This is a genomic window from Mycobacterium bourgelatii (assembly GCF_010723575.1).
GTDB lineage: Bacteria > Actinomycetota > Actinomycetes > Mycobacteriales > Mycobacteriaceae > Mycobacterium > Mycobacterium bourgelatii.
In genome coordinates this window covers 3,969,166-4,025,547 of sequence record NZ_BLKZ01000001.1, presented here as the reverse complement: position 1 = coordinate 4,025,547, position 56,382 = coordinate 3,969,166, and the positions used below count along the sequence as shown (strand labels likewise).

General features: G+C 65.3%; 52 protein-coding genes and 3 pseudogenes (2 of these 55 cut by a window edge). 24 read left to right on the top strand and 31 right to left on the bottom strand.

What is annotated here, in order from left to right:
* The 6 genes from otsB to G6N68_RS17415 form a co-directional block, all read right to left on the bottom strand.
* On the bottom strand, positions 1-3,213 hold the 5' portion of the coding sequence (gene otsB / locus G6N68_RS17440) for a trehalose-phosphatase (protein ID WP_163714786.1). It extends 441 nt beyond the left edge of the window; 3,213 of the gene's 3,654 nt are visible here — the first part of the coding sequence; the start codon lies at positions 3,211-3,213; its stop codon lies beyond the left edge, outside the window.
* Positions 3,210-4,115, bottom strand: a complete 906-nt coding sequence (locus G6N68_RS17435; protein WP_163714783.1) for a universal stress protein — start codon at positions 4,113-4,115, stop codon at positions 3,210-3,212. Before G6N68_RS17435 ends, otsB begins: the two co-directional genes overlap by 4 nt.
* A gap of 39 nt (positions 4,116-4,154) precedes the next feature.
* Positions 4,155-5,039, bottom strand: a complete 885-nt coding sequence (locus G6N68_RS17430; RefSeq protein WP_163714779.1) for a 3-oxoacyl-[acyl-carrier-protein] synthase III C-terminal domain-containing protein — start codon at positions 5,037-5,039, stop codon at positions 4,155-4,157.
* On the bottom strand, positions 5,023-6,120 hold the full coding sequence (locus G6N68_RS17425; protein ID WP_163714776.1) for a 3-oxoacyl-ACP synthase III family protein: 1,098 nt from the start codon (positions 6,118-6,120) through the stop codon (positions 5,023-5,025). The genes G6N68_RS17430 and G6N68_RS17425 overlap by 17 nt, the downstream gene beginning before the upstream one ends.
* A 128-nt stretch (positions 6,121-6,248) precedes the next feature.
* A complete protein-coding gene (locus tag G6N68_RS17420) occupies positions 6,249-7,238 on the bottom strand; it encodes an Acg family FMN-binding oxidoreductase (protein WP_163714773.1) in 990 nt (329 codons plus the stop codon).
* Positions 7,239-7,321: 83 nt separating this feature from the next.
* Positions 7,322-7,918 carry a PaaI family thioesterase gene (locus tag G6N68_RS17415; RefSeq protein WP_163714770.1) on the bottom strand — a complete coding sequence of 199 codons (597 nt, stop codon included), beginning with the start codon at positions 7,916-7,918 and terminating at the stop codon, positions 7,322-7,324.
* Between the two features lie 130 nt (positions 7,919-8,048).
* Here G6N68_RS17415 and G6N68_RS17410 point away from each other — a divergent pair, with 130 nt between their 5' ends.
* The gene (locus tag G6N68_RS17410) at positions 8,049-8,726 is read left to right on the top strand and encodes a PadR family transcriptional regulator (RefSeq protein ID WP_163714765.1); all 678 of its coding nucleotides are present in this window, start codon (positions 8,049-8,051) and stop codon (positions 8,724-8,726) included.
* Here the strand turns inward: G6N68_RS17410 and G6N68_RS17405 are convergent.
* Positions 8,723-10,459: a 3-ketosteroid-delta-1-dehydrogenase gene (locus tag G6N68_RS17405; protein ID WP_163714761.1), complete on the bottom strand. Its 1,737-nt coding sequence runs from the start codon at positions 10,457-10,459 to the stop codon at positions 8,723-8,725. The two genes, G6N68_RS17410 and G6N68_RS17405, sit on opposite strands and share 4 nt — an antisense overlap.
* A gap of 102 nt (positions 10,460-10,561) precedes the next feature.
* Between G6N68_RS17405 and G6N68_RS17400 the strand changes: the two genes are divergently transcribed.
* From G6N68_RS17400 to G6N68_RS17390, 3 genes are read left to right on the top strand one after another with little or no spacing between them, the layout of a single operon-like run.
* On the top strand, positions 10,562-11,695 hold the full coding sequence (locus G6N68_RS17400) for a 3-ketosteroid-9-alpha-monooxygenase, oxygenase component (protein ID WP_163714757.1): 1,134 nt from the start codon (positions 10,562-10,564) through the stop codon (positions 11,693-11,695).
* Complete coding sequence (locus tag G6N68_RS17395) at positions 11,692-11,970, top strand: ferredoxin (RefSeq protein ID WP_163714754.1); 279 nt, start codon at positions 11,692-11,694, stop codon at positions 11,968-11,970. Before G6N68_RS17400 ends, G6N68_RS17395 begins: the two co-directional genes overlap by 4 nt.
* Positions 11,957-12,763: an SDR family NAD(P)-dependent oxidoreductase gene (locus tag G6N68_RS17390; protein ID WP_205351366.1), complete on the top strand. Its 807-nt coding sequence runs from the start codon at positions 11,957-11,959 to the stop codon at positions 12,761-12,763. Before G6N68_RS17395 ends, G6N68_RS17390 begins: the two co-directional genes overlap by 14 nt.
* Positions 12,764-12,837: 74 nt before the next feature.
* Here the strand turns inward: G6N68_RS17390 and G6N68_RS17385 are convergent, their stop codons facing one another.
* From G6N68_RS17385 to G6N68_RS17350, 8 genes are all read right to left on the bottom strand, one after another.
* Positions 12,838-13,911 carry a hypothetical protein gene (locus G6N68_RS17385; protein ID WP_163714749.1) on the bottom strand — a complete coding sequence of 358 codons (1,074 nt, stop codon included), beginning with the start codon at positions 13,909-13,911 and terminating at the stop codon, positions 12,838-12,840.
* Between the two features lie 87 nt (positions 13,912-13,998).
* Positions 13,999-14,928, bottom strand: coding sequence for an alpha/beta hydrolase (locus G6N68_RS17380; RefSeq protein ID WP_163714746.1), 930 nt, complete (start codon positions 14,926-14,928; stop codon positions 13,999-14,001).
* On the bottom strand, positions 14,925-15,761 hold the full coding sequence (locus tag G6N68_RS17375; RefSeq protein ID WP_163714742.1) for an SDR family NAD(P)-dependent oxidoreductase: 837 nt from the start codon (positions 15,759-15,761) through the stop codon (positions 14,925-14,927). Before G6N68_RS17375 ends, G6N68_RS17380 begins: the two co-directional genes overlap by 4 nt.
* Positions 15,758-16,237 (bottom strand): nuclear transport factor 2 family protein, encoded by a 480-nt coding sequence (locus G6N68_RS17370; protein WP_163714738.1) that lies wholly within the window; start codon positions 16,235-16,237, stop codon positions 15,758-15,760. The genes G6N68_RS17375 and G6N68_RS17370 overlap by 4 nt, the downstream gene beginning before the upstream one ends.
* A gap of 65 nt (positions 16,238-16,302) precedes the next feature.
* Positions 16,303-17,328 (bottom strand): acyl-CoA dehydrogenase family protein, encoded by a 1,026-nt coding sequence (locus tag G6N68_RS17365; protein WP_163714735.1) that lies wholly within the window; start codon positions 17,326-17,328, stop codon positions 16,303-16,305.
* Positions 17,325-18,464 (bottom strand): acyl-CoA dehydrogenase family protein, encoded by a 1,140-nt coding sequence (locus G6N68_RS17360; protein WP_163718743.1) that lies wholly within the window; start codon positions 18,462-18,464, stop codon positions 17,325-17,327. The genes G6N68_RS17365 and G6N68_RS17360 overlap by 4 nt, the downstream gene beginning before the upstream one ends.
* Positions 18,464-19,240, bottom strand: coding sequence for a crotonase/enoyl-CoA hydratase family protein (locus tag G6N68_RS17355; RefSeq protein ID WP_163714732.1), 777 nt, complete (start codon positions 19,238-19,240; stop codon positions 18,464-18,466). Before G6N68_RS17355 ends, G6N68_RS17360 begins: the two co-directional genes overlap by 1 nt.
* Positions 19,241-19,264: 24 nt before the next feature.
* Entirely contained in the window at positions 19,265-20,815 is a 1,551-nt protein-coding gene (locus tag G6N68_RS17350; RefSeq protein WP_163714729.1) for an acyl-CoA synthetase, read from the bottom strand.
* Between the two features lie 78 nt (positions 20,816-20,893).
* On the opposite strand from G6N68_RS17350, the gene G6N68_RS17345 reads away from it, so the two are divergent.
* Together G6N68_RS17345 and G6N68_RS17340 are read left to right on the top strand one after the other, a co-directional pair.
* Complete coding sequence (locus G6N68_RS17345; protein WP_163714726.1) at positions 20,894-22,798, top strand: flavin-containing monooxygenase; 1,905 nt, start codon at positions 20,894-20,896, stop codon at positions 22,796-22,798.
* Entirely contained in the window at positions 22,795-23,682 is an 888-nt protein-coding gene (locus G6N68_RS17340) for an SDR family NAD(P)-dependent oxidoreductase (protein ID WP_163714722.1), read from the top strand. Before G6N68_RS17345 ends, G6N68_RS17340 begins: the two co-directional genes overlap by 4 nt.
* 141 nt (positions 23,683-23,823) lie before the next feature.
* Here G6N68_RS17340 and G6N68_RS17335 read toward each other — a convergent pair whose 3' ends face one another.
* Entirely contained in the window at positions 23,824-24,255 is a 432-nt protein-coding gene (locus G6N68_RS17335) for an Ltp family lipoprotein (RefSeq protein ID WP_163714719.1), read from the bottom strand.
* A 131-nt stretch (positions 24,256-24,386) separates the two neighbouring features.
* On the opposite strand from G6N68_RS17335, the pseudogene G6N68_RS17330 reads away from it, so the two are divergent.
* Positions 24,387-24,553, top strand: a pseudogene (locus tag G6N68_RS17330) (IS3-like element ISMyma8 family transposase); the annotation flags it as partial.
* 229 nt (positions 24,554-24,782) lie between these two features.
* Here the strand turns inward: G6N68_RS17330 and G6N68_RS17325 are convergent.
* The 8 genes and pseudogenes from G6N68_RS17325 to G6N68_RS17290 form a co-directional block, all read right to left on the bottom strand.
* A pseudogene (locus G6N68_RS17325) lies at positions 24,783-24,943 on the bottom strand (IS3-like element ISMyma8 family transposase); the annotation flags it as partial.
* Positions 24,944-26,316: 1,373 nt separating this feature from the next.
* A complete protein-coding gene (locus tag G6N68_RS17320; protein ID WP_163714716.1) occupies positions 26,317-26,958 on the bottom strand; it encodes a Dabb family protein in 642 nt (213 codons plus the stop codon).
* A gap of 2 nt (positions 26,959-26,960) precedes the next feature.
* Positions 26,961-27,308 carry a hypothetical protein gene (locus G6N68_RS17315; RefSeq protein WP_163714714.1) on the bottom strand — a complete coding sequence of 116 codons (348 nt, stop codon included), beginning with the start codon at positions 27,306-27,308 and terminating at the stop codon, positions 26,961-26,963.
* Entirely contained in the window at positions 27,301-28,224 is a 924-nt protein-coding gene (gene lipP1 / locus G6N68_RS17310) for a LipP1 family hormone-sensitive lipase (RefSeq protein ID WP_163714711.1), read from the bottom strand. Before lipP1 ends, G6N68_RS17315 begins: the two co-directional genes overlap by 8 nt.
* On the bottom strand, positions 28,221-29,006 hold the full coding sequence (locus tag G6N68_RS17305) for an IclR family transcriptional regulator (protein ID WP_163714708.1): 786 nt from the start codon (positions 29,004-29,006) through the stop codon (positions 28,221-28,223). Before G6N68_RS17305 ends, lipP1 begins: the two co-directional genes overlap by 4 nt.
* 142 nt (positions 29,007-29,148) lie before the next feature.
* Complete coding sequence (locus G6N68_RS17300; protein ID WP_163714705.1) at positions 29,149-30,612, bottom strand: FAD-dependent oxidoreductase; 1,464 nt, start codon at positions 30,610-30,612, stop codon at positions 29,149-29,151.
* Positions 30,613-30,833: 221 nt separating this feature from the next.
* Complete coding sequence (gene bphC, locus G6N68_RS17295) at positions 30,834-31,742, bottom strand: biphenyl-2,3-diol 1,2-dioxygenase (RefSeq protein ID WP_163714702.1); 909 nt, start codon at positions 31,740-31,742, stop codon at positions 30,834-30,836.
* Positions 31,743-31,751: 9 nt separating this feature from the next.
* Positions 31,752-32,936 (bottom strand): acyl-CoA dehydrogenase family protein, encoded by a 1,185-nt coding sequence (locus G6N68_RS17290; protein ID WP_163714700.1) that lies wholly within the window; start codon positions 32,934-32,936, stop codon positions 31,752-31,754.
* Positions 32,937-33,022: 86 nt separating this feature from the next.
* Between G6N68_RS17290 and G6N68_RS17285 the strand changes: the two genes are divergently transcribed.
* Genes G6N68_RS17285 through G6N68_RS17275 form a run of 3 tightly spaced genes read left to right on the top strand, consistent with a single transcriptional unit; the run spans position 33,023 to position 36,314 of the window.
* Positions 33,023-34,672: a flavin-containing monooxygenase gene (locus G6N68_RS17285; protein ID WP_205351365.1), complete on the top strand. Its 1,650-nt coding sequence runs from the start codon at positions 33,023-33,025 to the stop codon at positions 34,670-34,672.
* Positions 34,669-35,472 (top strand): mycofactocin-coupled SDR family oxidoreductase, encoded by an 804-nt coding sequence (locus tag G6N68_RS17280; RefSeq protein ID WP_163718738.1) that lies wholly within the window; start codon positions 34,669-34,671, stop codon positions 35,470-35,472. Before G6N68_RS17285 ends, G6N68_RS17280 begins: the two co-directional genes overlap by 4 nt.
* Positions 35,469-36,314: a mycofactocin-coupled SDR family oxidoreductase gene (locus tag G6N68_RS17275; RefSeq protein ID WP_163714696.1), complete on the top strand. Its 846-nt coding sequence runs from the start codon at positions 35,469-35,471 to the stop codon at positions 36,312-36,314. Before G6N68_RS17280 ends, G6N68_RS17275 begins: the two co-directional genes overlap by 4 nt.
* Positions 36,315-36,317: 3 nt before the next feature.
* Here G6N68_RS17275 and G6N68_RS17270 read toward each other — a convergent pair whose 3' ends face one another.
* Positions 36,318-37,190, bottom strand: coding sequence for an alpha/beta fold hydrolase (locus tag G6N68_RS17270; RefSeq protein ID WP_240355514.1), 873 nt, complete (start codon positions 37,188-37,190; stop codon positions 36,318-36,320).
* Between the two features lie 151 nt (positions 37,191-37,341).
* On the opposite strand from G6N68_RS17270, the gene G6N68_RS17265 reads away from it, so the two are divergent.
* The 5 genes from G6N68_RS17265 to G6N68_RS17245 are packed head-to-tail and all read left to right on the top strand — an operon-like array spanning position 37,342 to position 41,852.
* On the top strand, positions 37,342-38,487 hold the full coding sequence (locus G6N68_RS17265; protein WP_163714690.1) for a 4Fe-4S dicluster domain-containing protein: 1,146 nt from the start codon (positions 37,342-37,344) through the stop codon (positions 38,485-38,487).
* Positions 38,480-39,334, top strand: a complete 855-nt coding sequence (locus G6N68_RS17260) for an FAD/NAD(P)-binding protein (RefSeq protein WP_163714687.1) — start codon at positions 38,480-38,482, stop codon at positions 39,332-39,334. Before G6N68_RS17265 ends, G6N68_RS17260 begins: the two co-directional genes overlap by 8 nt.
* On the top strand, positions 39,335-40,093 hold the full coding sequence (locus G6N68_RS17255) for an NADH-quinone oxidoreductase subunit B family protein (RefSeq protein WP_163714685.1): 759 nt from the start codon (positions 39,335-39,337) through the stop codon (positions 40,091-40,093). It begins immediately after the preceding gene.
* Positions 40,090-41,382 carry a Ni/Fe hydrogenase subunit alpha gene (locus G6N68_RS17250; RefSeq protein WP_163714683.1) on the top strand — a complete coding sequence of 431 codons (1,293 nt, stop codon included), beginning with the start codon at positions 40,090-40,092 and terminating at the stop codon, positions 41,380-41,382. Before G6N68_RS17255 ends, G6N68_RS17250 begins: the two co-directional genes overlap by 4 nt.
* On the top strand, positions 41,379-41,852 hold the full coding sequence (locus tag G6N68_RS17245) for a hydrogenase maturation protease (protein ID WP_163714680.1): 474 nt from the start codon (positions 41,379-41,381) through the stop codon (positions 41,850-41,852). The genes G6N68_RS17250 and G6N68_RS17245 overlap by 4 nt, the downstream gene beginning before the upstream one ends.
* Here the strand turns inward: G6N68_RS17245 and G6N68_RS17240 are convergent.
* Entirely contained in the window at positions 41,849-42,283 is a 435-nt protein-coding gene (locus G6N68_RS17240) for a pyridoxamine 5'-phosphate oxidase family protein (RefSeq protein WP_163714678.1), read from the bottom strand. The genes G6N68_RS17245 and G6N68_RS17240 overlap by 4 nt on opposite strands.
* Positions 42,284-42,524: 241 nt before the next feature.
* Between G6N68_RS17240 and G6N68_RS17235 the strand changes: the two genes are divergently transcribed.
* Together G6N68_RS17235 and G6N68_RS17230 are read left to right on the top strand one after the other, a co-directional pair.
* Positions 42,525-43,541 (top strand): 1-phosphofructokinase family hexose kinase, encoded by a 1,017-nt coding sequence (locus G6N68_RS17235; RefSeq protein WP_205351364.1) that lies wholly within the window; start codon positions 42,525-42,527, stop codon positions 43,539-43,541.
* 67 nt (positions 43,542-43,608) lie between these two features.
* Positions 43,609-45,102: a bifunctional aminoglycoside phosphotransferase/ATP-binding protein gene (locus G6N68_RS17230; RefSeq protein WP_240355513.1), complete on the top strand. Its 1,494-nt coding sequence runs from the start codon at positions 43,609-43,611 to the stop codon at positions 45,100-45,102.
* 5 nt (positions 45,103-45,107) lie between these two features.
* Here G6N68_RS17230 and G6N68_RS17225 read toward each other — a convergent pair whose 3' ends face one another.
* Positions 45,108-45,914: a glutamate racemase gene (locus G6N68_RS17225; protein WP_205351362.1), complete on the bottom strand. Its 807-nt coding sequence runs from the start codon at positions 45,912-45,914 to the stop codon at positions 45,108-45,110.
* A gap of 5 nt (positions 45,915-45,919) precedes the next feature.
* Complete coding sequence (locus G6N68_RS17220; protein ID WP_163714672.1) at positions 45,920-47,866, bottom strand: methyltransferase domain-containing protein; 1,947 nt, start codon at positions 47,864-47,866, stop codon at positions 45,920-45,922.
* A 354-nt stretch (positions 47,867-48,220) separates the two neighbouring features.
* Here G6N68_RS17220 and G6N68_RS17215 point away from each other — a divergent pair, with 354 nt between their 5' ends.
* Both G6N68_RS17215 and G6N68_RS32125 read left to right on the top strand, forming a co-directional pair.
* The gene (locus G6N68_RS17215; RefSeq protein ID WP_163714669.1) at positions 48,221-48,787 is read left to right on the top strand and encodes an NPCBM/NEW2 domain-containing protein; all 567 of its coding nucleotides are present in this window, start codon (positions 48,221-48,223) and stop codon (positions 48,785-48,787) included.
* The gene (locus G6N68_RS32125; protein WP_371871607.1) at positions 48,721-49,047 is read left to right on the top strand and encodes a zinc-ribbon domain-containing protein; all 327 of its coding nucleotides are present in this window, start codon (positions 48,721-48,723) and stop codon (positions 49,045-49,047) included. Before G6N68_RS17215 ends, G6N68_RS32125 begins: the two co-directional genes overlap by 67 nt.
* A gap of 22 nt (positions 49,048-49,069) precedes the next feature.
* Here G6N68_RS32125 and G6N68_RS32345 read toward each other — a convergent pair.
* Positions 49,070-51,701: pseudogene (locus tag G6N68_RS32345) on the bottom strand (ATP-binding protein).
* Between the two features lie 90 nt (positions 51,702-51,791).
* On the opposite strand from G6N68_RS32345, the gene G6N68_RS17200 reads away from it, so the two are divergent.
* The gene (locus tag G6N68_RS17200) at positions 51,792-52,157 is read left to right on the top strand and encodes a bleomycin resistance protein (RefSeq protein WP_163718732.1); all 366 of its coding nucleotides are present in this window, start codon (positions 51,792-51,794) and stop codon (positions 52,155-52,157) included.
* Here the strand turns inward: G6N68_RS17200 and G6N68_RS17195 are convergent.
* Positions 52,154-52,534: a DoxX family protein gene (locus tag G6N68_RS17195; RefSeq protein WP_163714662.1), complete on the bottom strand. Its 381-nt coding sequence runs from the start codon at positions 52,532-52,534 to the stop codon at positions 52,154-52,156. The genes G6N68_RS17200 and G6N68_RS17195 overlap by 4 nt on opposite strands.
* 121 nt (positions 52,535-52,655) lie before the next feature.
* Between G6N68_RS17195 and G6N68_RS17190 the strand changes: the two genes are divergently transcribed.
* Together G6N68_RS17190 and G6N68_RS17185 are read left to right on the top strand one after the other, a co-directional pair.
* Positions 52,656-53,501: a hypothetical protein gene (locus G6N68_RS17190; RefSeq protein WP_163714660.1), complete on the top strand. Its 846-nt coding sequence runs from the start codon at positions 52,656-52,658 to the stop codon at positions 53,499-53,501.
* Positions 53,498-54,289: an MBL fold metallo-hydrolase gene (locus tag G6N68_RS17185; protein WP_163714656.1), complete on the top strand. Its 792-nt coding sequence runs from the start codon at positions 53,498-53,500 to the stop codon at positions 54,287-54,289. Before G6N68_RS17190 ends, G6N68_RS17185 begins: the two co-directional genes overlap by 4 nt.
* 6 nt (positions 54,290-54,295) lie before the next feature.
* On the opposite strand, the gene G6N68_RS17180 is transcribed toward G6N68_RS17185, so the two are convergent.
* Positions 54,296-55,192, bottom strand: coding sequence for a haloalkane dehalogenase (locus G6N68_RS17180; RefSeq protein ID WP_163714654.1), 897 nt, complete (start codon positions 55,190-55,192; stop codon positions 54,296-54,298).
* Between the two features lie 44 nt (positions 55,193-55,236).
* On the opposite strand from G6N68_RS17180, the gene G6N68_RS17175 reads away from it, so the two are divergent.
* Entirely contained in the window at positions 55,237-55,683 is a 447-nt protein-coding gene (locus G6N68_RS17175; protein WP_163714651.1) for an SRPBCC family protein, read from the top strand.
* Positions 55,680-56,382 carry the 5' portion of an SDR family NAD(P)-dependent oxidoreductase gene (locus G6N68_RS17170; protein WP_163714648.1) on the top strand. Its footprint extends 83 nt past the window's final position, so only the first 703 of its 786 coding nucleotides appear in the window; its start codon is at positions 55,680-55,682; the stop codon falls past the right edge of the window. The genes G6N68_RS17175 and G6N68_RS17170 overlap by 4 nt, the downstream gene beginning before the upstream one ends.

The window sequence follows — 56,382 nt, the reverse complement described above, 5'->3', positions numbered from 1 at the left end:
GTACTCGACGGTCCTCGGGATCTGGTCGGGTGTGAACCGGTAGCCGAGCCGGTCGAGCAACTCACGCAACTCATCCGACGACAACAGGTAAAGCAGCATCAGCACATCTGCTTGCTTTGACGCCTTGTAGCGGTTGACGTCGTCGCCCTCGGCCTCCAGGATGCGATCGAGGCGTTGAATGTTGCCGTACTTGTGCCGGTAGCCGTCCCAATCCAATTCGTCCAGCTGGTCGTATCCCTCGAATTGGCTGATGACACCGTCATGGAACGGGACGAACATCCGCCGGCTCACGTCGTCCCAGTGCGCAAGTTCCTCGCTGTGCAGTCCGAGTTTCTCTAAGAGGTCGATTCGATTAGGCAGCGGCAGTCGGCCCAGTGCGTCCAGGGCCCGGATGATCACCCAGACCGCCATCACGTTGGTGTAGGCGTTGTTGTCGACGCCGTCGTACGGTGCGGAAGGGTAGCCCGAGTGGAACTCGTCGGGCCCGATGACGCCGCGGATGCTGTAGCGACCGCGATCTTCGTCGTAGGTGGCTCGACTCACCCAGAAGCGTGCGATTTCGGCCAGCATCTCCGCGCCGTAGTCGATCAGATAGGCCAGATCCCCGGTGACTTGATAGAACTTCCACGCGTTGTAGGCGACGGCGATACCGATGTGATGCGCACGGGCGCTCGCGTCGGGGTTCCATCGGCCGCTGCGTGGATTGAGGTGCAGGCGTTGGCTTTCCTCGCGCCCATCGCTGCCCGATTGCCACGGGAACATCGCCCCGGAATACCCCGCCGCTTTGGCGAGGTGACGCGCCTCGGTTAGCCGCCGGTAACGGTAGCCGAGCAGGGCGCGCGTGACCATGGGCAAGCGCAGGTTGAGGACGGGGAAGATGAACAGCTCGTCCCAGAAGATGTGACCCCGGTATGCCTCACCGTGAAGTCCGCGAGCCGGCACCCCGACGTCGAGGTCGGCGCAGTGGGGCGACACCGTCACCAACAGATGCAGCAGATGCAGGCGCAGGATGCGTAATTCGTCTGCGAAGTCTTCCAACTCGATCGACAGGCGCTCCCACAGATGCGACCACTCGATCAGGTGCCCCGCGCGGAGTTCGTCATATCTGCCCAGTCGGCCCAGCCAGCGCTCGGCATCGACCGCGGGTTCGGACGTCGCAACATCGCGGCCGGTAAACAGGGTCACGACCTTCTCCACCGTCAACGTCGCACCGGCTGCGACCTGCACGGTGATGTCGTGGCCGACTTCTGCCTCCTGCGCGACCAGACGGTAGGTAGCCGGGACGGGTTTTCCGTCCTGCCACACGGTATTTCGCGCCGCCATGGCAATGGGAACTCGTGATTGGTTCGTCGAAACTGCCAGCAGCACAGAGTTGTCCGAAATTTCCCGGGTGCGCACCAACTCCAAGTGATTGCTGGATAGGTCCCGGTACCGCTCGACTAGCGAGTTGGTGACGTTGCCGTCCAGCGTCGAGCGGATCTCGATCGTCCCTGACCAATCCTCGGGGCTAATCGTGGTCGTGAGGGCGGCGACGTGAGGCATGTGCATGGCAACGAACCGTTGCTGGGTAAGCGAACTGGTGCGTCCGGCGTCATCGCGGAAGCGCACCTCCCGGGTCAGGACCGCGCCCCGGAGGTCGAGAACCTGCCGATAGGACAGCAGCTCGACGGAGTCGATGTCGAACCAGCTGCCGCCGTCCACCCGGAAGGTGAGGGCAAGCCAGTTGGGCAGGTTCACCAAACTCTCGTTGTCGATGGTGATGCCGTCGACGTCGTCGAAAAGGCGGTTGAAGATGCCGGCGGCATAGGTGCCGGGGTAGTGAAACGCTCCGGCTTTGGACTCGGGTGCGGCGCCGCGGGTGGCGAAGTATCCATTTCCCAGCGTGCACAGCGCCTCACGAAGCTTCTCGGCCTCGGGATCGTATCCCTCATAAGTGAATTCCCAAGACTTGGCCAACGTCTGGTGCTTGTATGCCAACCAATTCGATCCGCGCCGGATGAAATCGACTACTGCCTCTGGACTCTCGAGGTAAAACTGTGCCGCCGACGGGCGATCGCCATCCTCGGAATGCCGCACGACAATTCCGATGCCGTCGAATCGAACTGCGTCAAAAGCATCTTCGTCGGTGAGGTCGTCGCCGATGTAGACCGGCAGCATCGAATGGTTCGGGTCGATGCGGGCACGGATCCAGGCCAGTGTTGCGCCTTTGTCCCAGTCAATGTCTGGTCGCAGCTCTATGACTTTGCGGCCGTTGGTGACTCTGAGGCCGTTTTCTTGTCCGAATCGGATTGTGGCAGAGATAATTTCGCTGACGTACTCCGGTGGGACCTCCCGGTAGTGTAGTGCGACCGCGAAGCGTTTGTGCTCCACCCGCAGGCCGGGAATCGCCGCCAGGCTCTCGGCCAGCTCGGCCGCCGCACGTTTGAGGACATCGACCGCGGCGGCGGCCGCCTCGTTCTGGTGATAGGTGCCGTCGGGTCCGGTCAGCTCAAAACCGTGGCTACCCGCAAACCAGATGTTGTCCACCGGTACTCGGGAGCGAATGTCGGCGAGGTCGCGGCCGCTCAGGATGGCCACGGGGCCCTGGGCCGCCGCGCTTTTCAGCGCCTCCACGGCTCCCTCGACGAGCGTGGCGGCACCTGGATCGGGAACGATGTTGGACAGGGTCCCGTCGTAGTCAAGAAACAGGATCGCTTCTCGGGCACCGAGAACGCCGACGATCTGACCGTAGGACTGCACCGCGTGGGGCAGATCCGACATCCGTCGATCTCCGGCACGCACGGCCACGTTGTCCAGGTCCGCAACCACGACGTCGGCGCGCAACTCTGGTCGGCGCTCAGCCTCAGCGGCGGCGCCGACGCCGATGACGAGTGCAAAGCCGCTATCGTTGGCCACCGCTACCTCGGTGCCGAGGCCGTCGATGACAACCGACCGCTCCGGACGAACACCGAGTTGGCTGGTCGCTTCGATGAGCACGGTGGAAGGCTCCCCTTCGATGCATCTACCGAAGAGGTGATCAATTCCGGCGGACTCCAAGAGCTGTTGGCCACCCGAGCGCAATACGTAAGCGGCCGTTGCGATCCCAACGTCGAGCAACTTGCGCGCCAGCTTGATCGTCGAGTCCAAAGTTTCAGTTGCGTCGGTCAACACAACGTCCAGGTTGAAGATCACGGCGTCGTGGTAGCGGGGGTCGAGCGTGACGGGTCGTGTCATGACGCTGCCAGTGCTTCGCGGGCGACGATGACCGGCACCTGGGCCAACAACACCACTGCCGAACTGACCGAACCCAGCAACATCCCGGCAAAACCGCCCTGGCCGTGACTGCCGACGACGACGAGTTGAGCCCACTGGGACGCGTCCACGAGTTGGTGAGCCGGGTCATCGCGTACGACTTGGCGGTGCACGGACACGTCGGGATATCGTTCGGCCCAGCCGGCGAGGCGCTCGGCGAGGATTTCGTCCTCGGAAGCCCGCAATTCCGACCATTTGGGCCCGGAGAGACTGATGATGTCGTCGAAGCAACCTAGCGGGTGCCACGCGTGCAAGGCCACCAGCTCCACCTCGCGGCGTGACGCCTCTTCGAACGCGATCGCGGTGGCCAGTTCCGACTCCGGCGATCCGTCAACCCCCAACAGCACCGGCGCCTCGCTGTCGTCTTTGATCTGGATGCCGTCATGGATCACCGCGACCGGGCACCGCGCGTGATGCACGAGTCCGGCGCTGATCGAACCTAGGTGACGGCCCCGCAACGTCCCGGTGCCAAGGCAACCCACCACCACCAAGTCGGCATCTCTAGACAGGTCGACGAGAGCGGGAACGGTTATCGCAGCGGGCATTTCGCAATTGATCTGGGCGGAGCCCCGCTGGCAGCTGTCGCCGGCGAGCTGCAGCGCTTCATCGATCACTTGCTGGCCGTGCTCGCGCTGTCGACGCATCCACTCCGGGATCGATGACGCGTCCAGCCATGACCCTGCCGTCGCCGGCACGACGTGGACCAAGGTCAGCGGAACGTCGCGCAATTCGGCGTCGCGCGCTGCCCACTGGACCGCAAGCTTGGCGCTCGACGAGCCGTCGACGCCGACGACGACGCCGGGGTGGGAATTGCGTTTGGACACGGGCATCTCCTCATATCTTCGACGTCAGACTGGCCAGGCTCAACGGTCGCCGGGCGCCTCACGGTAGAGGGCGGCACCGGCGGTGACACCCGCTGCAGCGGCGATCAGCAGAACTCGGGCGCCCGGCCGCAGCTTCTCGCCGGCACGACGGAGCGCCGCCACCAACGCGGCGGTATGCGCGCGCTCGTCGTCCGCGACGGTGATCCGGTCCGCCGGTACACCGAGTTCGGTGGCCAGCGCCGTCTGGAACGTCCGCCGGCCGGGCGCGGCGACGATGGTGTCGACGTCGGAAAGGTCAAGTGCGGCCTCCCGGAGGCACTTGCGGGCCGCCTGGGCACCCGCGGCGGCGAATTGCTCGTCCATCGCAGCTGAGCCACCGAAGCGGAGAACATTGCGTCCATCTTCGAGGCCGACTGTGGCGCGGAAGTTTTCACCGTCGTCGGGGATGTTCACCCAGTGCACGCGACCCAGCCCGAATTCATCGTCGGTCCAGGCACACGCCATCGCGGCCCCGGTGGGGGAGAACGGAAAATGCTCACTCATCCCGCGCCCCGGGTTCGCGTCACTGGCGACGATCAGGGCGCATTCGACGGTGCGCGACCGCAGGAATCCGTCGACGATCTGCAGCGCCGTGAGGACTCCGCAGCTTCCGTTCGACACGTCGAAGGAGAACGTGCCGTGCGCGTCGCTGTGCGGATCCTCGGCGTTGGCCCCGACGTCGTCCTGAATGAGTGCGGCGAGGGCGGGCTCCGCCAGGTTCTTGTCGCGGTAGATGCCGGTATTGATCAAGAGGTCGACGTCGTCGGGCGCGCGGCCGGCATTGTTCAGACAGGCTTTGGCTGCTGCGACGGCCAAGCGCAGCGCGCTGCGGCGGGTGTGCCAGCCCGCCTGGACCACGTCGAAGCGATCAATCACAGTGCCCATAGCGGCCCACCAAATCCTCGTCCACGGTGAGGAGAACGACACCGATCTCCAGGCCTGATGCCAAAGCAATAAGGGCGATGGTCTCGCCCGGCCGGATCCGTCCGGCTTCGAGTTCTTCCACGAGTGCCACGGTGTGGGTCGTCGACGCCGTATTCCCGTAGCGGTCGACGGTGATCACCGCGTCATGCTGCGGGCGGTCGCCGAATGTGGCGGACAACGCGGCCATTCCCTTGCGTATCGCGCGGGCTGAGGTTTGGTGCGTGATCACATGATCGATGTCATGCATGGCGATGCCGGCCGTTTCGAGCACTTCGTGTAACAGGAGGGGGGTGTTGGCGATCGCCGCCCGCTGGATCCCCCGCGCATCGGTGAACATCCGGGCACCGGGATCGTGCCCCTTCGGGTAGGCAAGGCACAGCCGGCTGTAGTCGGCGACCGTGGTGAACCCGGTGAGGCTGATGGCGCCGGACCCCGGTGTAGCGCGTTCCAACAGAAGTGCTGCCCCCGCATCGCCGAGCGTCAGGCAGGCGAGTTCCTTGCTCACGATGCTGCGGATGTGTTGGGCGGCGTTCTGGCCGAGCTGAGAGATGTACTCGCCGCTGACTACCAGCCCGCGCTCGACGGTTCCCTGCCGGATCCAGTTGTTGAGCACGGTGACTCCGGTCAGCATTCCGGCACAGGCGTTGGACACGTCGAATGTCACCGCGTTGTCGGCCCCGATCGCGCGAGCAACGGCACCGCTCATCGTCGGCTCCACCCACTGCGTCAACCCGTCGCGAAACTTCGTGATGCTGCAGTTGATCACCACATCGAGCGACGCGGCCGGTCGTTGCGCCTTCTCCAGGCAGTCGAGCGCCGCCGCGGTGGCAAGGCTGTAGGAGTCCTCGTCTCCGACCGAGACGCGTCGTTCGTGGATGCCGGTCAGGCGTTCCAGATCGATATGGGTGCGGTGCCGCGTGGACGACATCAGTTCGTCCGTCGTCAGCACGGTGCTGGGCAGATGTCGCCCGGCTCCGGCCAGTCGGGCACGAAACGGCGTCGGGGGTCCGTCACCCTCAATTACCAACCAATGCTTGGGCATCCGTCCCTCTCCTTCGCTCTCTTAGGATGAGTCGCCAACGAGGGGACCCACCAGAGCATTTGGGCCCTAACGCCAGATGTCGAAGGATGACCTGCGCCTCACGTCGAAGTGACTTAGGGCCCTTCGAATCAATCCGAGCGGTGGAACGTCAAGACTTCCGCCAGCGGCCGCCGCGGCGTCATGGGGGGCGGCTCGCCCAGCGCGGGTGCTTCGCCGACCCGAATCAAGAGTTGCGGCATGGCCGCCCGGCCGGTCAGGGTGGCGATGAGGTTGCGGCTGGACCATAGCTCGGTCAGTTGGGTCAGTGTGCATGTCGCCATGCCGGCCACGGTGCACTCCAACAGCACTGCGGACAACGCCTCACCGCATCGCAGAGCTTGTTCTCGGGCGTCCTTGTCGGTAGACAGCACTAGCAGTTTGGACTGGTCCGGCCCAGTGCCGGCATGTCCCGGGTGCTGCGGGCCGGCGGGGAATATGCGTCCGACGTCGACGCGATCACTTTCGTCCATCGACACCAGCGCGGTGCGCGGAATACCATCGGAGGTTTCGAAATGGCCGCTCCACCAATCTAATTCGTGATGGTACGAAGAGTCGTAACGGCGCAGCGACTCGGTGAGTTGGGATGCCCTGGCCACTTCCGGGCGCAGTTCGTCGGCCAACACATCAAGGTAAACCGGCCCGGTACCGACCACGTTGCTCAGCAGCGTCTCTAGCGGCTCCCAGTTCCTCGGTTCGGCGAACGGAAGTCGATTCGTGCGGCGCTGCCGCATTGCCTCGGCGCGACGACGCTGATCTTCGGTGATGGCGTCCGCCGGACGGAATTCGAATGACGCGAGATGGTCGGGATCGGCAGGATCGGGGAACCGTCGCACGTCGCTGGTCCAACCGGCCGCTGCCATCGCGACTCGCAGGTGGTCGAGCACTGCGCCGCAGCTGATGAGGGCCTCTCGCCCCAACTTGTCGGTGGAGTAGAGGATCCGATTGTGGTCAAGGTATAGGTGCAGGCTTGCGTCGTCAGCCACCCATCGCCAGGGCTGGCTGTTATGCAACGACGGGGCTCGGCATGCCAATTGCACCGCGGCCTTGAGCACCTCGGCATCGACCAACGTGTCCGGCATGATCATCCTCCAGTGGCTGGTGTTTCCATCGTGGAACACACCGGGGCGACACACCAGAGGAATTAGTCCTTAGCCCGGAGTCCTTAGCTGGTGCTTGAGTCGCGTCGGTGGATGAACACACCTTCGGCCGTCACCGTCGGGCCGTCGGCATCGCTGATGTTGCCCATCACGAAATTCTTTCGCCCGTCCACACTTTCGATGCGAGCCTCGGAGCGCAGCGGGCGCCGCAGCCGCGTTGCCCGGTGATATCGCAACGTCAATGTCCCGGTGTAGGCGGGTCGCCCAGCTTTGTGGGTGGGTGCCCCGAGCACGTGATCGAGGATCAGGGCGATGACGCCGCCGTGCACATGTCCGGGCGGGCCTTCATATGCCGCGCCGAGGGTGAATTCGGTCCAGACCGACCCGTCGTCGTTGTGGTGGATCACCAGCGGCGGCGCCGACGGGTTGCGGACCCCGATGACCGCATTGCCCGCGGCTACCGGTTGCCCATCGTCGACCGTGCGCTCACCGAACGATCCCGGCATCAGTGCGTTGCTGAGTTCGTTTGTGACGCTGTCGATCTTGGCGGCAGCGGCGGCGGCGATCTCCGGCGGTACCTCGGTGCGGATCGTCGCGTCGATCAAGCGCCGCACCGATACCGCCAGCGCCTCATAGCTCGACGGATCAATCGGATCAGTCATGTCCCAGCTTTCGTCGGTCGGGCATTGCGGCAATCGAATCCACCATGCCCGCGCCAGGCGAGTCAACTCGGCGTCCCGGCCAGCGGTCCGTCGCCCGCCATCCGCAGACCGGTGTTGTTAACCTGGCGAAATGGACCCTGCCAGCGAAAAGTCGGCGAAGCCTGCGCTCGCCTCCACCAGTTGGGCGCTGCTGGGCATGCTGTCCTATGAAGAGGAAGTCTCGGGCTACGACCTGAAGAAATGGATCGATTGGAGCGTCGACCTCTACTACTGGAGCCCGTCGTACAGCCAGATCTATACCGAGCTGAAGAAGCTGGAAAGTCTGGGTCTGGTGACCTCCCGTGTCGAGCGCGACGAGGGCACCCGCAGTCGGCGGCTGTACAAGATCACTCCGGCCGGTATGGAAGCGGTGACCAAGTGGACCAACGAGGCTCCCGTCGACCCGCCGGTGCTCAAGCACAGCATGCTGCTGCGCGTCACCTTCGGTCACCTCAGCACCCCGACGCGGCTCAAGGAGTTGCTGCAGGAACATGTGGCCTACGCCGAGGCCAGACATCGCAAGGCCGTCGAGGACGCCGAGGGCGCCGAGGCCCAACCTGCCTGGGCGTACTCCGTGATCGCCTTGCGCTGGGCCGCGAAGTACTACGCCGCCGAGCGTGAGTTCGCCCTGGAATTGATGAAGGACATCGACGAAGCCGAGGCGGTCATCGAAGAGGCCGCCAAGGGCGGCTTCGGCAGGCCTCGCCCCACACCGGGGTATTGGCGTGAGGTGGAGAAGCAGGTCGAGGCCAAGCGGATGGCGGACTAGCCGGCAGCGTCTTTGGCAGAGTCCTTGGCGGCTTCCGTGGCAGCCTCCTTGGCAGCCTCCTTGGAAGCGATGTAGCCGTACACCAAGCCTTGCGCGATCGTCGCGCCGGCGCCCGGGTATGTCGTGCCGAACGCATTGGCGGCGGTGTTGCCGATCGCGTAGAGCCCACCGATCACGGTCCCGTCCTCACGCAGCACGCGCGCTCGCTCGTCGGCCTTGAGCCCGCCGCAGGTACCCAGGTCGCTGAGCGCCATTCGCACCGCATAAAACGGAGACTTGGTCAGCGGACGCAGGTTCGGGTTCGGCGTGATGGTCGGGTCGCCGTAATAGCGGTCGTACGCGCTGCGGCCGCGGTCGAAGTCGGGATCTTCACCGGCGTAAGCGTTTTCGTTGAACCGGTTCATCGTCGAGGTGAAGTCGTGCACCGGCACTCCGATGCGGGCGCCCAATTCGGGGAGGGTGTCGGCCCGGGCCGCGATTCCGGCGTCATACCAGGACTGGGGGATCTTCATCCGCGGAAAGAGCTCGGCGCCAAAGACATAGCTGTTGCGGTACTGCTGATCGAAGATGATCCACATCGCTTCGACGGGGCTGCCGCTGCGCTCCAGCTCGAGCAGTCGCTGCCCGAAGGACATGTAGTCGGCCGCCTCGTTGGTGAAGCGCCGGCCATGTTGGTCCACGATCAGGCAACCCGGCAGCGACCGCTCGGCCAGCATCACCGCGGGTGCTTTGCCGGGCAGCGGGGCGATGGCCGGGAACCACCACGCCTGATCCATCAACGCAATGCCGGCACCCTGTTCCTGCGCCACCCGGATGCCGTCACCGGTGTTGGTGTCCGCGCCCAGGCTCAGGTTCGCGCCGAGTGATTCGGACTGGAACTTCCACCGCATGTCCATGCTGTGGTCGAACCCACCGGTGGCCAGCACTACACCGCGTCGGGCCGTAATGGTCACCTGGCGGCCGTCATGGTCCACGACCGCACCGCGCACCCGGTCGCGGTCACCCTCCAGGCGCAGCAGGGTGGTGTCGGTCCACACCGGGATGCCGGCGCGCAGCACCCCCGCGAACAGGGCAGCCGCCAGCGCCTGGCCGCCCGCCGCATAATGTCGGCCCACCAACATACCGCCGAGGCCCTGTGCGATTCGCTTGCCGAAGGTCGGAATTCCCTTGCGCGGCACTCGGGTTACCAGGTTCATCCACCGGTAGTCGGCGCCCGTGGTCGGTATCGCGAAGCCGGTCTCCATGATGCTGGGCCGTAGCCGTGAGCGGTAGGGGCCGAGGATCGAGGTGTCCAGGGGATGGCACTCGCAGGTGCGCCCGGCCGCGCTGCCGCCCGGCTCCTCCGGGTGGTAGTCCGAGTAGTCGCGGGCCCAGAAGAGCCGCATCGGCGTGGTGCGCCGGAGCATGTCGATCGCTGCGGGCACATGCTCGACGAATCCCGCCGACCGCGCCTTCGGTGCCGAACCGGCGACCACCGCGTCGAGGTAAGTGGTGGCCTTCGCCGCCGAGTCGTCGGGGCCCAGCACCGGGCTGGCGGGCAACCACAGCGCGCCGCCGGAGCGCGCGGTCGAGCCGCCCACGTACGACGACTTCTCCACGATCAGCACCGAAAGTCCAAGCTCGTGGGCGGTGAGTGCCGCGGCCATGCCCGTCCCCGAACCCACCACCAGCAGGTCTACGCACGTGTCGGCCACCGGAAGGCCGGCCGGAATCGTCGTGCTCTGTGCGCTCACAGCAGGGACGTTAGGCGGCCCGAGCGCGACAGCGGAAGAGTTTCCTGTTGAGTGGAACAGGTAATCCCCGCCACCCGGCGGATAGGCGTTGAATAGGTTGGTATGACGTCGCAACACGACGCCGAAGAGATTCGGCTCATCGAAGCGCAGGCGGTTCCCACCCGGTTCGCCCGCGGCTGGCATTGCCTTGGCCTCATTCGAGATTTCGGCGACGGTAAGCCGCACGCGGTCAACGCGTTCGGCCAGAAGCTTGTCGTTTTCCGTGGCGGCGACGGCAAGATCAACGTCCTGGACAGCTACTGCCGGCACATGGGCGGTGACCTGTCGCAGGGTGAGGTCAAAGGAAACGAAATCGCCTGTCCGTTCCACGATTGGCGGTGGGGCGGCGACGGTCGCTGCAAACTGGTGCCGTACGCGCGACGCACGCCGCGAATGGCGCGCACGGCCACTTGGACCACGCTGGAGCAAGACGGCATGTTGTTCGTCTGGAACGACCCAGAACACAACCCGCCGCCGCCGGATGTCGCCATTCCCCGCATCGAGGGCGCCGGCAGCGACGAGTGGACCGACTGGCACTGGTACACCACCGTCGTGAACAGCAACTGCCGCGAGATCATCGACAACGTCGTGGACATGGCGCACTTCTTCTACATCCACGGCTCGCTGCCCACGTACTTCAAGAACATCTTCGAGGGACACGTCGCCACGCAGTACATGAACGGCGAGGGCCGACCCGACATGGGTTCGGAGGGCGCAAAGATGCTCGGCACCACTTCGGTCGCCTCTTACTTCGGACCGTCGTTCATGATCGACGACCTGACTTACCACTACGAAGAGGGGGACCAGCAAACGGTCCTCATCAACTGCCACTACCCGATCGACGCGAATTCGTTTGTGCTGCAATACGGGATCATCGTCAAGAAGTCGGCGAATTTGCCGGAAGACGAGGCCATGCGGACCGCGATCAACCTCGGTGACTACGTCAAGTTGGGCTTCGAGCAGGACGTCGAAATCTGGCGGCACAAGGCGCGCATCGACAACCCCCTGCTGGTCGAGGAGGACGGTCCCGTCTACCAGTTGCGTCGCTGGTATGAACAGTTCTATGTCGACGTCGCCGACGTGCAGCCAGACATGGTGGACCGCTTCGAGTTCGAGCTGGACACCACCCGCCCGTACGAGGCGTGGATGAAGCAGATCGAGGCGAACATGGCCGCCAGGGCGGGCTCGGTGTCATGAAGCTGTCGGTGCGGGCCGACAACCGCCTCGACGACATGCCGATGGCGCCGGTCGCGTGCCGCAATTGTGGGGCGCAGGTGCTGGCGCGTAAGGCCAGCTGGAACCAGACCAGCGTGCAGTGGAACGCCGAGGCGTCCGCGCTGTGTGCCGAACGTCAGGATGCGGAGCGGCTGGCCGGGCACCACCGCCGGCCGTTTCTGGCTTGCTCGGCGCTGCGTGAGTCGATCGAAGCCGCCGTAGCCGTCGGGGATTTGGCGATCGTTGACGGCCGGTAACGCAGTGTCGGTTGCGGTGGTGACCGGGGCCAGTCGTGGCGCCGGGCGGGGTATCGCGTGGGCGCTCAGTGCGCGGGGCTGGCGGGTGTATGCGACCGGCCGCACCATCACCGAGGCTCCGCCGGGCGGGGTCGCGGTCCAGCTCGATCACGGTGACGACGACGCCGTCGCGCAGTTCTTTGAACGGGTGCGGTCCGATGGTGGTCTGGATCTGCTGGTGAACAACGCCGCCGTCATCTCCGACGAACTGGTCAGCCCAAAGCCGTTCTGGGAGAAGCCATTGGGGTTGGGTGACGTGTTGGACGTCGGGTTGAGGTCGTCGTACGTGGCGTCCTGGCATGCCGCACCGATGTTGGTGGCGCGCGGTCGCGGCCTGATCGCCTTCACCTCGTCACCGGGATCGGTGTGTTACATGCATGGACCGGCTTACGGCGCGCAAAAGGCGGGTGTCGACAAGATGGCCGCCGACATGGCCGTCGACTTCCGCGGCACGGGTGTTGCGACGGTGTCGATCTGGATGGGCATCCTGCTCACCGAAAGGCTGCGCGCCGCCTTCGCCGGGAACGAGAAAGCGCTGGCCAAGACTGCCGAGCATGCCGAAACACCGGAATTCACCGGACATTTGATCGACGCGCTGTACCGGGACCCCGATTTGCCAGAGCTGAGCGGGCAGACGTTGATCGGCGCCGAGTTGGCGCAGCGCTACGGCATCACCGACGAGGGTGGTCGCCGCCCGCCGTCGCACCGGCACTTGGGCGCCCCGCGGGAACCGAGCCCGGTAGTGGTCAGGTAATACCCGCGAGCAGACATAAACTTGTACTGCAACAGTATTTTTCGTACAAGTTTGCGTTTGCTCGCGGGGGAACGTTACAGCTGGAACGCGCTGATTGGGGCTTCCTCGGGGTAGGTCGATGGCCCGCCCAGGTCGAAGGCCGCGTTCAGTGCACCGATGAATGCCGGATCATGCAGGGGCTCACTGGGTATGTCCAGTTTGATGCCTCGGGAGTTGGCGTCGTCGACCATGATGTCGATGGCCTTCTCCACCGTCAGGTCGTCGGAACCTTCCATGTTCTTCTTCAATTCGTCGAAGTCGGAGAACACTTCGGCCGACCAGTGCACCAGGAACCGGAGTTCGTCGGTGTGGTGGCGGGCGATCACCTCGTCACCGTTCTTGAGCAGCCAGTGGTCGCGGTCGGTGGGGTCACCGTCAAACACGGTGTCGAACGCCAAACCTGCCGGAATTTGTTGTTCCAGCGGTCCATTCGCCTCGCCGCGGTGCACCATCATCTCGTTCTGCACCACCACGCCGCGGTTGTAGATCGGCGGCAGCACCCGTTTGGGCGGCTTGAGCGGACCGTCCGGCCAGTAGGTGAAACCGCTGGAGCCGTCCAGCGAGAACCAAGTGATGACCTGAGCCATCTTGATCAGGTAGTCGGTGAACAAACCGGACTTGCCCATCACGCTGGTCAGCCACGTGGGAGCGTTCTCGTGTCGCACGCCGCGGAAACTCGGCGAATCCAGGTGTCCGGGATCGCGATTGGCGCACGGGCCGTTGATGTTGAACAACATGAGCTGCGGCTTGGCGTATTCGGCGCCCCAGTAGTTCTTGGCCAGCTCCAAGAACCGTTCGTTGTAGAAGCAGTCGTGCAGTTGCGGGTAGAGCACCGCGCCGTAGTTGGCCAGGTAGCCCCGGAAGGTCGGGGTGAGGAACAGGTCCAGTGACGGCGTGTAGCCCTCCGGAAAGAGTCCGCTCATGGTCGCGATCAGCTCGTCCGCCGACGCGAAGTGCTGCGAGATGATCAGCCGCCACGGGCCTTCGGTGCGCACCACGTCGAGCAACCGCTCACGCTGATCGTCGGTGTAGACGTTGTCGACCTCGCGGGGCGGCGCGACCGGCCGCAATACGTCGGACAGTTCCATCCGCCGCTCGTCGGTGAGCATCAATCGTCTCCTTTCGCAATGCGAATCGCCTGTGATTCTGCGCGGGGACAGCGCGCCGCGGGCACAAGTTGTCCAGTGACCGGGACGCTAGAAGCGGAGCGGGTGAGCAAACTTGGCGCGCAGCAATCCACCGATTTCGGCGACGGCCAGCCGCCCTCGTGCCGTGGCCTCCGACCGCATCAGAAATCCGTGGTACATCCCCGGATAGCGGGTCACGGTGGTTTGCACCCCCGCCTCGCAAAGGCGGGCGGCGTACCGCTCGCCCCAATCCCGGATCGGGTCGCAACCCGCCGTCACCACGATGGCCGGAGGTAGTCCGGTCAGGTCGGTCGCGGATGCGGGAACGAGGTACGGATTGGTGTCTGATCCGCCGAGATCGGCGAGTTCGTGGAGGTAATCGATGTCATCCCGGCTGAGCATCGGCGCATCGGCAAGCAGGGTGATTGACGGCGTGGTCATGTCGCGGTCCAGGCCGGGGTACAGCAACACCTGCGCAAAGATGGCCGGGCCGCCGCGATCGCGGGCAGCCAGTGCCACCCCGGCCGCCAGCGAGCCGCCCGCGCTATCGCCGACCACCACGAGTCGCCCGGCGTCGACATCGAGTTCCTCGGCGTGTGATGACACCCATTCGGTGGCGGCGTAGGCGTCGTCGAACTGGGCCGGCGGTGGACACTCGGGCGCCAACCGGTAATCGACGGCGACGACGACCGCGCCCGAGGCCGATGCCAACGCCCGGGCCAACGGTTCGAAGGAATGGTTGCTGCCCATGACCAGGCCACCGCCGTGGAAGTACACCAACACCGGTTGCCCCGAGGCGTCGGTGGGCCGGTAGATACGGACGGGGAGGTGCTCGCTGATCACCGCATCGGCGATCGCGGCCATCTCCGGCATGTCGTCGGGCAGGGGAGCGGTTTCGATGGCGGCCCGCACCGCCGCCAGGCCCCGCACCCGCATCGGCGGCACGTCACCGAACGACGCGACTCGCGCGGCGGCGTCCGGGTCCAAGGGGTAGGTCATCGCTTCAGAGACGGGGCGCTTTGCGAGGCAAGAACTTCCGCGCGTCGCCGCATGGCCGCCACGACGGACGGCTGGGTCACCAGATAGAAGCGTCCTTCCGCAGCCTGCTCGAACAGCGTTTCGGCGGCCGCCAGCGGATCCATCGCCGCGGCCTTGATATCGAGCATGGCGGCCCGTTGCGCCTCGGCGGCGTCGGTGTCACCGATGGCGTCGACCCCGCCCGCCGACTCGAAGATGTTCGACACCACCGCGCCGGGCAGTACCGCCTGGACGTGGATGTGGTGGCCGTGCCCGGCGGTTTCGACGTCCAGGCGCAGGCATTCGGTCAGCGCAAGGACGGCATGCTTGCTCATGATGTAGGGCGTCTGCAACGGGATCGCCGTCACGCCGCCGACCGACGACAGGTTCCAAACCCATGCCTGCTCGTCGCTGGCGAGCATGTTCGGCAGAAATGCTCTGACACCGTGGAATACGCCGCTGATGTTGATGTCGACGACACGCTGCCAGTTGTCCAGCGGGGTGTCCCACAGATAGCCGAACTGTTCCACGCCCGCGTTGTTCACCAACAGCCGCACCGGTCCGACGTCGCGATAAGTGCGGTCGGCCAGCGCCTGCACGGCGTCGGCATCGCGCACATCGCAGACGACCGCGACGGCTCTGCCGAGTTTGCTGCCGAGTTCGTCACGCAAAGCGGTGACGGCCTCGGCGTCGATGTCGGCCAGGACCACCGTCATTCCCAACCGGTGCGCATACCGTGCCAGGCCCGCGCCGATACCCGCGGCCGCGCCGGTGATGACGGCCACGCCACCGGAGAATGTCTCGCGCGCGCTCACGTCTCGGTGTTGGCTCCGGCCTGCCGTTCGGACAGCAGCACCGAGTTGGTGGTGTCGAGGACAGCGTCCATATCGGTGAACTCCAGGCTGCCCTGGATTCGGCGCACACCGACTTCCACGACGCCGCTGGACACCGCGAACGGCACGTAGTTCGCGACCTGGTTCACCAGGAGGTAGAACCGGGCTCGGGTGACGTCGCCGTCGGATCCGATGCGGTGCAGGTTGGTGGTGTGGTGGCGCAACGGGTAGGGACTTTGTTCGCGGTGAGCCCTGAGCCACTCCATGACGGCGTCCCGTCCGTGCAGTTCCGGTGACATCAGCTCCTCGAACGGGCTTGCGCCGCTGTCGCTTCTGCTCACGTAACGGATGTCGTCGGCAAAGCGCGCTGCCAACTCGTCGTAGTGTGCCTCGTCGTAGTGGTACCAGAAGCCGGCGATGAATTCCTGCAGTTCCGGCAGCGTGATGTCGTCGCTCATGACATGGCAGTCAACCCCGACCCGGCCGCGATGACACCCGATCGGCCCGATGAGTGGAACAACAGTTACCCGGTGACCAAGGCCCAGAGTCCGCCCGCGCTCGCGTGCATCGCCGCGTCGGTGACCTGGTCGTCCCAGTACTGCATCGAACCGAACTCCGAACGCCAGGCAAGTGCCGCCCGGGTGTACTCGTGCAACCGGTGTTCCCGGGTGGTGCCGATCGCCCCGTGTACCTGATGCGCATTACGCACCACCACCGACGCCGCGTGTCCAGCACACGAACGTGCCACGGCCACAAGGAAATCCAACTCGGGTGCCGACCACCCGTTGACGACGGCAACGTTGAGCGCGGCCTCGGTGGCCGCCCGCGCCAGCGCGGCCTCGCAGGCCACGTCGGAGATCAAGTTCTGGATGGCCTGAAATTTCGCCAATGGCCGGCCGAACTGGATGCGTGATGTCACGTGCTCGACGCACAACTGCAGTATCCGGTCGAGCGCGGCGCACACCTGAATTGCGCGAACCAGGCCGGACTTCAGCCGAAGCTGGGTGACCAAAGCCAGGGTGATCGGCGTTCCGTGCAAGGCAGCGGGGTCGACGGTCACCTCATCGCGCGGCTCGCCGATCAGGTTGGTGCCCGGAGTGACTGTCACCTCGTCGGCCGCCACGTCGGCCACGCGGTACTGGCCATCAGCGCGCCACACCACCACGACCCGGTCCGCCGTTGCCGCCCAGGGCACTTCGGTCGCGTATCCCTGCTTGGTGAGCATGCACACCGTCCGGACGGCGTTGTCGGCCGGTATCCCGGCGGCCTCCAGTAGCCAGCACGCCAATAAGTCGTGCTCGGCCAAGGGAATTCGCACGCCGTGTCGAACTGAGGCAGCCAGCAGCTCGGCCGCCTCGGGCCATCCCGCGCCACTGCCGCCGTGCTGTTCCGCGCCGGTCAATCGCACCAGGCCGAGGTCGTCGAGGCGCTGCCACAGCTCCGTATCGCGCTTGACGGGTTCGCCCACCGGTTGCTTTTCGCGGTAGTCGGCGAAGACGGCGTCGATCATGTCGAGCAAGGCCTGGTCGACCGCTGGTCCGACGTTCATCGCAGCCCCAATCCGCGCGCGATCACACCGCGCAACACCTCGTTGGTGCCGCCGCGCAGGGTGAAGCCCGGCCGCTGGTCGACGGCGGCGCGCACCAACTCGGTGAAGACCGCGTCGGGGGAGTCCTGCAAGTGGGCGAATTCCGCGATGTCGCCCTCGGTCGTGGTGCCCAGCACCTTGACCACCGCGGCCGGCAGATCGGCGGGATCCTGGCGCTGCAGCGCGCCGGCGACGGCGTTGGACATCTGGTGCAGGGCGGCGATGCGCGCCACCAACCGGCCCAGTTCCGCATTGCGGGGGATGGCGTTGGCGGCCATCCGGTCCGCGCAGGCCGCCAGCAGCATGAAGGTGGACAGGAACCGTTCCGGGCCACTGCGCTCGAAGCTCAGTTCGGACGTCACCTGCCGCCAGCCGTCGCCGATCTCACCGAACACCATGTCGTCGGGCACGAACGCGCCGTCGAGGATCACCTCGTTGAAGTGATGCGCGCCGTTCATCGAGATGATCGGACGGATTTCGATGCCGGGGCTACGCAGGTCCACGATGAACTGGCTCAGGCCCGCGTGCCGGTTTTGCCGGTCCACCGGGGCGGTGCGGGCGAGTGCGATGAACGCCTCCGCGACGTGGGCTCCCGAGGTCCAGACCTTGGTGCCGGACAGCGACCAGCCGCCTTCCACGCGCTCGGCCCGGGTGCGCACGCTGGCCAGGTCCGAGCCGGAGTCCGGTTCGCTCATCCCGATGGCGAAGAAGCACTCGCCGCGCACGATCCGCGGCAGAAAACGCTGTTTCTGCACTTCGGTGCCGTACTTGAGCAGGGACGGCACGATCTGGCGGTCGGCGATCCAATGCGCGGCGACCGGCGCACCGGCGGCCAGGAGTTCCTCGGTCACGACGAACCGCTCCAGGAAGGACCGGCCGTGGCCGCCATACTCCACCGGCACGGTCATGCCGAGCCAACCCCGCGCCGCGAGCGCCTTGGTGAAGTTTTCGTCCCACCGGGACAGCCAGGCGTCGACGGTGGGGGTGAACGCCCCGGCGGCGAGTTGTTCGGCGAGGAAGCTGCGGACCTCGGCGCGCAGGTCGGCGATCTGTTCGTCTTCGACTCCGGCGGCTGGGACCAGCCTGGGCAGCGCCACTAGCTGGTCTTCCACTTGGCGATGCGCTGCAGGTGCTCGGGGTCTCGGTGCGCCAGCGGCTGCATTGCGGCGGCCATCCCAAGCGTCGATTCCAGCGAGCCGGTGCGCGACTCCTGCAGCAGCCGCTTGGCCATCCGCAGCGAGTGCGGCGGGTTCTTGGCTATCCGTTCGGCCAGTTCGCGCGCCCGCGGCAGCAGTTCGTCGTGCGGGACGACCCTGGTGACCAGGCCCCACTCGAGCGCGGTCGCCGCATCGATGCGGTCGCCGGTGAAGGTCATCTCCGCGGCGCGCTGGTAGCCGATCACGCGCTGCAGAAACCAGGTGCCGCCGTCGCCGGGGATCAGGCCCAGCTGGACGAAGCTCTCCGCGAAAGATGCTCGCTCCGAGGCGATTCGGATGTCGCACATCAGCGCCAGGTCACAACCAGCGCCGATCGCGGCGCCGTTGATGGCGCCGATCAACGGCACTTCGAGCCGGGACAGCGCCCGCGGAATGCGCTGGACTCCGTCGACGTAGGCGTGTCGCTGGTCCAGGGCGCTGATGCCGAACATGCCCGTTTGGTCCGCCATCTCCTTGACGTTGCCGCCGGCCGAGAAGATCTTGCCCTCCCCGGTGAGGATCACCGCTCGTACGTCGGTGTCGGCGTTGGCGCTGTCTACGGCCGCCTCGATCGCGGAGATGACATCCTTGCCGGTGATCGCGTTTCCCACGCTCGGCAGGTTGATCGTCCAGGTGCGGATCGGGCCGTCGGTCGTGATTTCCAAAGCGGTGCTCATGCTGGCAACTGTAGGGAGTCGGTTTTACCGGCCCGTCGACGCGCGGGTGAACCGCTCCCGCAGCTCCCGCTTGAGGAGTTTGCCGCTGGGGTTCTTCGGCAGGGATTCGACCAGAAACACCTGCTTGGGGGTCTTGAACCCAGCCAGGTGTTCCCGACAGTGCGAGATGAGGTCGTCTTCGGTGAGGTCGATTCCGGCGCGCGGCACCACCGCGGCCACCACCGCTTCCACCCAGACCGGGTCGGGCACGCCGAACACCGCGACTTCCTGCACCCCGCTGTGTCGGTACAGCACCTCCTCGACCTCCCGGCTGGCGACGTTCTCACCGCCGGTCTTGATCATGTCCTTCTTGCGGTCGACGACGTGCAGCAGGCCGTGTTCGTCGTAGTAGCCGAGGTCGCCGGAGTGGAACCAGCCGTTGCGGAATGCCTGCGCGGTCTTTTCCTCGTCGTCGAGATAACCCAGCATCAGGTGCGGACTGCGGTGCGCGATTTCCCCGATCACGCCGGGCGCGACGGGTATGTCGGTGTCGTCGAGGATCGTGGTCTCGACGTTGATCACCGGCCGCCCGGCGGCACCGGGGTGGGCGTCCTGCTCGTCTGGTCCGAGCGCGGAGGCCAGCGGCGCCATCTCGGTCTGGCCGTAGAAGTTCCACAGCCGCAGTTCCGGCAGTCGCTGGCGCATCTCACCGAGAATCTCGGTCGGCATCGCCGACGCCCCGTAATAGCCTTTGCGCAGGGTGGACAGGTCCACGTCGTCGAACAACGGGGACCGCAACAGGCTGATCCAAACCGTCGGCGGCGCAAAGTAATTGGTGACCTGGTACCGCTCGACGGTGCGCAGCACGGTTTCCGGCTCCGGGCGCGGCAGGATGATGCTGGTGGCGCCGAGATAGATATCCGGAATCAAGAAGTTGTCCAGCTGGGCACAGTGGTAGAGCGGCAGCGAATGGATTTCGACGTCGTCCGCCGACTTCTCACCGGCGATGATCGTGCTGATGTAGTTCCCGATCAGGCTGCGACTGCTGTGCATGACCGCTTTGGGGTGGGATTCGGTGCCGCTGGTGTACATCAGTCGGACGACTTGGTCGTCCTGGATGTGGTGGTGCGGCGTGACGGTAGCGGTGGTCAACCAGTCGGCAAAGTCGTCGGTGAGCGTGGCTGTCGTCCTGACGGCGCATCTCTGGCCGGCTGACCGGATGGCTTCCTCGGCGGTCGTCAGGAACTCGTCCTGGACGATGAATCCGCTGACCTTGCTGTGTCCGAGGATGAATCCGACCTCTTCGGCGGTGAGCATGAAGTTGACCGGAACCAAGATCACCCCGGCCCGTGCGGTGGCGAACGCCAGGACCGCGTACTGCCAGCAGTTGCGCGCCAACAATGCGAGGCGGTCGCCGGGCGCAAAACCCTTGTCGTGCAACGCAGCCGCGGCACGGCCCACCAGGTGCTCGAATTCGGCGAAGCTCAGGACGACGTTGCCGTCGATGATCGCGGTCTTGTCCGGCTGCCGGTGTGCCGAGCGTCGGGGGATGTCGCCGAGCGATTGACTGCGCGCCTGGGCGATTACGTCGTGCATCACTCGACCATAGGCATCGTGTCCCGCTCAGAGGAAAGGGCGGTCGCCTGGCCGCCCCGCGGCTCCGATACTGGCAGCATGGCCTCGTTCGATCCCGACGAACTGCGGGAGAACCTGCGTCAGGCGGACCCTGGCGTCCTGGTCGCCGTGTTGGCGCAGCTCACCGGTGATCCGTCGGTTATCGACACCTTCGGGCCCAAGATCTCCCACATCCCAGACCCGCCCGAACGCGCCGGTGTCACCGACCCGGCCACTGCCGAAGCGCTGGTGGACGCCGTGGTCGCGGCCCTTTCTGACGAGCCGCCGGGCGACCGGGCCCCAGACGCTCTGCCCGCCGATGACCCCGAATTGTTCCGGCGGTTGCTGCCGCTGGCGCTCGGGTCCGAGGTCGACGACGAGTTCGTGCCGCTGCTGCTTGAGCAGGGCGGATTCCAGCTGTCCCAGCCGACGCTGCCCCGGTCGGTGCCGATTCCCGAGACGACGACGGTGGCCATCATCGGGGCGGGGATCGCCGGGATCATCGCCGCACTGGCCCTCGCCGACGCCGGGGTCGCCTACGAAATATTCGACCGCAACGAAGAGGTCGGCGGTACCTGGCTCACCACGACTTACCCGGGCATCGGCGTCGACACCCCGTCGGCGTACTACTCGCTGTCGCGTGAGGTGAATCCGGACTGGACGAGCTACTACCCGCAGGGTGCGGAGTATCAGGCTTACCTGGTCCGCCTTGCCGACAAGTACAAGCTGCGGGAGCACACCCGATTCGGGACCGAGGTCGAGGCGCTGTGGTGGGACGACGACCGCACGCAGTGGCAGATCCACGCGGTGGACCGCGACGGCAACCGTTCGATCAGCCATGCGCGAGTGGTCATCACCGCCACGGGATATCTTAACCGGCCGCGGTGGCCAGACCTGCCGGGCCGGGACACGTTCGCGGGCATCAGCATTCACTCCGCGCAGTGGGATCCGTCCCTGGACCTGACGGGGCGCCGCGTTGCGGTGATCGGCGCCGGTTGCACCGCGGTGCAGATCGTGGACGCCTGCGTCGACGAGGTCGAGCACCTGACGGTGTTTCAGCGCCAACCGCATTGGGTGGCACCGCGCAAACGGTTGACCGACGATGTTCCCGAGTACCGTCGCTATCTCGGCCGACACCTGCCGTACTACGCGAAGTGGAATCGGGTCAAGTCGTTCTGGGGCACGGCGGACAACAACTACCCCGTCATCCTGCGGGATCCGGAGTGGGCCGAAACCCATCTGTCGATCTCGCCGGCCAACGATGTGTTGTTGCAGATGTGCCTGGATTACATCGACCGAACATTCGGTGCTGGAACGGAATTGGCGAAGAAGGTCACGCCCGACTTCGCGCCGTATGGAAAGCGGATCATCCGCGATCCCGGCGGCTACTATGCGGCACTGACACGCGACCACGTCGACGTCGAAGCCAGTGAGCCGCGCGAGGTGAACCCGAAAGGCATTGTCACGCAGGATGGTCGGCAGATTGACCTCGACGTCATCATCTACGCCACGGGCTATCACCTGGACTTCCTGTCCACCATCGACATTCGCGGTCGGGACGGGCGCAAGCTGGTCGACGAGTGGGGCGACAGCCCCGCGGCCTACCGCGGCGGGACCGTTCCGGGATTCCCGAATCTGTTCATCAACTCCGCGCCCAACTACAGTCCTGGACACGGTGCGGGCGCCAACTTCTCGATGGAAGTGATGGCGCACTACATCATTGAGTGTCTGCAACTGATGGCGCTGCGCGGCGCCAGCACAATGGAAGTCACCCGTGGGGCCTACGACGAGTACGTGGCCGGCATTGACCAGGCCATGGCCAACACGGTGTGGTGCCACACTCCCAACGCGCACACCTACTACCGCTCGGGCTCGGGCCGCGTCGTGGTGGCGACACCGTACCGACTGGTCGATCTCTGGCACGAACATCGAGCGCCCATCGAAGAGCACTTCGAGTTGCGATGACGGGTTTGCTCTGCGGCAGAACGGCTTTGGTGACTGGTAGCAGCCGGGGGATTGGTCGGGCGATTGCGCAGCGACTTGCCGCAGAGGGAGCCACGGTGGTGGTGACGGCGCGGTCTTTCGAGCCGTCGTCGTCCGTGCGGGCGGGTGTTTCGGCATCCTTACCCGGCACGATCGGTGAGACGGTTGCGTTGATCGAGGCTGCGGGTGGCCGGGCGATCGGGGTGGCGGCGGACCTGGAGGATCCAGCGCAGCGCGACGGCCTTGTCGACGAAGTGCTCGACCGTACCGGCCGCCTCGACATCCTGGTCAACAACGCGGGATTCGCCGACTATTCGCTGGTCGAGGACATGTCATTGCAGACGTTCGACCGGACCGTCGAGCACTATCTGCGGACGCCGTTCGTCCTGACCAAGGCCGCGGTACCGGTCATGCGTAGGCAAGGAGCGGGCTGGATCGTCAACATCGGATCGGTCACCGGGGTGGCGCCGGTGCGCCCCTACCGGGACTACAACAAGATCGCCGGCGACGTCATCTACGCGTCGTGCAAGGCCGCGCTGCACCGCTTCACTCAGGGCGTGGCGGCTGAACTTGTTGACGCTAACATCGCGGTGAACTGCGTCGCTCCGACCAGTGCGATCCGGACTCCCGGTGCGGCGCAACTGATTCCGGATTCCTTTCCGACCGAGCCAGTGGAGTATCTGGCTGAGACCGTGTTGGCGATGTGTCATCTACCCGCCGCCGAACGCACCGGGTTGGTGGCGTTCAGCCTGCACTATCCCTGGTCGCAGGGGCTGGCCGTGCATTCGCTGGACGGCAAGTCGGTGCTGCCGCCACTGGCACCGCCGGAGTCGGCGAATCCGAACATTCGCCCCGCTGGGGTCTAACCGATTGAGTGCGATGCCTGATCCCCTCATTGCGTTGGGCCCGGAGACTTTTCGGGATGGTGGGTATTGACCCGTGGTCGTTCCAAGCAGAAGCGCAGGTTGGAACCCTTCCGAACAATCGCTAAAAGCCTGGTACTGGGACTAGAGCCCAGCTGCTGTCACTCCGTACTCTGCCTGCGCCGGCGTGTACCCCTCATACATGAGCTGGTTGACAAGTCCGCTATGCGAGTAGCCCGACATGTCGAGGTATTCCTTCGCCGTCCGTGCGGCTTGCACATTCCAATCTACGGTGATGTTGTCGACGGCATAGGTTGCGTCTTCGAGGGAAAAACCCTCGTATATCAACTGATTGATGAGTCCGGAACGCGAGTAACCCGATAGGTCGAGATATTCCTTCGCGACGCGTATGGCATTTTGTTGACTAACCGGACTCAGAGGTATCAGAGGTAACTGCCCCGCCGGTCTAAGGGGTTGGGATTCAAAATTGGTGGCCCCTGCGCCGGGTGCGACCACACCGCCGATCGCCACGAGCAACACTACGACGGGTGCCAAAATAGCCGTCCTGAGCTTCATTAGACGGAGGTTAGTTCGAAACCCAATCCCTGTACAGATGCAGTTCAGCGGTGCATTTCGTCCAATGCGGCCAACCGTCGGTGAGTACTAGCGCCGGGAACACCAGAGTTGATGGTCCCTGATATGCAATTGGCTGGACGGTCAACAGCAAGCGCATTCGCCGCCTGTGGCGCGAGGAGGGCCTGCGGGTTTTCCGCAGCGGCGCAGGAAGAAACGCTTGACCGGCATCGGTGCACCAGTCGGGGCGATGTGCCCGATCCGCCCGAATGCGATCTGGGCGAAGGGCTTTCAGTTCGACATTGGGTGAGCTCATCGATCACGTTGAGCATCTTCAAGATTCGGCCATCAGCAGTGGAGGAGAAGAATTAGGACTTCGTTCGAGTTCTGCTCGATGCGATGGAAGAGATGCGGCCGGAAGGCAGCCAGCCACTACCTGAACCGCCTACACCCCTGTAGTACGCGCATACCCTTCAGTTTATTTCAGAAACACTTCCGAAGAATTAGTGACCTCGTCGGGCCTCAAGTTACTTGAGGCGCTTGGCGTCGCTGGGCTTCATCCCCCGTACTGGGCGACCCAGCGATGCCAGACCGACTCGGTGATCTCTAGGTGACGATCCACTTCGCTGAGTTGCTGCCCGGTCCCAAGGAGCTTGTTGCCCTCGGCGAGCTTGCGGATGATCGGGTCCAGCGTGTGCCGTCGGCGCTTGTTCTATGCCATGTCGTCATCGATTCTTCCTGCCCGAACACTCGGGCAACAGAGTCCCACAACGACTGGACCACTAGGACGGGCTCACCTCAGGTCCTCAGGCTCGTCATCCTCACCACCTCGATTCCAGCAAGGACTAGAACGCAATCCCGACGCCTACAGACCCGCCCCCGCTGTATACGACAAACTGGTACACCTGCACTAGTAATGTTGCTCGCTTATTCTTCTTCATCACTCCCGCGTAGAGCGAAAACTGGCCCTCAGACACGGAGATCACGTAGCGCATGGAGTAATGCACTAGTGGCCCGTTCTCGGTCCTGACCGTGATGTAGCTTTCATTCGCGTCGACCAATTGCACGGGTCTGAATTCTGCTGGCTTCTCCAAGTTCAGACCGATCAACTCACCTTTGTGACTTGCGATAATCTTGTGCATTCCTCGGCGCTCCTTCCTCTATGGATGGCCATCGAAGTGTAATTGGGTGCGGTCAGTACATTGGGGATCTTGTCGCGCTGGGCCGATCAAATGCACCGCAAAGCCATCCGTTGGACTGCGACTCCGCAGGGCCATCTGGCCAATGTCTACAGATCACCGTCTTCGTCGTCAAACGCGCTGGGGTCGTGAGGTCCTCTTCGGCGAGGTAGCCGGCGTCATCGAGTATCGGCCTCGTTTCCGGAAGGCCGATCTCCTTTACGATCGTTCGCCACATCTCCTGCGGCACGGGAGATCTCACTGCCTCATTGATCCAACCGAGTTGGAACCGCATCTCCGTCATCTCGGCACTGCAGTCGCGGCGTCCATGAGCGTGTACAACTTCTTCTCAGCGGTCCTCAAGCCGGTGTCGATGCTGACCTCCGTCTTGTTGTCGACCAGAGTGCGAAACGTTTTACATCGCGACTTCGATGAAGGCCCAGGGTGTCAGAGCGGTTGCCACACCTCGGACGAAGTCCAGCTGATTGGCACGTGCACGTCGCTCTCAAGGATCTCCGGATACGTTGCCTTGCGGAGTTCTGCAAGGGAAAGTGACGCTGGCAAAGGTTGCGGATCGAGTCGATGGTGATCCGGTCGTAGGTGTCGAATCCCTCGTTCTGGGTTGCCGGTGAACGAGAACTTTTGCACTAGAATGCCTTTTGGACTTCCTCGTGATCACCGCCAACCTTAAACAGCGGGCCACTGTGGCCGAGGTGAACCGGCGCCCTAACGCTTACATACCAGTCCGGCTCACACCTGTGTCCAGAGGGCTCGCAACACTATGTTGGGAAATTCCTTTGATGCAGAGGAATCAGCAGTGTTTAAAGCCTTCGGTTGGGATCTGGTGGTGCACTCGCTAAAGCGGGTTCTCCACAACGAATTTCGCCTACCGATCCAACGGCAAGTTATCCCAGTTCGCGGTGTCGGGCAGCACGCAGAAGCTGTGGCACACCCGACCCTGCACGATCACGTCGGGACATTCCGGGTCGAACCAGCGGTCCACCATCGCCCAGTGGATCGGATGCATCAGGTACTGACCCACCAGACCGTCGACGTCGGTGAACCCCTGCTCGAAGACGTGAGTCCACGGGGTCGTCCCCACCGGCTCCTCGACACGACTCAACTGCCAAGCGGTGATCGTGTCCACGTATCGGGCTATCGACCGCAGTTCGTCCTCGAAGCGGGCGATGGTGTCGGCGGCGGTGTCGGGCGACACCCGCAGCAACAGGGTGCGGTACACCGTACCGCTGGTGGTGTCGGTCCGGACCGGCGTGCCCGTGTAGTTGGCGCCATTGATGCGTGTCACCGCGGCGTCTTTGACAACTGCGCTGAAATCGCCTTCCATCGCGCGCCATTCGTGTTCGGCGGCGAAACGCAGATGGGCCAGGACGTCGCCGCCGTTGCGGGAACCGGGCATCGTCGGTTGCACGATCGAATACGGTGAACCGGTCGCGACGGCACGCAGCTCGTCGAGGACCCGGCCGCGTTCGGACTCGCTAACGTCGAGCAACCTGGTGACGCTATACATCGCTATACATCGCACAAATCGTCGACATCATGGGCGTCCGCGGCGAACGACCGGGTCCGCTCTACCACTATGTCGCTAATCCGCGACCACCATTCCGCCAGGCTGGGGTCGGACCGACCCTGCCAGGTCATCTCCCACCACGCCCGCACGCTGGGCAGCGTCCAGGTGATCGTGACGGTGTTGACGTTGTCGTCGAACCAGATCGGCGGGCTCACCAGCACGTCGCGCAGTGTCATGCCGCGCTCCCGCGCACCGGGCGCGTACTCGGCCAGATAGGAGTCGACGAACCGGCGCGCGCAGCCGGGGGCGGTCACCACTCGATCGATCACGAAGACTTGACCGTCAGCCATCGACCGACCCCAGAGCTGCTTTGAGCGCAGTACCAACCCGCCGCCGCGCGGTCTGCGCGATGTCAAGTATTGGCATGCTCATGAAGCCATGTATACCGCCGCCGAATTCAAGCAGCGTCACGGGTACCCCGGCGGCCTGAAGCGCGGCCGCGTAGGCGAGTGCTTCGTCGCGCAACGGATCATGCCCGGCGACCACCAAGACGGCGGGCGGCAACCGGCGCAGGTCGGCGTGTAGCGGTGCGGCATAGGGGTGGGTGCGGTCGGCGTCGGCTGGAACGTACTGGTCCCAGTACCACTGCATGGCCGGCTTCGGGTTGTAGAAGCCTTTTCCGAACAGTCGGTAGGACTCGGTATCGAAGTCCGCCGCGATCACCGGATAGATGAGCAGTTGTGCCGCGAGCGCCGGCCCGCGCCGGTCCCGGGCCATCAATGCGGACACGGTGGCCAGGTTGCCGCCAGCGCTGTCACCGCCGACGGCGACGCGGCTGACGTCACCGCCGAACGTCCCGGCCGCGGCTGCCTGGACCACCGCGTAGACGTCGTCGGCCGCCGCTGGCCAGCGGTGTTCCGGGGCCAATCGGTACGCCACCGAAACAACCACGGCGGGAACATGATTGGCGAGACTGCGGCATAGGCCGTCGTGGCTGTCCAGGTCGCAGAACACAAAGCCGCCGCCGTGCGCGTAGACCAGGACCGGCAGGTCGTCACCGTCGGGCCGGTAGACGCGCACCGGCACGTCGCCGTCGGGACCGACGACCACCGCGTCGCGGACCTCACGCACGGGTTCGGGCGCGGCTGGCGGCACGAACCGGTCGCGGATCATCGCCCTGGCTTGCGCACCGGTCATGGTGTGCACCGGCGGGAAGCCGGCGTCGAGTTCTGCGATGAACTCGGCGATCTGTGGATCGAGAGTCACGCGTATCGAAGCAGGGGCCGCACCGGCTGCAGCGTCGGCGCAACCTGGCCGTTTTCCATGTTGCGCCAAATACCCATCGCGGCCATGCGCACCGGCGCGACCAGTCGCTGATCGAACATCATGCGGCTCATGGGACCACAGACCGATACGGCCGCGACCGCTTCACCAGGGGCGCCGATGGGCGCTGCAACACAACCGAATCCAAGCAGCGATTCCTCGCGGTCGAACGCGTAGCCGTGGGTGCGGACCTTGGCCAGTTCGGCGGTCAGCTGGCTCGCACTGGCGACGGAGTACTTGGTTCTGCGGGTCGACAGGTCGATCGGTTCGTCGTCGTCGCGGTAGGCCAACATCGCCTTGCCGACGGCGGCGCACTGCGCCGGCGCCCGACCACCGACTCGGGTGGGAATGGCGGCGACCGTGCGGTCACCGATCTTGTCCAGGTAGACGACGTCGGATCGATCCAGCACGGCGAGATGGACGACCAGACCGGTGGCGCGATGCAGTTCACCGAGCAGCGGCTTGGCTGCCCGTACCAACCGGTCCTGGTGCACGGCCAGCGACCCCAGCTCGACCAGACGCATGCCGAGCTCGTAGTCGCGGCCGCTGCGTCGCAGCCAACGCAGCTGTACCAGGCGCTCCAGCATCCGGTGTGCCGATGAGCGCGGTAGGCCGGTGCGGCGCACGATCTGAGCCAGCGTCAGCCGCCCGGGACCGTCGAACGCGTCCAGGACCAGCGAGATTCGGTCGATGACGGCACTGGGCGTGGTGGGTTCGGCGGCCATCGGCGCTCCCAACGGTTATGTCTGATCGGTATATTCCTAATAGGAATATCACACGGCATGGTCCGTTGTCACCGATTTCACAGGACAGACGGAAGGGCACCCTGAAACCTCGGGGTCTCGGGGTGCTCTGCGTGTTCGGGGGTCAGGCCTTGGCGGCCGAACGGCCCGCGCGGCGCCCGTAGAAACTGCCGTCGCCAAGCGAGATCCCGCTGGCGTAACCCCACGCTGCCAGTCCGGCGGCCGACCGTCCCGCGGCGAACAATCCCGGGATCGGCTGACCGTTGACGTGCAGCACTTCCGCGTCCAGTGAGGTGCGCAGGCCGCCCAACGTGAACCCGCCGGTGCTCTCCCGCAAATCGATTGCGCCAACCGGCGATCCGATCGGCTTCAACCACTCCGGCTTCTTGTGCAGCAGCGGGTCCTCGCCGCGGGCGGCGCCGTCGTTGTAAGCGGCCACGGTCGCCTGCAATGAGCCCGGTGCCAGACCCATGTCACGTTCCAGGTCGGCAACTGTGTCGGCCACCCAGGTGGGCTGCCGCAGCATGAACTTCGGCGACCAGGATGCCATCGCTTCCTCGTTGGCCTCGTGGTCGATGATCAGGTACGCGGTGTTGTCCTGGTGGTAGAGCGTGAGTTGCCCGATCCGGCCGGGGTAAGTGTCCTCGGGAACGTAGCGCTGACCGCGGCCATTGACCAGGATGCCGCGTACGAGCTGTTGCGGGTCGATGAAGATGGCGACTTCGGTGGCGTCCATATGGGCCAGGTCGGCGCCGAGCGCCTGCGCCATCCGGATCGCCTGCCCGTCGTGCTGCTCGACCGATGCTGCCGGGCGTCCGGCGATCCGTGGCGCGTACTGGGCGACCATCCCGTCGTTGTAGGCGAAGCTGCCGGTGGCGAGGACGACTCCGTTGCGCGCCCGGATCGTCATGTCCTTGCCGTACTGCCGCGCGCGGATCCCGGCCACCCGGCCGTCGGATTCGACGATCAGGCATTGCACCCGCACGTCGTAGAGCGCCCGCACGCCGGCCGCCGTGGCGGTGTCGACGAGGGGCTTCATCAGCATGTAGCCGGCGCTGGCTTCGCCTTGCTTCTTGTTCGACATCTGCGGGACGTGACCCCGTGGGGCCGGGGTGGCAATTGTGTTGAACGGGTAGGAGTTTTCGCCTCCGCTGTACATCAGGCCCTGGTCACCCATCGGCTCCCAGCCGGGTTCGGAGAAGAACTCGGCCTTGAACGGCACGCCGCATTCGACCAGCCAGTCGAAGTGGGCGACGCTGCCCGCGCAGTAGTCGGCGATCCGGTCCTTGTCGGCGCCGGGTCCCATCGCGACGTTGAGGAATGCCGCCATGTTGTCGACGGAATCGTCGAAACCACAAGCCTTTTGCAGTGCGGTGCCACCGCCGAGGTAGATGAACCCGCCGGCCATCGCCGCGGCCCCGCCCCACGAGCCGGTGCGTTCCAGCACCAGGACGTCGGCGTCGTGCCGGGCCGCCTCGACCGCGGCCGCGGCGCCGGCGATCCCGTAGCCCGCGATGACGACGTCGGCCTCGTGGTCCCAGGCGGTGATGGTGCTCGCTGGGATGGGCGTGACATCCAGGTCGATCATTGTTTGGCTAAATCCCTTCTGTCACTTGGGTAACGAGAAATTTGGGGTTTGTTCGGGGGTGGCTTCGTGCCCGGCTTTAAGCGACAACTTGCGTGGGTAGGCCCGCGACGCGCCGCGATGCCGCAGTTTGTCGCTGCAAGCCGGGCAGCTCGGCACATCCCCGGAATTCTGTGACGCATGAGGCGTCACGCTGCGCCGTAGTCAGCCCCGCCGGCACCCCCTCACATCCGCATTGCGGCCGGTGGTTCCGGGATCCACTGATGGCCCCAGTAGCTGTCGGCGGTGATTTCCTCTGCCGTGTAGTAGTTTTCGTCAACCCGCATGCCGTCGGTGCCGAACTCGATGTCCCAGTCGCCGGGCGCGCGCACGTAGAAGGACACCATCTTGTCGTTGGTGTGGCGGCCCAGCGTGGATGCCACCGTGAAGCCTTCGGCGTTGACGCGGTCCAGCGCCTGCCCGACGGCGTCCAGGGTGTCGACCTCGACCATGACGTGCACCAATCCCGGGTCGCGCTGCTGAACGGCGGGGCAGATCGCCAGGCTGTGATGGCGTGGGTTGATCCCGAGGAACCGGACCCGGATCGGGCCGAACTCCGCGGGCAGCGGTATCCGGAACGCGCCGCGGGACCGGAAACCCAGCACCTCGGTATAGAAGTCGAACAAGCCATTGGGATCCTGGGCGGGCACGACGACATGACCCAGGCCCTGATCGCCCGTCACGAACTTCGCGCCGAACGGCGTGACCACGGGGCTGTGGTCCAACACCGCGCCGTGAAACACCTCCAGTGTGGTGCCGGCCGGATCTTCGAAGGTGATCACTTCTTCGACGCGACGGGCGTCGGCCTCTTGCAGGGACAGTTCCTTGAAGGCGACACCGGCGGCGTCCAAGCTCGTCTTGACCCGTTGCAGGGCGGCGCGGTCGCGGACCTCCCAACCGACTGTCACGACGCGGTCGACCTCGCCGGGCACGACGATGATGCGGGCCGCACGCTCGTCCATCCGCAAGTACAGGGCGGAGGGGTCGGGTCCCTTGCCTTCGGCGAAACCTAAGACGCGGAACGCGAAATGCCGCCAGCGCTCGATGTCGGCCGTCGAAACGGTGATGTAGCCAAGGCTTTTCAGATCACTCACGGTCAACTCCTAAATCAATGCCCGCAGCGGACCCATCGGGGGCTCGACGCCGAACGAACTCAGCGCCGAGGCGTGGTAGGTGGTGCCCGGCATGTGAATGGCGTGCAGCTGCCCGACGTGCACATCGCGCCAGTACCGCTGGAGCGGTTTGTCCATTCGCGCAGCGTTGCCGCCCGACCGCGCGAAGATCTCGTCGACGGCCGACACCGCGCGCCACACCGCGCGGATCTGGGTGCGGCGCCCGGCCGCCCGGTCGGCGAAGGAAACCTCCTTGCCGGCGGCGACGATGTCGTAGATGCGGTCGGCGTTGGCCAGCAGTTCCTGGCGTGCGGCGTTGATGTCGGCGGCGGCTTCCCCGATCGCGTACATGACGTACGGGTCATCCTTGACCGCGGTGCCGGTGGCGTTGACGCGCTCGCGCTGGTAATCCAGGTGCGCGGCCAACGCGCCCTCGGCGATGCCGATGGTGGCCGCGGAGATGCCGAGCGGGAACATCGTCGACCACGGCATCAGGTACAGCGGCTCGGTCATGCCGGCCTCGCGCTGGGCGGTGCCGTCCATCACCTTCGTCGCATCCATCGTCCGGTAGGCCGGAACGAACGCGTCCTTGACGATGACGTCCTTGGAGCCGGTGCCCCGCAGCCCCACCACGTTCCACGAGTCCTCGACGATCTCGTAGTCCTTGCGGGGCAGGATCATGTGCAGCATCTGCGGCGGCATCAACGGCACGCCCTCGGTGTCGGCGAGCATCGCGCCCAGGATGATCCAGTCGCAATGGTCGGTGCCGGAGCTGAACTGCCAGCGCCCGTTGAAGATGTAACCCCCGTCGACCGGCCGGGCCACCCCCTGCGGCGCGTACGGGGACGCCATCCAGGTGTCGACGTCGTCGGACCAGATCTCGGCGGCCACCCTGGGGTCGGCATACGCCAACTGGTAGGGGTGCACACCCACCACCCCGACGATCCAGCCGGCGGCCGGATCCAGCGCCGCGGTGGCCATCGTGGTCTCGGCGAACTCACGCGGGTGGACCTCGAATCCTTGGTACTGCTTGGTCTGCAGCAGCCGGATCAAGCCGGCGGATTTCATCATCTTGACCGTGTCGTCGGTGAGTCGACCGATCCGCTCGGCCTCGGCAGCTTGCTCGCGCAACTGGTCCGCTATGGCCATCACCCGATCGAGTACCCGCTCGCTCATGCTGCCGTCCTTACGTGTCTTGGGCTCATCTCTGGTTTACCGCAGTCCGTATTCGGACTCACCGGCGATCCCGTTCAGCGGACCAAATGAGTCCGAATTTCGCCGAAGGTTCTACGGTGAGTGGGGTGAACGGTGGGAAGACTCTGGACGCTGTCGTGGTCGGCGCCGGATTCGCCGGTCTGTACGCGTTACACAAGCTGCGCGAACAGGGCCTGTCGGTGAAAGTGTTGGAGGCCGCGCCCGAAGTCGGTGGCACCTGGTATTACAACCGGTATCCCGGCGCGCGCTGTGACGTCGAGAGCGTGGACTACTGCTACTCGTTCTCCGACGAGCTGCAGCAGGAGTGGAACTGGACCGAGAAGTACGCCACCCAGGCCGAGATTCTGAGCTACCTCAACTGGGTCACCGACAAGCTCGACCTGCGCCGCGACATCGTCTTCAACACCCGCGTCGCTTCGGCGGTCCTCGACGAGACCACGCTGCAGTGGACACTGACCGCCGAGGACGGACAGGTCTTCACCGCGCGGTTCTGCCTCATGGCCACCGGCCCGCTGTCCGACGCGCTGACCCCGAAGATCCCCGGCCTGGACACCTTTGCGGGCGAGGTCTACCACACCGCGCACTGGCCGCATGAGCCTGTCGATTTCGCCGGCAAGCGGATCGCGGTGATCGGCACCGGATCGTCTGGCATCCAATCGATTCCGATCATCGCCGAGAAAGCCGCGCAGCTCTACGTCTTTCAGCGCACACCCAATTTCAGTGTCCCGGCCGGCAATCGGAAGCTCACGGCGGAGGAACTCGCCGAGATCAAGGCCGGCTATGCCGAGCGGCGTCGGCTCTCGTGGCGCAGCGGTGGCGGTTCGCCGCATATCACCGCGCCGAAGTCGACCATGGAATACAGCCCGGAGGAGCGTCGGGCGGCGTTCGAGAAGCGTTGGCAACTCGGCGGTGTGTTGTACTCCAAGACGTTCCCCGATCAACTGACCGACCTGGCGGCCAACGACGAGGCACGCGCGTTCTACGAAGAGAAGATCCGCGCCGTGGTCAAGGATCCGGCCCTGGCCGACTTGCTCATCCCGAACGACCATCCGATCGGGACCAAGCGAATCTGCACCGACAGCAACTACTTTGAGACCTTCAACAAGCCGAACGTGTCACTGATCAGCGTGCGCGCCACCCCGATCGGATCGATCGACGCCACCGGCATCAACACGACTGAACAGCATTACGACCTTGACATGATCGTGTTCGCAACGGGTTTCGATGCGCTGACCGGAGCGCTGGGCAAGATCGACATCGTCGGCCGCGGCGGTGAGTTGCTGCGCGACAACTGGGCGCACGGACCGCGCACCTACCTGGGCCTCGGCGTCGACGGCTTCCCCAACCTGTTCGTCATTTCCGGCCCGGGAGCACCGGCCGTCCTGGCCAACATGGTGTTACACGCTGAGGCGCACGTGAATTGGATCGCCGACGCCATTGCCTACCTCGACGACCACGGCTACGCCGCCATGGAACCAACTCGGGACGCGGTAGACGGCTGGGGCGTCGAACTGGCCCGGCGCGCCGACGCGTCGTTGTTCACCAAGGCCAATTCCTGGTACATGGGCGCCAATGTGCCCGGCAAGCCGCGCGGTTTCATGTTGTTCGTCGGCGGCTTCGCGGCCTACAACGAAATCTGCGCCGAGATCGCCGACGCCGGTTACAAGGGATTTGAATTCGTCAAGAAGCCATGCTGAGTGGGTTGCGTGACAAGGTCGTGCTCGTCACCGGAGCGTCCCGCGGCACCGGCCGGGTGCACTGCCAGCGCTTCGCCGACGAGGGCGCCGACGTCATCGCGCTGGACGCCGAAGTGGCCGCCGACGAGTTGCGCGGCACCGCAGCCGATGTCGAAGCCCGGGGACGCCGTTGTGTGATGGCCCTGGCCGATGTCGCCGACCTGCAAGCCGTCACCACCGCCGTCGACGCCGCGGTCGCACAGCTGGGACGCCTGGACGTCGTCCTGGCCAACGCCGGCATCCACACGCCCGGGGCACCCGCCTGGGAACTCGACCCGACGGTGTGGCAACGCACGCTGGACATCAACCTCACCGGCGTGTGGTGCACCGTCAAGGCGGGTGTGCCGCACATCGGCCCGGACGGTGGCTCGGTGATTATCATCAGTTCCACCAACGGAATTCGCGGCAGCACCAACGCCGCCCACTACACCGCCAGCAAGCACGCCGTCGTCGGGCTGGCGCGCACTCTGGCTAATGAGCTGGGCCCCAGCGGTATCCGCGTCAACACCATCCATCCCGGAGCGGTGGCAACGCCGATGGTACTCAACGAGAAGACATTCCGGCGGCTACGTCCCGACCTGGAGAACCCGACGGCGGCCGACGCCGCCGAGGTGCTGATGGCGCGCAACCTACTTCCGGTGCCGTGGGTCGAGCCCACCGACGTGGCCAATGCCGTGCTGTTCCTGGCTTCCGATCTGGCCCGTTACATCACCGGCACGCAACTCGTCGTTGACGCCGGCCTGACGCAGAAGACGACATGAGCGCGCAGTCAGGCGGACGGCTAGCAGGAAAAGTCGCCCTCATCACCGGCGCGGCACGGGGGATCGGGCGCGCCCAGGCCGTGCGTTTCGGGCGGGAAGGTGCCGACATCGTGGCACTGGACATCTGCGGTCCGATCGAAACGGTGATCATCCCGCCCGCCACACCCGACGACCTGGACGAAACGGCCCGACTGGTCAGCGAGGCGGGCGCTCGAATCCACACCGAGATCGTCGACGTCCGGGATCTCGACGAAGTGCAGGCGGCCGCCGATCGCGGCGTTCAGCGGTTCGGCGGACTCGACGTGGTGTGCGCGACGGCCGGGATCACCTCACGTGGGTCGACGCTGGAGCTGGCCGAAAGCACCTGGCGCACAATGCTGGACGTCAATCTCACCGGGGTGTGGCACACCTGCCGTGCGGCGGCGCCGCACCTGATCGAGCGAGGTGCCGGCTCGGTGGTCCTGACGAACTCCATCGCCGGACTGCGCGGGCTGGTCGGCGTCGCGCACTACACCGCGGCCAAGCACGGTTTGGTCGGATTCATGCGCGCGCTGGCCCACGAGTTGGCCCCGCACAACGTCCGGGTGAACTGTATCCACCCCACCAACGTCGACACCCCGATGATTCAGAACGAAGCCGTCAGCAGCGCGTTTCGTCCCGATCTGGACCGCCCGCCCACACGCGACGAATTCGCCGAGGCGGCGCGCCGCATGAACATGCTCGGAGTGCCCTGGGTGGACCCGGTCGATGTCGCCAATGCGGCGTTGTTCCTGGCTTCCGACGAGGCGCGCTACATCACCGCGGTCACGCTGCCGGTAGACGCGGGAGCCACTCAGCGCTGAGGGTTAGCCGCGGGACAGGAACGCCAGGACCGTACTTTCGAACGCCGCCTTGGCCTCGATCATCGCCCAGTGGCCGCAGTTGGGGAACACGTGTAGTTCCGCGTCCGGAATGGTGCGCATCGGGATGAGGGCCATGTCGGGCGGACTCACCCGATCGTCGCGGCCCCACGTCAGCAGCACCGGCGCGGACACCTTGTGCATCAGCGCCCACGGCATCGGCCGATCCGACGCGTTCATGGCGGCCATCATCGCGGCGAATGCGGCCTTGCTGTACATCCGCCGGGCGGCGGCCAACGTCTCCGGGTCGGTGGCCAGCTGCCAGCGTTCCTCCACCAACTCATCGGTGACCAGGGCCTGGTCGTACACCATCGACTTGAGCCAGTCGACCAACCGTTGCCGGGAGGGGTCCTCGGTGAACTCCTGCAGCAGTCGGATGCCCTCACTGGGGCTGGCGCTGAAGAGATTGGTGCCTATTCCGCCGATGGTCACCAGCCGGCCGATCCGATCCGGGTTGTGGATGGCGAAAGTGATGCCCACGCCGCCGCCCATCGAGTTGCCGACGATGTGCACCTTGTCCACCCCGAGCGCGTCGAGGAAGGGCAGCACCGCCCGATTTGCGGTGACCATCGGGTGGCCGCCGAAATCGTCACTGACCCCGAAACCGGGGAATTCCAGGACCAGGCAGCGGTAGTGCTCGGCGAAGGTGGGCAGTATCCCGCGGAAGTTGCGCCACCCGGTGACCCCGGGGCCGGAACCGTGCAGGAACAGCAGCACTGGGCCGGAACCGCAGTCGTAATAACGTAAAGACCCTGCCGGAGTGCTGATTTCACGCAGGTCCTGCTCGACGTCGGCGAGCCATGCGGAAGTTGTAGACACGAGCATCACCTTGCCATGCCGGCTCGCCGACGGGGAGAGGTGTTCCGCTCACCGGTCCGTTCGCACGAGGTACAGCGGCCCCCAAACCGAGGGTCGAATGGCCCTGGCTACACGCAGCCGAGAGGTCAATGATGGTCCTGGCAGGTACTCAATGACGGCGCTGAGGGGATATCGCGTGGCCGATCCTTTGAAGTTGGACACCGCCGGGCTGTCTCGCCTCGTCGACCTGCTGATGGAAAGGGGCTATCGGGTCATCGGCCCGACGATGCGCGACAACGCGATAGTGCTCGCCGAACTCGAGTCGGCAGCCGATCTTCCGCACGGCTGGGGCGTTGACGTGGCCCCGGGTCGGTATCGGGTGCGCCGCCGCGACGACGACGCGGCGTTCGGGCATTCGGCCGGACCACAGTCGTGGAAGCAGTTTCTGCATCCGCCGCGGCAGCGGCTGTGGGCCGGCACCCGCGATGGCGGCACCGAACCCCACACCGAGGACGACCGGCCGTGCGCATTTATCGGGGTGCGCGGCTGCGACCTGGCCGCGATCGCGACTTTGGACCGGGTGCTCGGCCGCGGCGACTACCCAGATGAGGCGTTTGTCGGTCGCCGACGACGGATCTTTGTGGTCGCGGTCAACTGCACCGAGCCGGGCGGGTTGTGCTTCTGCGCGTCGATGGGTACCGGGCCGGCGGTTGGGCCCGGCTATGACTTGGCGCTGACGGAGCGCGTCGACGGCAGCGGGGCACAGCCGCCGAGCTACCTCGTCGAGATCGGCACTCCGGAAGGTGCCGAGGTGCTCGCCGCTATTCCGCACCAGGCGGCCAGTGCTGAGGAAATCGACTGTGCACGTGCCGATGTCGAGGATGCCGCGCATCACATGGGTCGGCAGATGCCACAGGCGGATCTGCGCAACCTGTTGATCGATGCCCGCGAGTCCCCGCAGTGGGAAGAGGTGGCCAGTCGGTGCCTCACCTGCGGCAATTGCACGATGGTCTGTCCCACCTGCTTCTGTACCAGCACGGAGGACGTCAGCGACCTCACCGGCGAGCACGCCGAGCGGTGGCGGCATTGGGCGTCGTGTTTCGAGTTCGATTTCACCTACGTCCACGGCGGCGGCAGCGTCCGGCGCTCGGGGGCATCGCGTTATCGACACTGGTTGACCCACAAATTGGGCACCTGGCACGACCAGTTCGGCATGTCGGGCTGCGTGGGTTGCGGGCGATGCATCGCCTGGTGCCCGACGGGCATCGATATCACCGAGGAGATGAACAAGATGGCCGGGACGGCCGACGATGACTGAGCAGGCGTCCCCCGTCGCCGTGCCGGTGAGCATGGCGCCGGTTCCGTATCGCGTGCGCACCCGGGTGGTCGAGAGCCCGGATTCGGCCACGTTGTGTCTCGAGCCGGTGGGCGAGGTGTTGCGGCCGCCTGCGCCGGGCGAATTTATGATGCTCTACGCGTTCGGGGTCGGCGAGGCGGCGATTTCGATCAGCGGCGATCCGCACGTGACCGACGGCTCGATCACCCACACCATTCGCGCGGTCGGAGCCGTCAGCCGCGCCCTGCACGATTCGCAACCCGGCGACATCGTGGGCGTGCGTGGGCCGTTCGGCACCACCTGGGGATTGGACGAGGCCGTCGGGCGGGACCTGGTGATGGTCGCCGGGGGAGTGGGGTTGTGCCCGTTGCGTCCGGCAATCCTGGGTGCGTTGGGGCAACGAGCGCGCTACGGCAAGCTGACGCTGGTCGTCGGCGCCCGGTCACGGTCGGACTTCGTGTTTGCCGCGCAAATCGAGAAGTGGGTCGACGATCCGCAGATCGACGTGCATCTGATCGTCGACGCCCCGACCCGCGGCTGGACCGGAGCGGTCGGCTTGGTCACCGAGCCGCTGCAACGACTGACATTGCAACCCGATCGCACCACTGCTTTTCTGTGCGGGCCGGAGCCGATGCTGCGCTCTGGCGCCGAGGTGTTGGTGGCGAAAGGACTGGCGCCAAGGGATATTCGGGTCTCGCTGGAACGCAACATGCAGTGCGGCGTCGGGTGGTGCGGACACTGCCAGCTGGGTCCGCTACTGATATGCCGCGACGGCCCGGTCGTCACCTACGACGTCGCCGGACCGCTGCTGCAAGTGAAGGAGCTTTGAATGAGCCCACCCTCGTTGGCAGTGTGGAAATTTGCCTCCTGCGACGGTTGCCAGTTGACGCTGCTCGACTGCGAGGACGAATTGCTCACGATCGCAAGCCAAGTCAAGATCGCCAACTTCGCGGAGGCGTCCAGCGCGGTGGTTGACGGGCCCTACGACGTCTCGCTGGTCGAGGGCTCGGTCACCACCGCGCATGACGAACAACGCATCCGGGAGATCCGGGAACAGTCCAAGGTGCTGGTCACCATTGGCGCGTGCGCGACGGCCGGCGGAGTGCAGGCACTGCGGAACTTCGCCGACGTCGCGGAGTTCACCTCGGTCGTGTACGCCCACCCGGAGTACATCGACACGCTGGCGACGTCCACGCCGGCGGCGGCGCACGTCAAGGTGGACTACCAGTTACATGGCTGTCCGATTGACCGCGGGCAGCTGCTTGATACCCTCGCTGCCCTGCTGATCGGGCGCAAACCAAAGCTGCCGGCCAAGACCGTATGTACCGAATGCAAGATGCGCGGTGTGACGTGTCTGGTCGTCTCGGACGGCACCCCGTGCCTTGGTCCGGTCACCCACGCCGGCTGTGGTGCGTTGTGCCCCAGGCATAATCGCGGTTGCTTCGGATGCTTCGGCCCGTCCGCCGCACCGAGAACCGCCACGCTGATCCCACTGTTGCGGCGCGACGGGATGTCCGACGCCGAGGTCGATCGGGTGTTCTCCACGTTCAACGTCGCCAGTTTCGCCGCCGAGCGGAGCCAGCAGTGACGCCGCCTAACCGCACGCTCAGCGTCAAGACGCTGACGCGCGTGGAAGGTGAAGGGGCGCTGCATGTCGCGCTGAAGGACGGAACGCTGGAACGGGTCGAGCTCAACATCTATGAGCCGCCGCGCTTCTTCGAGGCTTTTCTGCGCGGACGCGCCCATACCGAGCCGCCCGACCTGACGGCGCGAATCTGCGGAATCTGCCCGGTCGCCTATCAGATCAGTGCGTGCAACGCGATCGAGGACGCCTGCGGCGTCGAGATCGACGCGGACATCGTTGCGCTGCGGCGGTTGCTGTACTGCGGCGAATGGATCCACAGTCATGTCCTGCACATCTACCTGCTCCACGCGCCCGACTTCCTTGGCCACCCCGACATCATCGGCATGGCCGGTGACCACCGGGAAGCGGTCGAACGCGGGTTGTCGCTGAAAAAGGTGGGCAACCAGCTGATGGAGTTCGTCGGTGGGCGTGCGATACACCCGATCAATGTGCGGGTGGGCGGATTCTATTCGGTGCCAACGCGTTCGGAGTTCCGCCAGATCGCCGAACAACTGCGTCGGGCATTGGACGATGCACTGGCCACCGTCGAGTGGGTGGCCGGCTTCGAGTTCCCCGATTTCGAATTCGACCACGAGATGCTGGCGCTGAGCCAGGGCGACCGCTATCCGATCGAGAACGGTGTGATCGCGCGCAGTGCCGGCGCGCCGTTTGCCGTATCCGATTTCACCGACCACGTCGTGGAGTCGCACGTGTCGCACTCCACCGCCCTGCACGCAACACTGGACGGCAACCGATATCTAACCGGTCCGCTGGCGCGGTTCACGTTGAATTCGTCGGCGCTGTCGCCGATTGCGGCGGAGGCTGCGGCTCGTGCTGGGCTTGGATCGAGCTGTCGAAATCCGTTCCGCAGCATCATTGTCCGGGCCGTCGAAGTCGTCTATGCGATCGAAGAGGCACTGCGGATCATCGCCGAATACCAGCGACCCGCACGGTCGTTCGTCGATGTTCCCGCTCGCGCGGGGGTGGGACACGGGGTCAGTGAGGCGCCCCGGGGCTTGCTGTATCACCGATACCGCATCGACCAGGACGGGCTGGTTTCCGCGGCGACGATCGTCCCGCCCACCTCGCAGAACCAGGCGGCGATCGAGGCCGATCTGGCGCGGGTGGTTTCCGGAAATCTCGATCTCTCCGACGACGACCTGACTAAGCTGTGTGAACACGCGATTCGCAACTATGACCCGTGCATTTCGTGTGCGGCGCACTTCTTGACGGTGACGGTTGAGGGGCGATGACGACCGTTGTGATCGGTCTCGGCAATCGGTACCGGCGCGACGACGGCGTTGGCGTTGCCGCGGCTACCGCGTTAAAGGCCGCGCTAAAAACCTTGGTGCTGCCCGATGTTCACGTGCTGACCGACATCACGGATCCGATGAGTTTGGTCGAGCACTGGTCGGGTGCGCGGTTGGCCCTGGTGATCGACGCCGCGATCGCGACGCCCGCAACCGCGGGCCGCGTACGTCGCTGCGCATTGGGCGACATAGCCGCCTCCCGTGGCTTGAGCTCGCACGCTGTCGATATCGTCGGCGCGCACGCACTAGCTCAGGCGCTCGGTCGAGCGCCCGATGCGCTGGTGGTGTTCACCGTCGACGCGGTCGACACCGGCCACGGGCCCGGACTGACGGATCAGGTCGCGGCCGCGGTGCCCGAAGTGGTCCGCATGGCCGTGGAGGAAATCACGCGGCCCGTGGCGTCACCCGGTTAGGTGGGAACCGACTGTCCCCGCTGGGAGGCGCCCAACTGAAATCGGCGGCCGGTGACCAAATCGGGCAAGATGCGGACATAGTGCGGCTTCTCGCTGTCCGTCCACGACTGCAGGTGGGCACTTTCGGCGTCTTCGATCTCCTCGTCGGACCGCAGCGACCGGGCCCTGCCCCTGATGATCACGCTCCACGCCTCAGAGGCGTTGTGGTCGTCGGCTTCGAATACGACGTTCTTGTTCATCGCGGCGGAAACCAACTTGGCGCCCTGCGCGGTACGGAACAACACGCTCTTGCGCTGAACGACGAAGTTCACCGGGAAGACGTCGGGCCGGTCGTTGACGCTGGTGATCAACCGTCCCAGGGGCACGGACTTGAGCAAATCCCAGCATTCGCGCTCGGACAGGATGGTGACCCCGTCATCGTCTGCGGACATCATTACCCCTCTCATCGTCATCGCGCCTGCTGTGCAGCCCGATGCGCATGACAATGACGCTAACCAACGTGGCCGCGCAAGGGGCCGTGCCAAAAGTCCCGTCTTCGAAGGACCAACGTCGTGGCCTAGCGGACCACGGGCTCTTAGTCCGGGGACTTCGGTCCCTATTGTTGCCCCGCGGCTGGCTGATCGGATGAACTGGTCCACAGGTCCACACGCGCAAACTTTCGGGAGCGAGCACATGGAGCAGTCAGTCGCCGGTCAGGCTGACCGGGCGCGGATCGTCACCTTGACCATGAATCCAGCGCTCGACATCACCTCGAACGTCGACGTCGTGCGCCCGACGCGGAAATTGCGCTGCGAATCCCCCCGCTACGATCCGGGCGGCGGCGGCATCAACGTCGCGCGGATCGCCCACGTCCTCGGTGCGCCGGTGTTGGCGGTCTTCGCCGTTGGCCAACCGGCCGGCGGTCTGATCACCCGGATGCTGCGGGCGGCCGGGGTGCCTTACGACGAGGTTCCCATCGCTGGGTCGACGCGAGAGAGCTTCACCGTCAACGAAACCAGCACCGGCGAACAGTATCGATTCGTGCTACCGGGTCCTCACCTGACCGTGGCGGAACAGACAGAATGCCTGGACCGGCTTCGGAAGGCAGCATCGTCAGCGGAATTCGTCGTGGCCAGCGGAAGCCTGCCTCCCGGGGTGCCTGCCGACATCTATCAGCGGGTGGCCGACATCTGCGGACAGGTGGGTGCGCGGCTGATCTTGGACACCTCTCGCGAAGCCTTGCAGCAAACTTCTTCTGGGGTCTTTCTGCTCAAGGCGAGTGCGCGCGAACTGAGGGAATGCGTCGGACGCGAATTGGCTACCGAGCCTGAGCTGTTGGCCGCAGCACATGAGCTGATCGAAACGGGCCGCACCGAGGTCGTGGTGGTGTCCCTGGCTGATCAAGGGGCGCTGCTGGTGACCCGCGATGAGAGTCACCGCTTCGCGGCGGTCCCCATGCCACCGGGGAGCGGCGTCGGGGCGGGCGACGCGATGGTCGCAGCCATTACAGTGGGTCTGAGTCGCGGCTGGTCGTTTGTCGAAGCGGTGCGTCTGGGAATCGCGGCGGGCGCGGCCATGCTGATGACGCCTGGGACGGCTGCCTGCGAGCGCGAGGACGTGGAGACGCTGTTCGAGAAGGTTGCCGAACCGATTCAGATTGCCGATGCCTCGGCCGGCGCGTTGGAAGACGTTGGGACTTTCGGCCACTAGACGTGTGGTCCTTCGGCCGCTTTGTCAGGTAGGCGCCCCGGCCAGGATGGAGACCATGGAGGTGACGATGACCGCCGACACGCCTGGCGTGTCAACGGCGACGGCCGCCGTGCCCTACTTCGATGCGCGGGAAACCCACACGGCGATGGTGGTGTTCGCCGGCGACCGAGCGTACAAGGTGAAAAAGCCTGTGCTCACGGACTTCGTTGACTTCCGCACTGCGGCCCAGCGCGAGCGGGCGTGCCGACGCGAAGTCGAGTTGAACAGCCGGTTGTCACCCGACAGTTATCTTGGCGTCGCCGAACTCACCGACCCGACCGGAGGTCCCGCGGAGCCGATCGTTGTGATGCGCCGCTATCGCGACGAGGACCGCCTGGCGTCCATGGTCAACCGCGGGGAGAACGTCCAGGGGGCGCTGGACCGCGTTGCCGAAGTGCTGGCCGATTTTCACCGGCATGCCTTGCGCGGCGAGTCAATCGACGCTCAGGGCGAGGCCGGCACAGTCGGTAAACGTTGGCGAGACAACCTGTGGGAACTTCATCAGTACGCGGGAACGATCCCGGGGGTCACCGAGGAATCGGTAGACCGGATTGAGCGTCTTGCGACCGAATACATTTCGGGTCGTGCGCATCTGTTCGCGCACCGGATAGAAGAGGGGTGCGTCGTCGACGGTCACGGTGACCTGCTCGCGGACGACATTTTTGTCGTTGACGGCGAACCGGCCTTGTTGGACTGCATGGAGTTCGACGACCAACTGCGTTACGTCGATCGGATCGATGACGCCGCGTTCCTCGCGATGGATCTGGAGTTCCTGGGCCGCAAGGATCTTGGTGACTACTTCATGGAGCGCTACATTGCGCACTCGGGGGACGAGTCGACCCCGTCGTTGTGGCACTTCTACATCGCCTATCGCGCTGTGGTGCGGGCGAAGGTCGAGTGTGTGCGGGTGACGCAGGGTGCGTCGGCCGCGGCGGCGGACGCGGTGCGGCATCTCAGCCTCGCGACCGAGCACTTGCAGGACGGCGCCGTGCGGTTGGCGTTGGTCGGGGGGAATCCGGGCACCGGCAAGTCGACCGTGGCGCGTGCACTTGCTGAACAGGTTGGAGCGCATGTTATTTCGACCGACGACGTACGTCGGGAATTGCTGGAGTCGGGCGTCATCAGCGGCGATCCAGGTGTGCTGGACTCGGGACTGTACAGTCCCGACAATGTCGCGACGGTCTACGAGATCGTGCTGCGCCGGGCTCGCGTGTGTTTGGACCACGGCCGCTCAGTGATCCTCGACGGCACCTGGCGACACCCGCACTGGCGTGCAGAAGCGCGGCGTATCGCTGCCGAAACACATTCTCAGCCGGTCGAAATCAGGTGTGCGGCGGGGATCGAGATGACCGCCGACAGGATAGTGACTCGGCCGGCGGGCAACTCCGACGCGACTCCCGAGATCGCCGCGGCGTTGGCGGCTCGGCCGAGCGGGTGGGACCAGGCGTTCCGAATTGACACTTCCCAGCCGCTCGCTTCGTCGGCGGCACAGGCGCTCGAGGTGTGGCGCAAAGCAATCTGATGTCCCTATGCGGTCAGGCGCGGTCGACCAACCCGGCGCTCGCGGAGCACCTGGTCCGCATGGGCTGGTAACACGGTGCCCCAGGCGTGGAAAGCCCCGCGCCGCATCGCTTCGACATCGCCGGTGGTGAAGAACTTGCGCTCGGCTAACCGCTGCCGGCCCGTCGCGCGGGCCTCAGGATGCCGCTCGGCAATGGCGGCCGCCATCCGTTCGGCCGGGTCGATCAAAATGGCGCTCGGCAGCGCCGCCGCGAACCAAGCGCTCGCGGCAGGGTAGTGCGTGCAGGCCAGCACCAGCGCTTCCACGTCGTGCAGCGGGGCGAGGATCGCTGCCAGGTCGGCGAAGAACCGCGGCGAGCCGGTGCGGCCGGCCTCGATGTGCGCGGATAGGGGTTGAGCCACCCGGGACAGCACCCTTCGGCCAGGTCTGGCGAGCCCGCGCCGGTAGTGGCCCGCGTCGATGGTGCGGTGCCCGCCCACCACACCGATCGACGCGAGGTCTTCTGAGACGGAGGCCAACCCGTGGGTGATGATCCCCTCGACCGGAATTGGGGCGGCGCCCAACCGTTCGACGACGGTGCTGGCCGCGTTGCACGCCAGTACCACCTCGGTGGCCCCACGCTCGGTGAGGGCGCTGACGACCGTCATCAATCGATCGGTCAGCTCGTCGGCGGTCATCCGGCCGTACGGGGTGGCCCCGGCGTCCGACCAGTACAAGATCGGAAGTCCGGGAGCCAACCTGTCCAAGTTCTTGACCAAGCCCAAGCCGCCGATGCCCCAGTCGACAATGCCCAGGCAGGAATTCGCGTGCATGGGCATCACGGGTAGGAGAGTGGGGCGGTCTGCCCCTTGGCCATTGGTCCTGAATCAAACGCCACTACCCGCGCCGACATGGTCGCCGTCAATGTCTGCAGGTCTGTGCCGGGGAAGCGGCTGGCGAAGTACCAGCGGTATTCATGCTCGGCCCGGATCGGGTTGTGCTGCAGCATATTCGACCATTCTGGGTGCCGAGTCAGGGCCGCCAGATCGCGGACGAAAGCGGGCCTGGCCCGTCGCGTCCGCAGGTGCGCGACCGCCGAGCTGGTAAGCACGGGAAGTTCGCGAAGTCGCGCCGGTTGCTGCACCATGTCGACCACCCACAACCTGCCGCCAGGGGCGAGGACTCGCCGAATTTCGGCCATGACCGGATCCCAATCCAGGTAGCGGAAGGATAGGAACGAGATGACCACATCGACGTGATCGTCGGGTACGTCCAGCAGCGGGCCGTTGACCTTGACGAAGCGCAGGCGCACCCGGTCTTGGCTGTGTCCGCGCGCCCGGGCGAGCATGCCGGCGGAGCTGTCCATGCCGACGGCGAACTCGAGGTGGCCGTGGTCGTCCAGTGCGCGGAGTAAAGCCCCATTGCCACAACCGATTTCCAGCACACGCAGTGGCCGGCCGAGGTCGGCACGCAACTCGGCCACCCGACCGGCCAGCCACCGCCATTCGGCTTCGCGGACGCGGATGTCGGAGTATGCGCGGTCGTAAAGTTCGGCCACCCGGTCGTAGGAGCGTTCCGGTTGGGTTGCGGCTGGCCGACTTTCCACCATCGGTTCGGCGGCGCAGCCCAGGTACTTGCGGACGCTGCCGGCCAGGCCATGAGACTTCTTGCCGGGGGTGGCGATCATGTACAGGTTCGGACGGGTTGTCGGGCGGCGACCCGCCCACGCAAACCGGTCTTTGCGAGTCGACACGGTCGTGTAGTTGTAATTGCCGAACGCGGGTACCCCGAATACCTCGGTGAAGAAGGGCGCAAACCAGCGCGCCGTGCGGCAGGCGTGGAAGTAGGCGCGCCCGTCGGCAGCGAACGGAATCGTCATAGCGCGCCACTCGTGCGGCGAGAACTGCTCGGGCCAGTCCGTGCAACCGAACATGGGGCCGTACATGCCCGAGTGGCTGATCAGGTGCAGTTGGCTGATCGCTCGACCCGAGCGCGCGAGCCGGCCGAGCTCGGCCTCGAAGTCGGCCTTGCGATGCACGCCGGCGACGATCACCTCGGCGTCGGGGTGCTGGGCGGCGAGATCGCGGCCCATAGTGGCTGCCGCCACCGCGAATTCGGCCGAACCGCCGCGATAGTGAGTGGTGTGACCCACCCAGATCACGGGTTTGCCTTGGGTTTCGGGCTTCGTCTTGGGCGCGATTTTGGCGAAGGGAATCCGGGCATGCTCCCCTTCGGGGATCCAGGCGCCGTAGTTGCCCACGAGTTCAAGCACTTCGGCTCGCTCGAGGTCGAAAACTCGCATGCCGGCCGGTGGTGGGCTGTAGAAGTGCAGAGTCAAACCGGCCGTTTCGGCCGCCATGTCGTGGATGTCCTCGCGCGAGATCGGAATGGGTTCACCTTCGTGCCGCATGGTGTGCTCGGAGACGACCAGTTGCGTGTTCTCCCAGTGGAATCGGCGTTCATGGAACTTCCCGTCGACCGCGATGACGAAGCCGCTGGCACCGCCGTGGTCGTGCGGGGCGCAGCTGTGTCCGGGACGCCAGCGGGCAAGCATGATCTCGACCCGATCGTTGGCCCGCAGAATGGACCGCGAGTACGGCTCACCGTCCTTGGGGTCGATCGCCAGCGAGAACAGCTGTTGCCAGGCGGCTCTGGTGCTGGCCAGCAGGTCGGGACCCGGAACCTCGCCCGCGACCGCGACCTCGGCCAGCGCGTCGAGTAGCGGGCTCAACGCGGCCAGTTCGTCTCGTGTGGTCGTCGGCAGCTTGTGCGCAATATCGGTCATGGTGTGTCCCCCTTTCGACGACCAAAGGTGTGGATCGGTGGAATTGAGCCACCGGTGAAAGTTGGATCGTCGTGATGGATTTGGATTGGCACCGTTACTTAGTTGTTGCCAGTCCACAGGCTGTCTCCGAGCGCTTGAAGGATTCTTGAAGGATCCTTGGGGTGCGGGTCATGGGTGGTTCGGGCTCAGGTCGGCGATCTCATCCGTCACATCAGTCACAAGATCCGAGCGGGTGGCTTTGTGCCCAGCTCTGAGCGACAAGCGTTGTCGCTACAAGCCGGGCACAAAGCAAACCGGAAATTCTTGTGACGCATGTGGTTTGGCGCCGCTCTGCCAACGCGATAAATTTGACAAGTGATTCGTCGTCTGGGTGCTCGGATACTTATCGTGGTCATGGCTATTTCGATGGTGGGCGGATGCGCGATAACTCAACGGCGCTCCGCCCCCGCGCGGGTCACAGTCACCTCGACGACGACATTGACCCGGACGGGTCCAACCGGCGTACCGCTTTATGAGCAATTCGAAGCGCAGAGCTCCGACGGGCCGAACGGCAAACCGATCAACGCCACACTGGCGGGTACCGATTACCGGAATTCGACCGGAATGTGGGTTGGCTGCTCGGGCAAACCGGCGACGACGACGTACCGCTTGGGAGGCATGTTTGCGCGGTTGACGGCGGTTGCGGGACTGCAGCCGCACACCCCCGCCGGACTTGCGGTGCAGGCCACCATCGCTGTCAACGGCAAAGTAGTGAAGGATTTCACCATTCGCCGGACGGACACCGAACGTATCGATGTGGATGTCAGCGGCGCCGATTCGCTAGTGGTCACGGCTATCGCAGTCGATAACTCACTGTGCACGGTGTCGGGGACCCCTTATGGTGCGCTCGGCGATGCCATGCTCACCCCGATAGGTCTGTAACGGGATTCTTATCAAGTCCGTACGGGCGTGGCACGATAACGGTCGTGGGTGACTTGTGCGCCTCCTGCGGGAGTCCACTGACCGCAACCGCGAAATTCTGCAGCGAGTGCGGCAGGCCACGCGCGCGGAGCCTCCGCGGCCTGCTAGCCGCGGCCCGCGGGGACAAGGCCAGTCACGATGATTGGATGGCGCAGTTGCATGCCAGGGCCACCGAGCTGGGCTTCGAACCCATTGCGGCGTCGGCGAAGTTGTCGCGATAAGGGCTCCGCGAGCCCATGCCAATTATCGAGCCGCTGCCAATTCCGTTCGTGCCTGGTCGATCTGGTCGAAGGCGTAGTTCGCCATGGCGGCCATGTTCATGGCCGCACCATCAGCGGCGCAGCGTTCATAGGCATCGTCACCCAGCACCTCCCGCAAGTGTGCGATCGCGGTGTTGAGAGTGGGGAAGGACGTTGAGGTGACAGGGCTGAACGCCCAACCCGCGATGGTGGCGGCGGCCTCGTACCGTCCCATTCGGTCCAGGAACGCGGCCAGGATCGCCAAAGGTGTGCTGATCATCGCGGTGCTGCCCGCCTCGTTGTGATTTTGGATCGCGATTGAGAAGTAGTCGAGCGCGGCCAACGGGTCACCGTGCTGGCATTCGACGCGGCACAGCACGGCGGCCGAGTGCGAGACTGCGCTTTGGTTGCCGGTGTCCTTTGCTATCGCCAGCCCACGCCGCATCGCCGTCAGGGCGCGGGCAGGGTCGGTATCACGGAAGGCGAAGCCTTCCGCCAATAAAGCGAAGCACAACGCCATGGGATTGCGGGCCGCTTCTGCGGCCTCGATGAGTCCGTCGCACAGTGCCATCGCTTCTTCGTCAGGGCCCTCGATGGACAGTGCCATGACCAGGCATCCCCGGCTGATCGTGTGGCTGTCCAACCCCCGAGCTAACTGCTCGCGCGACAACGTGATTCCGCGCCTCATGCCGCTTACGGTGAATGGGGCGCTAGGCCAGGCGTGGAGACCGTAGGGGAGTTCGCCGCCCTCGTTGATCAATCCTTCGGCTATCTCGGCATACTTGACCGCCTGCTCTAGCCGTCCGGCCGAATAGCACATTGAAGCCATGACATACAGGAATGTCAGTCTCCGATGACCGGCCGCTCGTGCCGGCTCCAGGAGTTCTTCGGCCCAGGAAATCGGTTCGAACTTATCGATCGAATAGCCGAGAAAGGCTGCGTAAGTGGCGATTGCGGTGGCGACGTCGAGATCGGCGTGGTCGGCGGCACACCGAAAGGCGGTGCGCAGGTTGGCCAACTCCGTAGTGAACCACCGATAGGCTTCGCGCTGCTCTGGGCTGTCCCAGACGTTCAAGATGTCGATGATTCGCTGGGCGAAGTGACGGGCATGGGCATCGCGAACCTCGGGCCCCACCCCGCGACGCACCAGCTGCTCCTCGGCAAATTCCCGAATGGTTTCCAGCATCGAATATCTCGTGCGTCCGGACCGCCGCTCGACCACGAGCAGCGACTTACCCACCAGCGCGTCCAGCAGGTCCAGGACGACATAGTCGTCGTCGGCTAATCCTGATACCGCGCAGGCGCTTTTGCAGGTCGAAGCCTCCGGTGAACACCGAACAGCGTTCCAGCAGTGATTTTTCCGTGTCGGTGAGGTGGTCGTAGGACCACGCCACCGCGTGCCGCAGGGTCTGGTGACGTCCCAACCCGCGCCGGGACCCGACCAGCAACCGGAAGCGGTGGTCGAGTCGATCGCGCACCTCGATCGGCGTCATCGACGACATGCGGGATGCGGCCAGTTCGATCGCCAGCGGAATCCCGTCGAGCCGCCGGCAGATCTCCACCACTGCGGCGGCGTCTGCGGGATCGGTTACCGAAAAACCCGCCGAAACACTCTGCGCGCGTTGAACGAACAAGTTCGCGGCTGCGGAGCCGATCCCGTCATCAACGTCCAGTGCGGGGACCGACCATAGTTGCTCGTCGGAGACTTCCAACCGCTCCCGGCTGGTGGCCAGGATCCGGACGCTCGCCGATCGCGCGAGAATCGCTTCGACAAGGTCGGCCGCGGCGTCGCGCACATGCTCGCAGTTGTCGAACACCAACAGCCGAACCCTGCCCTCCAGGGCGAAGGCCACGCTGTCGGTCACGCTCCTACCGGGCTGCTGGGTAATCCCCAGCACCGCGGCCACGGCGTCGGGTACGGCGCCCGGATCGGTCACTGTGGCCAGCTCGAAAAGCCACACCCCGTCCGGGAATTCGTCCGACAGCGATGCCGCGACCTCCAGCGCCAGCCGGGTCTTGCCGACCCCGCCGACGCCGGTCAGCGTCACCAGCCGATGGGCCTTCAACGCCGAACGCACCAGGTCCACCACGGCCTCACGCCCGACGAAACTGGTCAGCGCGGGACGCAGATTTCCCGGGTTGGAATCCAAAGCCCGTATCGCGGGAAAGTCGGTGCGCAGCCCTGGCGCCCGAACCTGGAACAACCCCACCGGCGTCGGTATGTCCCGCAGCCGGCGCGGGCCTAGGTCCCGCAGGTCGACCCCGCTCAGCAAGCCAGCCGTCGAATCGGCCAGCAGGATCTGCCCACCATGCCCGGCGGCCATCACGCGCGCGGCGCGGTTGAGCGCCGCACCGAAGTAGTCCGCGTCGCGCAGCTCCGCTTCGCCCGTCGCCAATCCCATCCGCACCGGCAGGTCGAGGGCCAACTGTGCGGTGATCGCCGCGTCGACCGCGCAGCGCGGCGAGGCGAACGCGGCGCACACTCCGTCGCCGGTGTGCTTGAACACCCAGCCGCCGTGGGCCTCGATCGCTCCGCGCAGCACCAGATCGTGGGCGACCAGCTCGGCCCGCATGCCATCGGCATCGGCTTCCCACCGACGGGTGGAACCCTCCACATCGGTGAACAGAAACGTCACGATCCCCGATGGCGGACCCACCGGCGTAGTGGTCACCAACGCAGAATGCCACAGCGAACCCCCAGCTGACAGACTGCAGGCGTGCCCGAAATCACCTTCAGCTCGGTTTCGCCGATCATCCCGGTCAAGAATCTGGACGTCGCACTACACCGCTACCGGCGGCTCGGATTCGAGGCGCGTGCCTACGAAGGTCCCGAGCGCTACGGATTTGTCGACCGCGGGTCGGTGCAGCTGCACCTCACCGAGTGGGCCGAGCACGATCCGCTCACCACGGCTTCCGGCGTGTACTTCTACGTCAACGACGCCGACGCGCTGCACGCGCAATGGCGGGCACTCGACGGTCTAGGGGGCCGGTTGACGCCGCCGCAGGACACCCCGTACGGGTTACGCGAGTTCGCCTACGTCGACCCGGACGGCACCCTGCACCGCATCGGATCGCCGCTGCACGGCGCTTAGACGTTGCGGTAGACCTTCAGTGCGGTCGTGACCATCGGAATCTGTAATGGCAACCGCGCCAGCGCAATAACTCGCAGGTACCAGGGTTTGTCCCACCACAGTCGCACCATGTTGAGGTTGCCCGGGAACACACCGATGAACAATGCGACGGCCGCCAGCGCGCCGAGCTTGCGGGTGCTCGGGTTCAGTAGCGCAGCGCCGACCGCGAGCTCGCCGACCCCCGACGCGTAGGTGTAGAACCGCGGCGTGCCGGGCAGCTCGACCGGGATGATCTCGTCGAACGGTTTGGGTGCAGCGAAATGCAGCACGCCCATACCGGTCAGCGCCGCCCCCATCCGAACGGCGGTCTTGTGGGCGGCGTCATTGCTCGTGGTCATCGGGTCTCATCTCTGTGGTCTTTCAGTGGGGCCGAGCAGACGCAAAGTTGTATGGTTCCGGCCGAGATCGTACGAGTTCGCGTCTGCTCGCAAGCTAGCGCACGAAAGTTAAGATCCCCGGGTGGAGTCGCGTGACACCGACGACGGGACGACCGTGGAGCGGCGTCTTGCGGGCTGGCAGCGGGCACTGCGGTGGGTGGCGTGGCTGACGTTCCTCGGCGTAGCGATCGCCCATTCCGATCGTCCGTCGTTCGGTGGTCTGGAATTCCTGACGCTTGCGGTGGCGGTCGGCGTGAGCATCTGGTGTATGGCCAAGCCGCTCGGCGGCCCGAAGGTGGACATCGGGAAGCCGTCGCAGGTGCGCGGACCTTTCGAGTCGCGGACGAGCTGGGGACTGGTGCTGCTGGGCGCGATCCTCACAGTGGGAGGCATCGCCGCAACCGGGGCGATCATCTACGACGTGTCCACCGGCCGCGCGACCGTCCGGGACGTGCTCAGCGACATGGGCGACTTTGTGGTCGGCTGGACCGCGGAGATGGTCACCGTATGGTCTTACGACGCGCACCTGGAAGATACCCACGCCTACGCGCTGTTCGCGCTGATATTTCCCGGCGTGATCCTCGTTTGGTTCAACCTTGTTCCTTTCATCAAGCGGGGGAGCCCATTTCGGATCGACCCGGACACCTCGATCACGGTCAAGGGGCCGCGCGGTTGGTACCAGATACTGGAATACGAATATTCGACCATCACCGCCGACGGGAAGACCATCCGATTCACGCCGAGTGCGCAAGGCAATCCCGCCATCGTGCTGCCGCAGGCTCGGGTGTTCTCCCAAGAGACCGATGCCAGGCTCCGCAGCGAGGTGAGCGCTGCATTCTTCCAAGAGCGGCTCGAACGCCGCAGCTTCACCGTCCAAACGATCGATCGACGACGCTTCACGGCCACACCCATAGGAGTCGAACAATGAAGGTTCACCATCTCAACTGCGGCACCATGAACGCGCTGGGCGCCCAATTCGTTTGCCACGTCCTGCTTATCGAGACGAATAACGGTCTCGTGCTGGTGGACAGCGGATATGGCACACAAGACTGCAGCGACCCGACCCGCATCGGCCCGTTGCGGCATCTGCTCAAACCGGTGTTCGCACCTAGTGAGACCGCGCTACGCCAGATCGAACAACTCGGGTTTCGCGCCTCCGATGTCCGCCATATTGTGTTGACGCACTTCGACTTCGATCATATCGGGGGTCTGGCCGACTTCCCGGATGCCGCCGTGCACGTCACCGCCGACGAGGCGCGCGGCGCCGTGCACGCCCCTTCGTTCCGGGAGCGCCTCCGGTACCGCAAAGTGCAGTGGGCGCACGGGCCCAAGCTTGTCGAACATGCGCCGACGGGCGAGAAGTGGCGCGGATTCGCCGCGGCCAAACACCTTGACGCCATCGGTGACGGCATCGTGCTGGTGCCGATCCCAGGCCATACTCGCGGACACGCCGCGATCGCGGTCGACGCCGGCAACCGGTGGATCCTGCACTGTGGCGATGCCTTCTACCACCGCGGCACGCTTGACGGGAAAAAGCAGTCGCCCTGGGCATTACGCACTCAGGAGTCCTTCACCGCTTTCAAACTCAAGCAGTTACGGGCCAACCAGGCGCGTCTCGCGGAGCTGCACCAACGCCGCGATCCTGACCTGCTCATCGTCAACGCGCACGATCCCGAGCTGTTGGCGCTCGCGAAAGCGACCGCTGGTGCCGCCTAGGACCGCTTAGGTTTGCCAGGCGAGGATGCGTTCGGCCAACTCCGGGCCGCTGTCCTCCTGGATGAAGTGGCTGGCGTTGATCCGCGCGTGCGGCTGACCCGCCGCCCCCGGAATGTGGTTAATCAGGGGACGATCGGCCTTGCCCAGGATCGGGTCCCGGCGGCCGAAGATGGCCAGGACGGGTTTCTCCCAGCGGCCCAACGCATCCCACGCGGCCCGGTTGGCCGGCACCGCCGGATTGTCGGGTGAGGTCGGCACCAACTGCGGGAAGATGCGGGCGCCGGCTTGGTACCTCTTGTCGGGGAAGGGTGCGTCGTAACCGGCCCGTACCTCGGCGGGAACCTTGTGGACGGTGCCGGCGGCCACGATGCGACCCGCGGTGAAGATGGGGGAGTAGCGGGCGAAGGCGCGCCAGATGTGGAAGGCGGGCGGGGTGGGACGCTCTGCCGTGGGCAGAAACCCGTTGGCGACCACCAATCGTGCGAACCGATGGTCCTGTTCGGCGGCGATGCGAAGGCCGATCAACGATCCCCAGTCCTGCACGACCAGCGTGACGTCGGTCAGGTCGAGTCGCTCGAACCAGGACGTCACCCACTCGACGTGCCGCAGGTAGGTGTAGTCCTCGACACGAGTTGGCTTGTCGGAGCGGCCAAATCCGATCAGGTCGGGTGCGAGCACGCGGTATCCGCCGTCAGCAAGCGGCGGGATCATCGTCCGGTACAGGTAACTCCACGTTGGCTCGCCGTGCAGCAACACGATTGGGCGCCCGTCGGCGGGGCCTTCCTCGACGTAGTGCATGCGCAACGGCGGCGTGTCACTCGCCGTCACGTCGACGTAGTGTGGTGCGAACGGGTAGCCGACCAGGTTTTCGAACCGCGAGTCCGGGGTCCGCAGAACATCCATGAGCCAACTCCTTCGAGTCTCCTGTGGTGCACTAGCGTACGGACATGGTCGAGATTCATTTGGAGCGCACCATTGCGGCACCCGTGGAAAAGGTCTTCGACTGGCTCGCGGATCCGGCCAGTTTGACCGCTGCGCCCGCGGTTCTGAGAGCCAAATGGGTCAAGGACTCGCCGTCACCCGAAAAGACAAGTGCGATAAGACCGGTACGCGAGGTGTTCGGAGTCGGCGCCTGGTTCCGCGAGGAGATCACCGCCTACGACCGCCCGCACAGCTACTCCTATCTCATCGTCAGTTCCTTCCCGCCATTTCAGCACGAGAGCGGCACGCTGACGTTCACGCCGGCGGGGGACGGCACGCACGTGGACTGGCTGACCAACTACACCCACCCCGGGCGTGCGGGCGGCAAGGTCCTGGAGCGGGTTACCCGGCCGCTGCTGAGCTCGAGCTTCAACGCGATCCTGACGGCCTGCGCCAAGGCGCTCGAGGCGTGAGCACCGACCGCGCTTCTTCGCGCACCTTCGTGGTGACGGGCGCGGCGTCGGGCATCGGATTGGCCACCGCACAACGGCTGTTGGACGAGGGCGGGACCGTGATCGGCGCCGACATCGCGTCCCCGCCCGACCTCGGTCCGCGCTTCAGTTTCGTGACGGCCGACGTCACCGACGAAGCCGCGGTCGCGGCGGTGATGGAGGCCGTTCCGGGCCGCCTCGACGGGGTCGTGCACTCCGCGGGGGTCGCCGGTGGCGGGCCGGTCCATCTCCTGCCGCGATCGGAATGGGACCGGGTGATCGGGGTCAACCTCACCGCGACGTTCCTGGTGGCCAAGGCCGCGCTGGCCAAGATGATCGAGCAGCCTCGGGTTGACGGCGAGCGCGGTTCGATCGTGACGCTGGCCAGCGTCGAGGGTTTGGAGGGCACCGCGGGCGGAAGCTCGTACAACGCCGCCAAGGGCGGCGTGGTGTTGTTGACCAAGAACATCGCGCTCGACTACGGACCCAGCGGCATCCGGGCCAACGCGATCTGCCCGGGATTTATCGAAACACCGTTGGCCGAAAGCGTTTTCGGCATAGCGGGGATGGAGGGTCCGAGGGCGTTGGTCACCAAAGAGCACGCCCTGCAACGCTTCGGCCGCCCAGAAGAGATCGCCGCCGTGGCGGCCTTCCTGGTGTCACCCGACGCATCCTTCGTGA

Bases quoted from the DNA above. Each gene is read 5' to 3' on its own strand.
- G6N68_RS17430 (WP_163714779.1), bottom strand. From the start codon at position 5,039: ATGGGCACTGTGATTGATCGCTTCGACGTGGTCCAGGCGGGCTGGCAC.
- G6N68_RS17425 (WP_163714776.1), bottom strand. From the start codon at position 6,120: ATGCCCAAGCATTGGTTGGTAATTGAGGGTGACGGACCCCCGACGCCG.
- G6N68_RS17420 (WP_163714773.1), bottom strand. From the start codon at position 7,238: ATGCCGGACACGTTGGTCGATGCCGAGGTGCTCAAGGCCGCGGTGCAA.
- G6N68_RS17415 (WP_163714770.1), bottom strand. From the start codon at position 7,918: ATGACTGATCCGATTGATCCGTCGAGCTATGAGGCGCTGGCGGTATCG.
- G6N68_RS17410 (WP_163714765.1), top strand. From the start codon at position 8,049: ATGGACCCTGCCAGCGAAAAGTCGGCGAAGCCTGCGCTCGCCTCCACC.
- G6N68_RS17400 (WP_163714757.1), top strand. From the start codon at position 10,562: ATGACGTCGCAACACGACGCCGAAGAGATTCGGCTCATCGAAGCGCAG.
- G6N68_RS17395 (WP_163714754.1), top strand. From the start codon at position 11,692: ATGAAGCTGTCGGTGCGGGCCGACAACCGCCTCGACGACATGCCGATG.
- G6N68_RS17385 (WP_163714749.1), bottom strand. From the start codon at position 13,911: ATGCTCACCGACGAGCGGCGGATGGAACTGTCCGACGTATTGCGGCCG.
- G6N68_RS17380 (WP_163714746.1), bottom strand. From the start codon at position 14,928: ATGACCTACCCCTTGGACCCGGACGCCGCCGCGCGAGTCGCGTCGTTC.
- G6N68_RS17370 (WP_163714738.1), bottom strand. From the start codon at position 16,237: ATGAGCGACGACATCACGCTGCCGGAACTGCAGGAATTCATCGCCGGC.
- G6N68_RS17365 (WP_163714735.1), bottom strand. From the start codon at position 17,328: ATGAACGTCGGACCAGCGGTCGACCAGGCCTTGCTCGACATGATCGAC.
- G6N68_RS17355 (WP_163714732.1), bottom strand. From the start codon at position 19,240: ATGAGCACCGCTTTGGAAATCACGACCGACGGCCCGATCCGCACCTGG.
- G6N68_RS17350 (WP_163714729.1), bottom strand. From the start codon at position 20,815: ATGCACGACGTAATCGCCCAGGCGCGCAGTCAATCGCTCGGCGACATC.
- G6N68_RS17345 (WP_163714726.1), top strand. From the start codon at position 20,894: ATGGCCTCGTTCGATCCCGACGAACTGCGGGAGAACCTGCGTCAGGCG.
- G6N68_RS17340 (WP_163714722.1), top strand. From the start codon at position 22,795: ATGACGGGTTTGCTCTGCGGCAGAACGGCTTTGGTGACTGGTAGCAGC.
- G6N68_RS17335 (WP_163714719.1), bottom strand. From the start codon at position 24,255: ATGAAGCTCAGGACGGCTATTTTGGCACCCGTCGTAGTGTTGCTCGTG.
- G6N68_RS17320 (WP_163714716.1), bottom strand. From the start codon at position 26,958: ATGTATAGCGTCACCAGGTTGCTCGACGTTAGCGAGTCCGAACGCGGC.
- G6N68_RS17315 (WP_163714714.1), bottom strand. From the start codon at position 27,308: ATGGCTGACGGTCAAGTCTTCGTGATCGATCGAGTGGTGACCGCCCCC.
- G6N68_RS17305 (WP_163714708.1), bottom strand. From the start codon at position 29,006: ATGGCCGCCGAACCCACCACGCCCAGTGCCGTCATCGACCGAATCTCG.
- G6N68_RS17300 (WP_163714705.1), bottom strand. From the start codon at position 30,612: ATGATCGACCTGGATGTCACGCCCATCCCAGCGAGCACCATCACCGCC.
- G6N68_RS17290 (WP_163714700.1), bottom strand. From the start codon at position 32,936: ATGAGCGAGCGGGTACTCGATCGGGTGATGGCCATAGCGGACCAGTTG.
- G6N68_RS17285 (WP_205351365.1), top strand. From the start codon at position 33,023: ATGAGTCCGAATTTCGCCGAAGGTTCTACGGTGAGTGGGGTGAACGGT.
- G6N68_RS17275 (WP_163714696.1), top strand. From the start codon at position 35,469: ATGAGCGCGCAGTCAGGCGGACGGCTAGCAGGAAAAGTCGCCCTCATC.
- G6N68_RS17265 (WP_163714690.1), top strand. From the start codon at position 37,342: ATGACGGCGCTGAGGGGATATCGCGTGGCCGATCCTTTGAAGTTGGAC.
- G6N68_RS17260 (WP_163714687.1), top strand. From the start codon at position 38,480: ATGACTGAGCAGGCGTCCCCCGTCGCCGTGCCGGTGAGCATGGCGCCG.
- G6N68_RS17255 (WP_163714685.1), top strand. From the start codon at position 39,335: ATGAGCCCACCCTCGTTGGCAGTGTGGAAATTTGCCTCCTGCGACGGT.
- G6N68_RS17245 (WP_163714680.1), top strand. From the start codon at position 41,379: ATGACGACCGTTGTGATCGGTCTCGGCAATCGGTACCGGCGCGACGAC.
- G6N68_RS17240 (WP_163714678.1), bottom strand. From the start codon at position 42,283: ATGTCCGCAGACGATGACGGGGTCACCATCCTGTCCGAGCGCGAATGC.
- G6N68_RS17235 (WP_205351364.1), top strand. From the start codon at position 42,525: ATGGAGCAGTCAGTCGCCGGTCAGGCTGACCGGGCGCGGATCGTCACC.
- G6N68_RS17230 (WP_240355513.1), top strand. From the start codon at position 43,609: ATGACCGCCGACACGCCTGGCGTGTCAACGGCGACGGCCGCCGTGCCC.
- G6N68_RS17225 (WP_205351362.1), bottom strand. From the start codon at position 45,914: ATGCACGCGAATTCCTGCCTGGGCATTGTCGACTGGGGCATCGGCGGC.
- G6N68_RS17220 (WP_163714672.1), bottom strand. From the start codon at position 47,866: ATGACCGATATTGCGCACAAGCTGCCGACGACCACACGAGACGAACTG.
- G6N68_RS17195 (WP_163714662.1), bottom strand. From the start codon at position 52,534: ATGACCACGAGCAATGACGCCGCCCACAAGACCGCCGTTCGGATGGGG.
- G6N68_RS17185 (WP_163714656.1), top strand. From the start codon at position 53,498: ATGAAGGTTCACCATCTCAACTGCGGCACCATGAACGCGCTGGGCGCC.
- G6N68_RS17180 (WP_163714654.1), bottom strand. From the start codon at position 55,192: ATGGATGTTCTGCGGACCCCGGACTCGCGGTTCGAAAACCTGGTCGGC.
- G6N68_RS17175 (WP_163714651.1), top strand. From the start codon at position 55,237: ATGGTCGAGATTCATTTGGAGCGCACCATTGCGGCACCCGTGGAAAAG.